This window comes from Planococcus salinarum (assembly GCF_007004625.1).
Classification (GTDB): Bacteria; Bacillota; Bacilli; order Bacillales_A; family Planococcaceae; genus Planococcus; species Planococcus salinarum.
Window position 1 is genome coordinate 1 of the sequence record NZ_VIFV01000002.1, and the last position, 57671, is coordinate 57671.

At 48.9% G+C, this 57671-nt stretch carries 56 protein-coding genes, 1 pseudogene and 2 riboswitches (1 of these 59 running past the window's edge); of the genes and pseudogenes, 9 read left to right on the forward strand and 48 right to left on the reverse strand.

What is annotated here, in order from left to right; all coding sequences use genetic code 11:
• Positions 1-191: 191 nt before the first annotated feature.
• From DIJ65_RS02760 to DIJ65_RS02785, 6 genes are all read right to left on the reverse strand, one after another.
• Positions 192-1034 (reverse strand): STAS domain-containing protein, encoded by an 843-nt coding sequence (locus DIJ65_RS02760; protein ID WP_071152307.1) that lies wholly within the window; start codon positions 1032-1034, stop codon positions 192-194.
• A 119-nt stretch (positions 1035-1153) separates the two neighbouring features.
• The gene (locus tag DIJ65_RS02765; protein WP_071152312.1) at positions 1154-1975 is read right to left on the reverse strand and encodes an alpha/beta fold hydrolase; all 822 of its coding nucleotides are present in this window, start codon (positions 1973-1975) and stop codon (positions 1154-1156) included.
• A 452-nt stretch (positions 1976-2427) separates the two neighbouring features.
• A complete protein-coding gene (locus tag DIJ65_RS02770) occupies positions 2428-3789 on the reverse strand; it encodes a copper amine oxidase (protein WP_071152313.1) in 1362 nt (453 codons plus the stop codon).
• Positions 3790-4140: 351 nt separating this feature from the next.
• Positions 4141-4644 carry a peroxiredoxin family protein gene (locus DIJ65_RS02775; RefSeq protein WP_071152308.1) on the reverse strand — a complete coding sequence of 168 codons (504 nt, stop codon included), beginning with the start codon at positions 4642-4644 and terminating at the stop codon, positions 4141-4143.
• 136 nt (positions 4645-4780) lie between these two features.
• Entirely contained in the window at positions 4781-5446 is a 666-nt protein-coding gene (locus tag DIJ65_RS02780) for a haloacid dehalogenase type II (RefSeq protein WP_071152309.1), read from the reverse strand.
• Positions 5447-5790: 344 nt separating this feature from the next.
• Positions 5791-7251 carry a SulP family inorganic anion transporter gene (locus tag DIJ65_RS02785; protein ID WP_084226104.1) on the reverse strand — a complete coding sequence of 487 codons (1461 nt, stop codon included), beginning with the start codon at positions 7249-7251 and terminating at the stop codon, positions 5791-5793.
• 179 nt (positions 7252-7430) lie between these two features.
• Between DIJ65_RS02785 and DIJ65_RS02790 the strand changes: the two genes are divergently transcribed.
• Positions 7431-7973, forward strand: coding sequence for a recombinase family protein (locus DIJ65_RS02790; RefSeq protein ID WP_117299397.1), 543 nt, complete (start codon positions 7431-7433; stop codon positions 7971-7973).
• 58 nt (positions 7974-8031) lie between these two features.
• Here the strand turns inward: DIJ65_RS02790 and DIJ65_RS02795 are convergent, their stop codons facing one another.
• The 3 genes from DIJ65_RS02795 to DIJ65_RS02805 form a co-directional block, all read right to left on the reverse strand.
• On the reverse strand, positions 8032-9288 hold the full coding sequence (locus DIJ65_RS02795) for an MFS transporter (RefSeq protein ID WP_117299395.1): 1257 nt from the start codon (positions 9286-9288) through the stop codon (positions 8032-8034).
• Positions 9289-9376: 88 nt separating this feature from the next.
• Positions 9377-9796, reverse strand: coding sequence for a universal stress protein (locus DIJ65_RS02800; RefSeq protein ID WP_117299393.1), 420 nt, complete (start codon positions 9794-9796; stop codon positions 9377-9379).
• 23 nt (positions 9797-9819) lie between these two features.
• The gene (locus tag DIJ65_RS02805) at positions 9820-11280 is read right to left on the reverse strand and encodes a SulP family inorganic anion transporter (protein WP_117299391.1); all 1461 of its coding nucleotides are present in this window, start codon (positions 11278-11280) and stop codon (positions 9820-9822) included.
• A gap of 257 nt (positions 11281-11537) precedes the next feature.
• Here DIJ65_RS02805 and DIJ65_RS02810 point away from each other — a divergent pair, with 257 nt between their 5' ends.
• The 3 genes and pseudogenes from DIJ65_RS02810 to DIJ65_RS16480 all read left to right on the forward strand — a co-directional run.
• Positions 11538-13421, forward strand: a complete 1884-nt coding sequence (locus DIJ65_RS02810; protein ID WP_071152261.1) for an LTA synthase family protein — start codon at positions 11538-11540, stop codon at positions 13419-13421.
• 47 nt (positions 13422-13468) lie between these two features.
• Positions 13469-14338, forward strand: a complete 870-nt coding sequence (locus tag DIJ65_RS02815; protein WP_071152262.1) for a patatin-like phospholipase family protein — start codon at positions 13469-13471, stop codon at positions 14336-14338.
• Positions 14339-14421: 83 nt separating this feature from the next.
• Positions 14422-14511: pseudogene (locus DIJ65_RS16480) on the forward strand (YeeE/YedE family protein); the annotation flags it as partial.
• Between the two features lie 64 nt (positions 14512-14575).
• On the opposite strand, the gene queE reads toward DIJ65_RS16480, so the two are convergent.
• From queE to queC, 3 genes are read right to left on the reverse strand one after another with little or no spacing between them, the layout of a single operon-like run.
• Entirely contained in the window at positions 14576-15283 is a 708-nt protein-coding gene (gene queE, locus DIJ65_RS02825; RefSeq protein WP_071152260.1) for a 7-carboxy-7-deazaguanine synthase QueE, read from the reverse strand.
• Positions 15280-15705, reverse strand: a complete 426-nt coding sequence (gene queD / locus DIJ65_RS02830) for a 6-carboxytetrahydropterin synthase QueD (protein WP_071152259.1) — start codon at positions 15703-15705, stop codon at positions 15280-15282. The genes queE and queD overlap by 4 nt, the downstream gene beginning before the upstream one ends.
• The gene (queC, locus tag DIJ65_RS02835; protein WP_117299389.1) at positions 15702-16367 is read right to left on the reverse strand and encodes a 7-cyano-7-deazaguanine synthase QueC; all 666 of its coding nucleotides are present in this window, start codon (positions 16365-16367) and stop codon (positions 15702-15704) included. Before queC ends, queD begins: the two co-directional genes overlap by 4 nt.
• A 7-nt stretch (positions 16368-16374) precedes the next feature.
• Positions 16375-16418, reverse strand: a riboswitch (PreQ1 riboswitch).
• 252 nt (positions 16419-16670) lie between these two features.
• Between queC and DIJ65_RS02840 the strand changes: the two genes are divergently transcribed.
• A complete protein-coding gene (locus tag DIJ65_RS02840) occupies positions 16671-18539 on the forward strand; it encodes a heavy metal translocating P-type ATPase (RefSeq protein WP_117299387.1) in 1869 nt (622 codons plus the stop codon).
• 66 nt (positions 18540-18605) lie between these two features.
• Here the strand turns inward: DIJ65_RS02840 and DIJ65_RS02845 are convergent, their stop codons facing one another.
• From DIJ65_RS02845 to DIJ65_RS02930, 18 genes are all read right to left on the reverse strand, one after another.
• The gene (locus DIJ65_RS02845; protein WP_117299385.1) at positions 18606-19382 is read right to left on the reverse strand and encodes a sulfite exporter TauE/SafE family protein; all 777 of its coding nucleotides are present in this window, start codon (positions 19380-19382) and stop codon (positions 18606-18608) included.
• A gap of 228 nt (positions 19383-19610) precedes the next feature.
• Positions 19611-20174, reverse strand: coding sequence for a carbonic anhydrase (locus tag DIJ65_RS02850; RefSeq protein WP_071152258.1), 564 nt, complete (start codon positions 20172-20174; stop codon positions 19611-19613).
• A complete protein-coding gene (locus tag DIJ65_RS02855) occupies positions 20171-21850 on the reverse strand; it encodes a SulP family inorganic anion transporter (protein WP_071152257.1) in 1680 nt (559 codons plus the stop codon). Before DIJ65_RS02855 ends, DIJ65_RS02850 begins: the two co-directional genes overlap by 4 nt.
• 203 nt (positions 21851-22053) lie before the next feature.
• Complete coding sequence (locus tag DIJ65_RS02860) at positions 22054-22281, reverse strand: sulfurtransferase TusA family protein (RefSeq protein ID WP_071152256.1); 228 nt, start codon at positions 22279-22281, stop codon at positions 22054-22056.
• 448 nt (positions 22282-22729) lie between these two features.
• The gene (locus DIJ65_RS02865) at positions 22730-23857 is read right to left on the reverse strand and encodes an MBL fold metallo-hydrolase (protein WP_117299383.1); all 1128 of its coding nucleotides are present in this window, start codon (positions 23855-23857) and stop codon (positions 22730-22732) included.
• 45 nt (positions 23858-23902) lie between these two features.
• The gene (locus tag DIJ65_RS02870) at positions 23903-24298 is read right to left on the reverse strand and encodes a DsrE/DsrF/DrsH-like family protein (RefSeq protein ID WP_117299381.1); all 396 of its coding nucleotides are present in this window, start codon (positions 24296-24298) and stop codon (positions 23903-23905) included.
• A 41-nt stretch (positions 24299-24339) separates the two neighbouring features.
• Positions 24340-24909, reverse strand: a complete 570-nt coding sequence (locus tag DIJ65_RS02875) for a sulfurtransferase TusA family protein (protein ID WP_117299379.1) — start codon at positions 24907-24909, stop codon at positions 24340-24342.
• 252 nt (positions 24910-25161) lie between these two features.
• Positions 25162-25458, reverse strand: a complete 297-nt coding sequence (locus DIJ65_RS02880) for a rhodanese-like domain-containing protein (RefSeq protein WP_117299377.1) — start codon at positions 25456-25458, stop codon at positions 25162-25164.
• Between the two features lie 18 nt (positions 25459-25476).
• Complete coding sequence (locus DIJ65_RS02885) at positions 25477-25842, reverse strand: rhodanese-like domain-containing protein (protein WP_117299375.1); 366 nt, start codon at positions 25840-25842, stop codon at positions 25477-25479.
• A gap of 27 nt (positions 25843-25869) precedes the next feature.
• Positions 25870-26349, reverse strand: coding sequence for a DsrE/DsrF/DrsH-like family protein (locus DIJ65_RS02890; RefSeq protein ID WP_260678684.1), 480 nt, complete (start codon positions 26347-26349; stop codon positions 25870-25872).
• Positions 26350-26502: 153 nt separating this feature from the next.
• The gene (locus tag DIJ65_RS02895; RefSeq protein ID WP_117299633.1) at positions 26503-26763 is read right to left on the reverse strand and encodes a metal-sensitive transcriptional regulator; all 261 of its coding nucleotides are present in this window, start codon (positions 26761-26763) and stop codon (positions 26503-26505) included.
• 282 nt (positions 26764-27045) lie between these two features.
• Positions 27046-28164: an MBL fold metallo-hydrolase gene (locus DIJ65_RS02900; RefSeq protein WP_117299371.1), complete on the reverse strand. Its 1119-nt coding sequence runs from the start codon at positions 28162-28164 to the stop codon at positions 27046-27048.
• Positions 28165-28240: 76 nt separating this feature from the next.
• A complete protein-coding gene (locus DIJ65_RS02905; RefSeq protein ID WP_071152170.1) occupies positions 28241-28624 on the reverse strand; it encodes a DUF302 domain-containing protein in 384 nt (127 codons plus the stop codon).
• A gap of 444 nt (positions 28625-29068) precedes the next feature.
• Positions 29069-29893, reverse strand: a complete 825-nt coding sequence (locus DIJ65_RS02910; protein WP_071152172.1) for an alpha/beta fold hydrolase — start codon at positions 29891-29893, stop codon at positions 29069-29071.
• Positions 29894-30023: 130 nt separating this feature from the next.
• A complete protein-coding gene (locus DIJ65_RS02915; protein ID WP_071152173.1) occupies positions 30024-30716 on the reverse strand; it encodes an aspartate/glutamate racemase family protein in 693 nt (230 codons plus the stop codon).
• A gap of 30 nt (positions 30717-30746) precedes the next feature.
• The gene (locus DIJ65_RS02920; protein ID WP_117299370.1) at positions 30747-31472 is read right to left on the reverse strand and encodes a nucleotidyltransferase domain-containing protein; all 726 of its coding nucleotides are present in this window, start codon (positions 31470-31472) and stop codon (positions 30747-30749) included.
• A gap of 402 nt (positions 31473-31874) precedes the next feature.
• Positions 31875-32714, reverse strand: a complete 840-nt coding sequence (locus DIJ65_RS02925; protein ID WP_071152174.1) for an anti-sigma factor — start codon at positions 32712-32714, stop codon at positions 31875-31877.
• On the reverse strand, positions 32707-33270 hold the full coding sequence (locus DIJ65_RS02930; RefSeq protein ID WP_071152175.1) for an RNA polymerase sigma factor: 564 nt from the start codon (positions 33268-33270) through the stop codon (positions 32707-32709). Before DIJ65_RS02930 ends, DIJ65_RS02925 begins: the two co-directional genes overlap by 8 nt.
• A 565-nt stretch (positions 33271-33835) precedes the next feature.
• On the opposite strand from DIJ65_RS02930, the gene DIJ65_RS02935 reads away from it, so the two are divergent.
• Together DIJ65_RS02935 and DIJ65_RS02940 are read left to right on the forward strand one after the other, a co-directional pair.
• A complete protein-coding gene (locus tag DIJ65_RS02935; RefSeq protein WP_071152176.1) occupies positions 33836-35164 on the forward strand; it encodes a hypothetical protein in 1329 nt (442 codons plus the stop codon).
• Between the two features lie 24 nt (positions 35165-35188).
• Positions 35189-36151, forward strand: a complete 963-nt coding sequence (locus tag DIJ65_RS02940) for a class F sortase (protein ID WP_071152177.1) — start codon at positions 35189-35191, stop codon at positions 36149-36151.
• A gap of 153 nt (positions 36152-36304) precedes the next feature.
• Here the strand turns inward: DIJ65_RS02940 and DIJ65_RS02945 are convergent, their stop codons facing one another.
• The 5 genes from DIJ65_RS02945 to DIJ65_RS02965 form a co-directional block, all read right to left on the reverse strand.
• Positions 36305-37048: an ABC transporter ATP-binding protein gene (locus tag DIJ65_RS02945; protein WP_071152178.1), complete on the reverse strand. Its 744-nt coding sequence runs from the start codon at positions 37046-37048 to the stop codon at positions 36305-36307.
• Complete coding sequence (locus DIJ65_RS02950; protein WP_071152179.1) at positions 37041-37814, reverse strand: ABC transporter permease; 774 nt, start codon at positions 37812-37814, stop codon at positions 37041-37043. Before DIJ65_RS02950 ends, DIJ65_RS02945 begins: the two co-directional genes overlap by 8 nt.
• A complete protein-coding gene (locus DIJ65_RS02955) occupies positions 37811-38101 on the reverse strand; it encodes a thiamine-binding protein (RefSeq protein ID WP_117299368.1) in 291 nt (96 codons plus the stop codon). Before DIJ65_RS02955 ends, DIJ65_RS02950 begins: the two co-directional genes overlap by 4 nt.
• A complete protein-coding gene (locus tag DIJ65_RS02960) occupies positions 38101-39105 on the reverse strand; it encodes an ABC transporter substrate-binding protein (protein WP_117299367.1) in 1005 nt (334 codons plus the stop codon). The genes DIJ65_RS02955 and DIJ65_RS02960 overlap by 1 nt, the downstream gene beginning before the upstream one ends.
• Positions 39106-39231: 126 nt before the next feature.
• A riboswitch (TPP riboswitch) is annotated at positions 39232-39341 on the reverse strand.
• Positions 39342-39437: 96 nt separating this feature from the next.
• Positions 39438-41726, reverse strand: coding sequence for a putative bifunctional diguanylate cyclase/phosphodiesterase (locus DIJ65_RS02965; protein ID WP_230321258.1), 2289 nt, complete (start codon positions 41724-41726; stop codon positions 39438-39440).
• A 520-nt stretch (positions 41727-42246) separates the two neighbouring features.
• Between DIJ65_RS02965 and DIJ65_RS02970 the strand changes: the two genes are divergently transcribed.
• Together DIJ65_RS02970 and DIJ65_RS02975 are read left to right on the forward strand one after the other, a co-directional pair.
• Positions 42247-42837 (forward strand): hypothetical protein, encoded by a 591-nt coding sequence (locus tag DIJ65_RS02970; RefSeq protein ID WP_071151946.1) that lies wholly within the window; start codon positions 42247-42249, stop codon positions 42835-42837.
• A gap of 216 nt (positions 42838-43053) precedes the next feature.
• A complete protein-coding gene (locus DIJ65_RS02975; protein ID WP_071151945.1) occupies positions 43054-44121 on the forward strand; it encodes an alpha/beta hydrolase in 1068 nt (355 codons plus the stop codon).
• A 189-nt stretch (positions 44122-44310) separates the two neighbouring features.
• On the opposite strand, the gene DIJ65_RS02980 is transcribed toward DIJ65_RS02975, so the two are convergent.
• From DIJ65_RS02980 to DIJ65_RS03040, 13 genes are all read right to left on the reverse strand, one after another.
• On the reverse strand, positions 44311-44727 hold the full coding sequence (locus DIJ65_RS02980) for a MaoC/PaaZ C-terminal domain-containing protein (RefSeq protein ID WP_071151944.1): 417 nt from the start codon (positions 44725-44727) through the stop codon (positions 44311-44313).
• Positions 44724-45173, reverse strand: a complete 450-nt coding sequence (locus DIJ65_RS02985; RefSeq protein WP_071151943.1) for a MaoC family dehydratase N-terminal domain-containing protein — start codon at positions 45171-45173, stop codon at positions 44724-44726. Before DIJ65_RS02985 ends, DIJ65_RS02980 begins: the two co-directional genes overlap by 4 nt.
• A 17-nt stretch (positions 45174-45190) precedes the next feature.
• The gene (fabG, locus tag DIJ65_RS02990; protein ID WP_071151942.1) at positions 45191-45952 is read right to left on the reverse strand and encodes a 3-oxoacyl-ACP reductase FabG; all 762 of its coding nucleotides are present in this window, start codon (positions 45950-45952) and stop codon (positions 45191-45193) included.
• Positions 45953-46194: 242 nt separating this feature from the next.
• Positions 46195-47790, reverse strand: coding sequence for a long-chain-fatty-acid--CoA ligase (locus DIJ65_RS02995; protein WP_071151941.1), 1596 nt, complete (start codon positions 47788-47790; stop codon positions 46195-46197).
• 174 nt (positions 47791-47964) lie between these two features.
• Entirely contained in the window at positions 47965-48327 is a 363-nt protein-coding gene (locus tag DIJ65_RS03000) for a YolD-like family protein (RefSeq protein ID WP_071151940.1), read from the reverse strand.
• 436 nt (positions 48328-48763) lie between these two features.
• On the reverse strand, positions 48764-49144 hold the full coding sequence (locus tag DIJ65_RS03005) for a YhjD family protein (protein WP_071151938.1): 381 nt from the start codon (positions 49142-49144) through the stop codon (positions 48764-48766).
• Positions 49145-49273: 129 nt separating this feature from the next.
• Positions 49274-50260: a LysM peptidoglycan-binding domain-containing protein gene (locus DIJ65_RS03010; RefSeq protein ID WP_071151937.1), complete on the reverse strand. Its 987-nt coding sequence runs from the start codon at positions 50258-50260 to the stop codon at positions 49274-49276.
• 43 nt (positions 50261-50303) lie between these two features.
• Positions 50304-50744 (reverse strand): DUF4357 domain-containing protein, encoded by a 441-nt coding sequence (locus tag DIJ65_RS03015; protein ID WP_071151936.1) that lies wholly within the window; start codon positions 50742-50744, stop codon positions 50304-50306.
• Between the two features lie 231 nt (positions 50745-50975).
• Positions 50976-52499 (reverse strand): glycerol kinase GlpK, encoded by a 1524-nt coding sequence (gene glpK, locus DIJ65_RS03020; protein WP_071151947.1) that lies wholly within the window; start codon positions 52497-52499, stop codon positions 50976-50978.
• A gap of 13 nt (positions 52500-52512) precedes the next feature.
• Positions 52513-53388 carry an MIP/aquaporin family protein gene (locus DIJ65_RS03025; protein WP_071151935.1) on the reverse strand — a complete coding sequence of 292 codons (876 nt, stop codon included), beginning with the start codon at positions 53386-53388 and terminating at the stop codon, positions 52513-52515.
• 259 nt (positions 53389-53647) lie between these two features.
• Complete coding sequence (locus tag DIJ65_RS03030) at positions 53648-55303, reverse strand: glycerol-3-phosphate dehydrogenase/oxidase (protein WP_071151934.1); 1656 nt, start codon at positions 55301-55303, stop codon at positions 53648-53650.
• 161 nt (positions 55304-55464) lie between these two features.
• A complete protein-coding gene (gene glpK / locus DIJ65_RS03035) occupies positions 55465-56967 on the reverse strand; it encodes a glycerol kinase GlpK (protein ID WP_117299359.1) in 1503 nt (500 codons plus the stop codon).
• Between the two features lie 18 nt (positions 56968-56985).
• Positions 56986-57671, reverse strand: the 3' portion of a protein-coding gene (locus DIJ65_RS03040) for an MIP/aquaporin family protein (RefSeq protein ID WP_071151933.1). The gene runs 148 nt beyond the window's last position; 686 of the gene's 834 nt are visible here — the last part of the coding sequence; its start codon lies beyond the right edge, outside the window; its stop codon occupies positions 56986-56988.

Genomic DNA, 57671 nt, shown 5'->3' on the forward strand with positions numbered 1-57671 from the left:
GAGGTTTGCCGCCCGCTTCCTTCAGATTCCACGTCGCCGTAGACACCCTTGCGCTTGGCTAACTGTTACTTCTGCCTTCACAGTTCGGGACTCGCACCCTATAGATTACGCCCATGCCGGGCACACCGAAAAAACGCTGAAGCGCAATGCTTCAGCGTTTTTTCGTATTCATACAAATTTTAATCCGGAAATCACTTCGAAAAATCAAGCTTCTCCAGCGTCTGTTTCAAACTGCCGCCTATCACCAGTGAACGGGTATCGACACCGAGCTGGGATAACGTGATGGCAATCTCAGAACGGATGCCCGTCAGAATTGCTTTGACGCCCACCATACTCAGTGCCTGGACGATTTTCAGGATTTGTTCAGCGACCATCGAATCGACTTTCACCACACCGGACAGATCGATGACCAATGTGGAAATGCGCAGGTTATTAACCGCCGTCAGTGTTTTTTCCAGAATATACTGGGCACGGTCAATTTCCAGATCTCCGACAAGCGGCAGAATGGCCACATTATTGGCAATGGGGACAACCGGTGCTGAAAGCTCAAAGAATTCCCGGCGCGCGGTATCGATTTTCTGCTGATAAGCGACAATATAGGCGCTGCTGTAGGAATACATGGCATGGTCCATTAAAGTATGGAAAAATTCCGTTGCTTCAAAAAGTACTTCCATGTCGATGCCTTGCAGCTTGCCTTCTGTCTTGATCAATTTCGCCAGGTGTTTGCGGTAGATGGAAGACTCAGCCAGTGCGGAATCCAGCATCATATTCGCTTCAAGGAAATAGCGGCCGGTGGCAAGTCCCCAGGACTCGATCGCCTCGTATACTTTCTTTTCATCACAGGAATTCTGCAATGATTCACCCAGAAGCTCGATGAAACCGGCTCTTGCCTTGGTAACCTGTTTCTGGAATGCTTCATCCCGGTCAATTGCTGTTTCACCTTTGTTTGCCATAACCTCTTCGTTGATCAGTTCAGCTATCAGGTATTTATCTTCAATTACGCGCTGCCCCAAAACTTCATAGTCTCTATTCATCAGTACCTCCATGAGCTTGCAGTTAGTGTATTAGTTGAATTTATTATACCTGTAGAGAACGCGTCCGTGTACAGCTTTTTTTGCAAAATCGGAAAAGTGTTTTGTGGATTCGGGAAAATTCAGGAAACTGACAGGTACGCCCAGATTTTTTTGATGATTTCATCGGCATCGCTGACATGCGGGCTATGGCCTTCGGCATCCAACAGCCTGTATTCGCTATTTTTAATGCGGCTGTGCACATATTCCCCGACAGCTTCCGATGCCACTGCATCATTTTGGCTTTGCAGAATCAGCGTCGGCACTGCCACTTTCTCCAGCTCGGCGCGGACATCAGAAAGGAATGTCGCTTCCGCAAAATCCCGGAGGACTTCAGCATCATTGGAGCATAACAATTGCTCAAATTCAGCCGCCAGATGAGGACGGCTGGCATTCTGCATAACAAGCGGAGACAGAAAACGCGCAAATTCGTTGTAATCGCCTTCAATCATCCGGAGCATCCCTTCGAGGTCTTCCTTTTCAAATCCGCCCTGATACCCCGGCTCACTCAAAAAATAAGGTGATGGACCGATCATGATCAGATTTTTCATCAATTCGGGGCGTTCAACCGCCGCCAAAGCACCGATCATGCTGCTGACCGAATGTCCGATGAACACAATATTTTCCAGCGACAGCGCATCGCATAATTCCAGAAGGTCCTTCTTGTAGCCATGCAATGTCCGGTAGCGTTCCCTATTATAAGCGGTTTTATCGCTTTTCCCGGAGCCGACATAATCGAACAGCACCACCCGGTATTTTTCTTCAAAAGCAGGCGCTATCTGATCCCATACATATTGATCGCAGCCAAAACCGTGGGCGAACACCAGCACTTTCTGGCCTTGCCCGGCAATATTGACGTTATTTCTTTTGATCACTTGTGCAGCCAAATTCTTTGTTGCCGTCATCCGCTTCGTCACTCCTTGCATTGTAATCCCGTTTTCCAGTTTGACAAGATAATTCATCTTACCAAAGCCAGTCCGGATACCCTAAGGAAACTACTTTCTAATATCAATATTTCACCAAAGTTATACCAACAAATCCGCAATAATAAACCACAATTACAGCACACAAGAAAATCCTGCCACCAAGACAGGCTCTGCAATCAGGAGGTCCACGGAAGGATAGCCCACTGAAGTTTTTCAATAGCTCTATCATACCAGAAACAAGGTGTTGTCCACACGTACAATTCTTCTGAATAGCAACGGAAACAACAAAAAGAACTTATGATTCTCAGCAGCAAAAGATCCCCCCGGCTTGATTGAAGAATGTCCGGCACAATTGGCGCCAGGCACTCAATGAAATTTAAATTACGACATACAAAAAAGCCGGCCAAGAAGCGGCCGGCTCAATTTATCTTTTATTGCTTACGTGCTCTCAATGCCATTGTTGTAGTCAATGCCGCAAGCATCAGTCCTGCGAAGATCCATAGGTACGGAATTGTTCCGGCACCTTCAGCTCCGCCAAGACCAGTGGCAGGCATTTTGTCCGGCATTTCTTTACCACCGAACTGTTCAGGGAATTGATCCGTGATAGCCGCTGACAATCCAGCTGCCGGCATAGTCATGTGTGCGTAAGCTGCACGCATTTCAGAATATGCTGTTTCGTAATCACCAGCTGCATAAGCATCGAACGATCCAAGCAATTGGCTTACGTGAGTTGTTAAACCTTCTTCCAAAGCATCAGCCGGAACGCGTCCTTCTGTAGCTGCGTCAAGCAAAGCCGCCTGTTCGACGATGTACCCGTCAAGGTCTTCTTTCGCTTGAGCCTTTGCTTCTTCATCACCGGCGTCAGTCGCTTTTACATAATCAACGAAGTAGCCGATGTGGGAACCCCAGATTTCTGCGAACTGTGCGCCTGCTTCTTCACCGTAGACTGATCCCACTGCTGCAGAAAGGTCGTCTGCGTTGGCAAGCAATGCGCCAGCTGCCTGGTCGAAGCTTTCCGCTCCATCAGCGCCGTCCTGCATAGCCATTACAGCTAAGCCAGCGTGCTCAGTGAATGTGTAGTTCAATTGTGCGCGCAAATCGATTGCTGGTGTATCAGGGTTTGTTCCTTCAAACTTGTCCGGGAATTGAGTAGTGATTGCGATTGACAAGCTTTCAGCAAACATGCTCATGTGTTGGATTGCTTCACGTTCGCCTGCATATGCCGGTTCAAAGTCACCCGCTACATATTGGTCAAAAATAGTGATCAATTGGTTTACGTGAACATCAAGTCCTTCTTTTACCGCTGCTGCAGGAAGATTTCCTTCAGTTGCAGTATCAAAGAATTCTGCTTGTTCAACTTTATACTCTTCAAGTTCAGCCAAAGCTGCATCTTTTGCCGCTTGGTCGCCTTCGCCTGTTGCAACGACGTAATCAACGAAATAGCCGATGTGCGAGTTCCAGATTTCCTGGAATGCCGCTCCGCCTTCTTCACCGTAAACAGAAGATACTGCTGCTGTCAGGTCATCCGAGTTTGCAAGCAATGCTGCAGAAGCCTGATCAAAATCTTCTGCTCCGTCAGCGCCTTTTCTCATTGTTTCGATTGCGAGGAAAGCATGCTCGGTTAATACTGTGTCAAGTGCGATTCGCAGTTCAGCAGCTGGTGTAGCTGTACCCATTTCTGCTGTTTGGGCTGATTCTGAATGGGAAGATCCGTGGCTGTCCGCCAATGCCGCCGTTGGTACCAACATTGCCAAGCTAAGTGGAAGTGCTACTAAAAGTTTGTTCATTTTCATACTGAATCTCTCCTTTTTCCTGTTTTTTTTTTTCGTTCTGCCTGTATAACGCAGGCGGATCTTTTTTAGATCACATTTTTTCAAATAAAATTTGGGAAACGGAATATCGGTGAGTGGATGAACGGAGTTGCGAGCGGCAAAAGCCTGTGGTGGCAAGCAAAAGAGTCGTTTATGACTTTTTCGCCCCTTTCTTTTCTTCCATATAAAAAGAGCGGTCCAGAAAGTGGACCGCCCTTTAACCAAGTGCGCAGTTGTCTAAAGGCTGCCCACTTGTGCTTTTCTTCTATTGTTGAGTTTCAGCCTGAATTGCAGATGGACCAAACCGAAAAATCCGGAAGGTTCAAAAACCCTTCATTTTAATTTCTTTTTAATGTACTGGACGATTTTCCGCAATTCCACAGCGCTCGGACGTCCGTAAGGGCTGGTCTGCTGCTGCTGATACAGAACATTGCCTTTTTCATCCAGCAAATAATGGGCAGTTTCCCCATGTGCACCGTGATCCTCATACGGCGCATCTTCGCGATGATAATGCACGCCATACTGCTCAAGCAGGTCGCGTGAGGCATCGGCCAAAACCGGGAAGCTCAGGCTGTGTTCTTGTTTCATCGCTGCTGAATCTTCCTTGTTATCCATTGAAAGAGCCGTGAAATAGACACCTCGTTCTTCGAAATAGGAAGTGTTCGCTTCAAGTTCTTTCAAGTCCTGATTACAGACGCCACACCATGCGCCTCTGAAAAAAACGATATACCTCCAGCCCGGGCGTTCTGTTAAATCTTTTTCGAGTGAATAAGTACCTCCTTCAGCAAGCGGCAGTTCAAATAACGGTGCGGGTTGTCCCAATTGCAGATGTTTCATAAATTATTCCTCCTTCGTTCATTTTTCTTTTTTCCCACTCCTTCTGCGGTTGCAGGTTGCCCGCTTCCCTTTCCAGGCGCAAAGTGAAGAAAGAAGGGATGTGGGCAACTGGACAGAGGGGGCATGCTTCACTCCTTCAGTCCAATTCCAGCAGTCCTATTAAATCTGAAAAAATGTAATCCGGCGGCAAGCCGAGTTCCTCCACGGGCAAATTCTTCCGATTGATCCACGCCGTGCGAAAACCGAAATTTTTAGCTCCGGAAATATCCCAGCCATTTGAAGACATGAACAGCACTTCCTGCTTCTCCACCCCCAAAACTTCCAAAGCGTATTGGTAAGAAGATGGCGCCGGTTTGAATTGTTTGATTTCGTCCATACTGATTATACGGGCAAAAACATTTGCCAATCCGGCATGTTCAATCAGCGGATCGAGCATGTCGTGCGAACCGTTGGAAAAAACGATCAGGTCCTTGCCTTCCAATTGCTTCAGAACTCCTTCTGCTTCAGGGTACAGGGGCAGACGGCGGTAGGCTTCCAGCAGTTGCCGCTCTGCCTTTTCGTCAGACTCTTTTCCCAGTTCATTCAGAGCATATCTTAAAGCCTGCCGGGTGATGGTATGGAGAGTGGCATAATTCCCCATCATCTGCCGCAGCAAAAAATACTCCACCTGCTTGGTTCTCCATCGCTGGCTGATTTCTTCGCCGTGACCAGGAAACAAGGTTTCACACTCTTCCTTTATCCCAATAACATCAAACAAGGTTCCATAAACATCGAAAATATACGCTTTGACAGTAGAACTCATCCTGCCCCCTCCTTCAATGATCGAAACTGCACCCGGCTTGCTGCGGAGCATCCCGCTGGAACCAGGACTCGAGCGGTTCCTTTTCTGCTATACCCTAAATCAGTTGCCGCACTCGGACTTGCCCTCGCTTTTTTTCAGGAGGCAGTCTTCAGGCAGCTGCCACAGTCATTATCCATGTTCCCCCGCCAACAAACTGTAAGCTGGCTTACATAGTCAAAGTCCGGCAATTCCTCTTGGAAGACATTCGGCCGTTTAATTGTCTCCCAGCAGAAAAAGACAGCCCTTCTCGAAAGAAGGGCTGTCCCGTAGTACTGGAATATTTCACAAAATCATTTCACAGCCAATTAATGCGTCGGCAGTTTCGCGTTATCGCTCTTGAAGATTGCCAGCTGGTTAATCAGCTTCTGGCTGCCTGCATCGAGGCCGACGATTTCGACTTCATTGGCTTTCTCCCTGAACTTCAGAACGACCCGGTCCACCGCTCCAACACCGGAATCATCCCAGATATGAGCATCCGTGAAATCGATGACCACTTTTTCATCTTCAATATCGTAATCGAATTTCTCCAGGAAATCCTCAACCGATGCGAAGAACAGCTGGCCTTCCACATTATAATGTGTGGCATCAAGCAATCGCTTCTGCACTTTGATCTTCGAAATCTTGGATACGAAGAAAATCGCACTCAACAAGACTCCGGCAAGGACTCCGATGGAAAGGTCATGCGTGTACACAACGATGGCGACCGTCGCGACCATAACGATCGAGTCCGATTTTGGTGCCTTTTTCAAGTAATTGAACGACGACCAGTCAAACGTACCGATGGATACCATAATCATGATGCCGACCAAAACCGGCATCGGAATCTGGATTACGACGTTGCCCAAAACAATGATCAGGAACATCAGGAAAGCACCTGCAACAAGAGCTGACAGCCGTCCTCTACCCCCGGACTTCACATTGATGATGGACTGTCCAATCATGGCACAGCCCGCCATTCCGCCGAAAAATCCAGTGATGAAGTTGGCAATTCCCTGCCCGCGTGATTCTTTGTTTTTATCACTCGACGTTCCTGTCATATCATCGACGATATTGGCTGTCAGCATGGATTCCAAAAGTCCGACAATCGCAAGTGCCAATGAAAATGGCAGGATGATCATAAAGGTTTCCAGATTGAACGGCACATCCGGCAACAGGAAGGACGGCAGCGTCTGGCTGATTGTTCCAAGGTCTCCTACTGTCCGCAATTCAAACCCGGAATAGATGGCAACAGCTGTCAGGACAACCAATGCAATTAATGGCGCCGGTATTGCCTTGAAGAATCTCGGGACAATATAGACGATTGCCAAGGTAATGGCCACAAACACATACGTTATGTTATTGATGCCCAGAAAATGCGGCACCTGCGCCATGAAAATCAGGATTGCTAGGGCATTCACGAAACCGATCATTACCGCACGCGGGATGAACTTCATGACTTTCGCCACTTTAAACACACCGAACAGAATCTGGATGACTCCTGTCAGAACAGTTGCAGCGAGCAAATATTCCACACCATGATCGCGCACCAGCGGCACCATCAACAGCGCCATCGCGCCGGTAGCAGCGGAAATCATTCCGGGACGCCCGCCGACAAATGCGATAATGACGGCAATGCTGAATGAAGCATACAAGCCGACCATCGGATCGACACCCGCAATAATTGAGAAGGCAATGGCCTCCGGTATCAGGGCAAGGGCAACCACAATCCCCGCAAGGACATCCCCGCGTACATTTCCGAACCACTCTTTTTTAATAGTTTCAACCACAATATCTTTCTCCTCTTATTGTTTATTTTTAAACGCCTTTCGGCTGGCCTGAAAGCCATGATTTTTTCACAATGTGAATAGTGTATCACCGAAACTCCATAAACGGAACCTTTTTGGTCCTTTCAGAAAAAATAAATATGATATAATAGAAGGAACTTGTAAGGTGAGGGGTTTTTAATGTGAACATTGGCTATGCGAGGCCCATAGATGGGGATTTAACTTGCGAGAAACAGCAAGCGGTACTTGAAGAATTGGGCTGTGAAGAAATTTTCATCGAAACTCATTCTTCCCCGAAAAAAAGAGACGAACTGAAACTACTGTTGGAGCAGCTGGAGAATGGAGATCGCATCATCATCCAGAACCTCCATGTGCTGGCAGATACCACCCGCCACCTGGTCGAGCTGCTCAAAGTACTGAATCAGAAAGGCATCACACTTTACTCTGCCAGTGAACAGATCGATACGGCACCCGACAAATTGTTCGCTTTTCAAAAAATCGTTCAATGCCTCGCTGATTTCCAGAGTGATTCGATCAGTGCAAAAACAAAGGCCGGGCTCACGATGGCGAAAGAAAAAGGCATGCATGCCGGACGGCCGAGAAAACCGGATGCCAATGTGAAAAAAGCCATCGAGATGTACGAAAGCAAAAAGTACAACCTGGCAGAGATCAAAGAAGAAACCGGCATCAGCAAATCAACGCTGTACCGCTATCTGGAGAATTAATATCCAATTATTGGACCAAACAAAAAGAGCGCCGAGGCGCTCTTTTTTCTTTGCCAGTTTATTCACTGAGCTCTTTCACCGGCGGAACGGCCATTGCAGCGGCGACCACGCCAAGAGCCGGCAGCAGCATCAACAGCCATAACACTTCATCATAGCCGCCAAATCCGTCAAAGAACAAACCGAACGGCAGCGGGCCAAGTGCTGAACCGATGACCATGACCGCCATCGCGATCCCATTGATGCTGCCGATGTATTGTCTGCCGTAATAGTTGGGCCAAACGATACTCAGCGTCACCCGCTCGATACCGGAGATAATTCCCCATACCACGCCAAAGAGGATCGCCATGGAAATTACGTCCGCCTGCAACAACAGCAGGATAAATCCAATTTCACCGATAAACAGCAGAACCAGCATCCATCGGACCGCAATTTTATCCAACAAGTAGCCTGCCAGGAATGTCACGGGAAATCCGATGACTGCCATCAGGCTCAGGACAAGTGCGGCTGTTTCAGGTGCCAGCGTTTTTTCCGAAAAGATGGAGACAAGGTGGAATGTCATGCCGGTGTTGACCAATGCCGGTATCGCGACACAAAATAACAATAGCCAGAAACTCCTTGTTTTTCGGGCTTCTTTCACTGTCCAACTGATGTCCGCAGACAGAGATTTTTGATGTTCTTCTTCTGTCAGCAAGTTTTCTCCGTCAGGCCTGAGACCGATATCTTCCGGTTTATTGCGGATCAGCAAAATTGCCAATGGCGTAAAAATCACCAGCACTGACAAACCGAGTATTGTCCAGGCCATGCGCCAGCCGACCATCTCAATCAGCCAGACATTCAATAATGGGAATACCGCGGATCCGACCATTGCCCCCAGTGCCGCAAGACTCAGGGCCCGCCCCCTTTTTTTGATGAACCATTGCGGAACAAGAGACTTGGCAACAAGAGACATTGACCCCTGGCCCAGCAAACGGATAAAAAAGAAACCGATGAAGAGCATGAATATGTTGATGACGAGTCCATTAAAAATACAGGCAATCGCCAATAAGACAGATATGATCACAGACATCTTTCTTGCTCCCTGGCTGTCGATCAGCCTGCCAACGACAAAAAGGAGAAAGCCGGCGAGCAAAGTGGCCGCTGAGTAAATACCCGACACCATTGAACGGCTCCAGCCAAATTCTTCTATGTAATAATCAATAAAAATTGCGTTGGAAAAAGTCTGGCCCGGTCCAGAAAAGAAATAGGAAAGCGCTGCAATCGCCACGATTACCCAACCATAATAATATTTTGTATGTAAAGGTGGTGTGCTGTTCAATCTGAGCTCTCCTTTCTGATGTTTTTCACATCAACGAAATAACAAGAGGGTCCCATGCGGAACCCCCTTGTTTTATTCGCATGTTGTTTTATTTTACAATAAGCACTGGACAGTTGGCACGTTTTACCACTTTATGGCTGACGCTGCCAAGTACCATTTCCTGCAAGCTGTTCAATCCGCGGCTGCCGATGACAAGAATATCGAAATGTTCCTCATTGGCATATTCCACAATCGCCGGACCCGGAGTTCCGTGCAGAATTTCAACGCGGTATTTGATATTGGCATTGGCTATTGCCTCTTCAACCGGCTGAACTTTCTTTCGGCGCTGCAAATCCAATTCTGCAGAACTGCCGCTGTGCAATACATCGTTCTTCGCATTGGCGTGATCGGCAACATAAACGATGGTAATTTGTGCCTCGCGGTTAGCCTCTGCAACTTTCACTGCTTCTTTTGCTGCGCGGACGGAATGATCTGAACCATCCACAGCCAATAATATTTTGTTATACATCTGTCGACACTCCCTTTTCTCTTTTAATGAGTCGGCAATTTCGCATTATCACTGTTGAAAATCGCCAGCTGGTTGACCAGCTTTTCACTGCCGGTATCCAGGCCGACTACTTCGACTTTATTGCGGTTTTCCCTGAACTTCAGGACAACCCTGTCTACAGCCCCGACACCGGAATCATCCCAGATATGGGCGTCAGTGAAATCGATTACGATATCTTTATCTTCCACTTCAAAATCGAATTTGTCCAGAAAATCATCGACAGAAGCAAAGAATAATTGTCCCTGCACCAGATATTGGGTGGATTCGAGCAGTTTTTTCTCCACTTTGATTTTCGAAATTTTGGCGACAAAGAAAATGGCACTCAAGACTACTCCTGCAATGACGCCCTGTGATAAATCGTGCGTATAAACGACAATCGCAACCACTGCAACCATAACGACGGAGTCGCTGAGCGGTGCTTTTTTCAAGTAATTGAATGATGACCAGTCGAATGTTCCGATGGCTACCATAATCATGATGCCGACCAGAACCGGCATCGGGATCTGAACGACCCATTCACCGAGCACGATGATCAGGAACATCAAGTAGACACCGGCGAGTAAAGAAGACAAACGGCCTCGGCCGCCGGATTTAACGTTGATGATGGCCTGTCCGATCATGGCGCAGCCCGCCATTCCGCCGAAGAAACCGGTGACGAAATTGGCAATCCCCTGGCCACGCGATTCCTTGTTTTTATCACTTCCAGTTCCTGTCATATCATCGACGATATTGGCCGTCAGCAAAGACTCCAACAAACCGACGATGGCGAGTGCCAATGAAAACGGCAGGACGATCATAAATGTTTCAATTGTAAACGGTACATTCGGAATCAGGAAAGACGGCAATGATTGGGTGATGGTTCCCAAATCTCCGACTGTCCGGAGTTCAAACCCGCCAAAAATCGCGGCTCCTGTCAGAAACACCAGAGCAATCAGTGGAGCCGGTATTGATTTAAAGAATCTTGGAACGAGGTAAACAATGATTAGCGTAATCGCCACGAAGATATAGGTTATATTATTGATACCGAGGAAATGCGGCACCTGTGCCATAAAAATCAGAATGGCCAAAGCGTTAACAAAGCCGATCATAACTGCACGCGGTATAAATTTCATGACCTTCGCCACTTTGAAGACGCCGAACAAAACTTGGATAACCCCGGTCAGTATGGTGGCAGCCAGCAAGTATTCCACACCGTGGTCCTGCACCAGCGGCACCATCAATAACGCCATGGCACCAGTCGCGCCGGAAATCATCCCTGGGCGCCCTCCCACAAACGCAATAATGACGGCAATGAGAAACGAAGCATACAGGCCGACCATCGGGTCAACGCCTGCAATAATGGAAAAGGCAATGGCTTCCGGTATCAAAGCAAGAGCCACGACCAAACCGGCAAGCGCATCTCCTTTAATATTAAAAAACCATTCTTTCTTAAGTTTTACTAACATGTCTTTCTCCTTCTATGTTTTATTTCGTATGGCATCGTTTAATGGAGCCAGCTGATATTGCAATGTGAACAGTGTAGCACCGTTTTTCCCGAAACGTAACCATTATGGGAAAAATATTTGATTTGTGATAGAATAGAAATACTATCAAAGGTGCTGAAATTGAGATATATTACATTGTATAAAGAACTGTTTTAAACGACCAAGACGTCTATCTCATTCCCCATCCATAATGCACCATCCAAAAAAGGAGTTTTTACATGAACAGCAAGAAATGGCCGACCCATAGCATTTTGGCAATAGCTGTACTGGCCACCTGGTTAAAAACCTACATTGTCTATAAGACGGGATTTTCCATCACAATCGATAACTTTATGCAGGAATTCATCCTGTTTCTCAGTCCCTTGAGCCTATTATTATTTCTGTACGGCGCAGCCCTCTTCATGAAAAAGCCGGCCAACAGGAATCGTTATCTTGTGGCAATGACATTAGTGACGTCCATTATCCTTTACGCGAATATTGCGTTTTACCGGTTCTTTTCGGATTTCATCACATTGCCGGTCCTTTTCCAGACCGATAATTTCGGAGATCTCGGTTCCAGTGCCGCCGCCAGCATTTTCCTCACGGACATCTTTTACTTTTCAGATGTCATCCTTGTGCTGATCGCCATCAAATTCATTCCGGTGGCAAAAGAAGAAGTGGCATCCGTAAGTGGCCGAAGAGCTTACTTCATCTTATCGGGAGCAGTGCTGTTCCTTAACCTTGGATTGGCGGAAGCGGAACGTCCACAGCTTCTGACACGAAGCTTCGACCGTGAGATGCTGGTGAAAAATATCGGCATGTACAATTACCATCTTTACGATGTCTACATCCAGTCCAAATCACAGGCGCAGCGCGCATTGGCCGACAGCTCGGAGCTCGTGGAAGTAAACAACTATGTGCGGACTCACCACGTTGATCCATCACCGGATATGACCGGCATTGCTGAAGGCAAAAATCTGATCATCGTTACGCTGGAATCGATGCAGACCTTCACGATCAATGCGGAGATGAACGGCGAGACCGTCACCCCTTTCCTGAACGGGCTGACGGAAGATGAAGACACGATTTATTTCCCGAACTTCTACCACCAGACCGGTCTCGGAAAAACTTCGGATTCAGAATTCCTGCTGGAAAACTCCCTTTATCCTTTAGGCGGCAGTGCTGTATTTTTCACGCACGCTGGCAACACCTATAATTCGATGGCTGAAAAGCTCGGCAACCAGGGATATTCAACAAATGTCCAGCACGCCAACACAAAAAGTTTCTGGAATCGCGATATGATGTACGATTCCATGAACATCGACGAATTTCTCGACATTCAAAGCTATGAAATCGGAGAAGGGCAGGCCGTCAACTGGGGCATGAAAGACATTCCTTTCTTTGAACAATCCGTTGCGCATATGAAGGAAATGCCGCAGCCTTTTTACAGCCGCCTGATTACGTTGACCAATCATTACCCTTTCACATTGGATGAGGAAGACAAAATGATTGATGAATTTGATTCCAACTCCGGTACACTCAACCGCTTTTTCCAGACCACCCGTTATTTGGATGAAGCTGTTAAGGAATTATTCGACGAACTGAAAGCACAAGGTTTGTATGAAAACTCTGTCATCATGCTGTACGGGGACCATTACGGGATTTCTGAAAATCACAATGCGGCGATGGCACAATACCTGGGGAAAGAAATAACCCCGTATGAATCCGCCCAGCTGCAGCGCGTACCTTTCTTCATCCACATCCCAGGATCCGGTGAAGGCCACGTCAATGAAAAAATCGGCGCCCAAATCGATATGCGGCCGACACTCTTGAATCTGCTCGGAGTGGATACAGAATCAGATGTGCAATTCGGCAATGATTTGTTTGCTCCGGAAAAAGAGGAATTCGTGGTTTTCCGCGATGGCCGTTTTGTCACGAAAGAGTATGTTTACGCGGGAAATTCCTGCTATGAAAATGGCACAGGAGACCTCATAGACCAAAGTTTCTGCGAACCTTATATTGATGAGGCTGTTGCAAAATTGGAATATTCTGATAAAATGATTATCAAAGACTTATTGCGATTCTACGATGAAGAAACAGGGGAATTGATAGACATCGAATAATAATGCGGAAAGGAAAACCTGAAAACCGGGAGACTGGAGGGATTGAAATGTATCAGAATGGGTTGATCCTGGAAGGCGGCGGTATGAAAGGAATTTATACTGCCGGCGTCCTGGAATATTTCATGGAAAAAGACCGTTATTTTCCTTATGTCATCGGGGTATCTGCGGGGGCCTGCAATGCAGCTTCGTACCTTTCCAGACAGCCGGGACGCAACAGATCGGTGATGATCGACTATCTCAACCATCCCGATTACATCTCGCTGCGCAACCTGATACAAAAAAGGGAGCTCTTTGGCATGGATCTGATTTTCGATCAGATTCCGAACGAGCTTCTGCCTTTCGACTTCCAAGCATTCCATGCTGCGGAAGAACGCTTTGTCATCGGCACGACGGACTGCCTGACCGGAAGTCCGGTCTATTTCGAAAAAAATGACTATCCGAATGACATCCTGTCAATCATTCGGGCGTCCAGCTCCCTGCCCTTTATGTCGAAGGCGGTTTCCCATACGGGCCACCTGCTGATGGACGGCGGAGTCGCAGATCCTATTCCCATCAGGAAAGCGGTGGCTGACGGTGTCGAAAAACCGGTTCTCATCCTGACAAAAGGCAAAGGCTACCGGATAAAACCGTACCGCTTTCCAAGAACGACGCGTTATTTCTACAAAGATTATATGGGCTTGACCCACGCCCTCGAAATGCGCTGGAAAGTGTACAATGAAACGATGGAAGAAATAGAACGGCTGGAACGGGACGGCAAAGTATTTGTCATCCGGCCTTCCAATTTGATCACTGTCAGACGCGCTGAACGGGATCCGCACAAGCTTGAGCTGATGCACAACCAGGGTTATTCAGACGCCCAGCATGCCTATGAAGCGATGGAACACTGGCTGCAGGCACCCGCTCTTAAATCCCTGTAAATTTGGTACCGTATAAAGATTGCTTTACAACCAATCAACGATACCAGGGACCCAATTGCAAGGGAGAACAGGCAATTTCGCCGCTTCTGGCACTGGCGGGAACTTTCCTGGCTCTTTACCTCCGGCCTCTCTTCGGGCTGTTGGTGCCAAAATCCAATGATTCCGTATGTTGACGTAATGAACAGATAAAAAAAGGCTTGAGCGATGCAATCCATCGCTCAAGCCTTTTTCCTGTTATTAAACACCTCTTTTATTCCCCCACACCAACGCATGGAGCTGCGGCAGCACTTTCACATCATTCATGATGGAAGATTCCGTACTGAGGTCAATCAGCCACGCATACCGCTCGATCAAACGGGATGCAAGCCGGGCATCGTCGATGGTCGTGATGTCATCATTCCCCACCTGCAGGAAAAATGGGGTTTTGGGGTAGCGGAGATGAAGCTGTCCGGCATAGTCAAAATCTGTTTCATCGAAAATCACGATCTTTAAACTGGCATTTGCATTCTCCAGTTTCCCCATAAATCCATCCAGTTTACCGAAATCCGTTACCATGCCGGAACTCGGAGGCTTGGGCGAAAGGGTGATGTCATCCACTTCTAGCAGCCAATCCTGCCATATCGTCGCCTGTGTCTCCACCGCCACTTTCCAGCCTTCCTGGTGACATAAGCCGATGAATTCGCCAATGCCTTTGTGAAGAAGCGGATTTCCACCCGAAATCGTCACATGGGAAAACCGCTGTCCCCCAATTTCTTTCAACTCTTCGATGATTTCCTCCGGCTGGCGGGAAAAACTTTTTCCCGAACCGTCCCAGGTAAAACTGGAATCGCACCACGAGCAGGAATAATCACAGCCCGCGGTCCGGACGAACATCGTTTTTTGGCCAATGACCATCCCTTCCCCCTGAATCGTCGGACCGAATACTTCCATTACAGGAATCTTCATCGCACTTCCTCCTGTTGGGGCCGGTATATGACGTAGCTTGTCGGTGTTTCCCGCACAATGACCTGGAGACAGACCGGTTTGTTGTCCCGCGTTTCCAGAATCGCCTGAATCGACTGCCAGATTTCTTCCGCCAGCCGTTCCGTAGTCGGGAACTTGCCACCAAATTCCGGATGGTCGTTCAGAATCGTATGGTCGTACTTCTTATGGATGGCATCTTTCAGCAATTTGAAATCTATTAAAAAGTCGGAAGCATCCAGCCGGTTCCCTGCCACCGTAACATTTACAAAATACGTGTGGCCATGCACCGACTGGCATTTCCCCGCTTCTTCATGCGGAATGAAATGGGCCGCGGAAAAATTCATGTCTTTATTCAATTCAAATCGGTAAGCATGCGGCACGGTTGGGTAGAATTGCTGCATCATTTCGCCACACCGCCCGGCTTTGTCGCCAGATATGCTTTCAGGCCTTCACTCCGCAGCTCGCATGCCGGACAAGTGCCGCAGCCGCTGCTGGGTAAGCCATTATAGCAAGTGAGCGTTTTTTCCTGCACAAAATCAAGTGCGCCCAAAGTATCCGAAAGTTCCCATACCTGTTTTTTGTCGCGCCACATCAGCGGCGTGTGAATGACAAACTGGGCTTCCATCGCCAGGTTCAATGTCACATTCAGCGATTTGATGAATGTATCCCGGCAATCCGGATAGCCGCTGAAATCCGTTTCGCTCACTCCGGTGATGATATGTTTCGCGCCGATGGTCTGTGCGTATACGGCGGCAAACGACAGAAACAGATGATTGCGCCCCGGCACGAACGTCGAAGGCAATTCCCCTTCCTTCGCATCCACCGGGATTTCGTCCCGTGTCAGTGCATTGGCGGACAGTTGGTTGATCAATTTCATATCCAGCACCTGAAACGGCACTTCCAGCTCTTCTGCAATGCGGCGTGCATGCTCGATTTCCGCCGCGTGGCGCTGGCCGTAATCGAACGTGATTGTGGTTACTTCCTTGAATTCGGCTAAAGCCCAGAAAAGACAGGTTGTACTGTCCTGGCCGCCGCTGAAAACGACGACCGCCTTTTCGTTCTTCATTTATAACAGCTCCTTAGTTTTTTTAAGAGGGATTTCGCGAACCTCTATGATATGAACATTTTTCATAATACCACATTTCATACAAAGTGCATGGAGAATGGGGGTGTTCCGAAAGAACCGGCTGAAACTTCGTCACCTCCTCCCTCAAGTGCGTCGAAAATGACGGCGCGGTCCACAAATGTCCTAATTTACTGAAAATTGGATTACAATAGAAGAAAGAAGTTGAATGCGCGGCAACGGCAGGTGCACAGCCTGCCTCCTGCGCCACACTCCTCAACCGCGGAATACAAGGGAGATGAGCAAATGGGGAAATGGAGAACACATATTGAACTGATCGCCGCCATCCTATCCGGAATTTTAATCGTCATTGCTTATATTCTCGAGACCCAATCCATCGAATTGTGGTCAGTCATCACCTATCTGGCGGCCTTTGGGATCGGCGGCTATGCAAAAGCGAAATACGGCATCCGGAAAACGATTGAACACCGCAAACCGAATGTGGAGTTGTTGATGGTGCTTGCCGCAGTCGGCGCATCCATCATCGGTTACTGGACAGAAGGTGCCATTCTGATTTTCATCTTCTCGCTCAGCGGAGCACTCGAAACCTATACGATGAACAAAAGCCGCAAGGAAGTTTCGGCGTTGATGGAAATTCAGCCGGAAGAGGCATGGCTGTTAAAAGACGGCAATACTTCGCGGGTCTCCGTTTCTGCTCTGCATGTCGGCGATGCGCTGGTGGTCAAACCGGGTGAACGCATTCCGGCGGACGGCAAACTGCTGCGGGGCCACACAGTTGTAGACGAGTCATCCATCAGCGGGGAATCGATCCCTGTCTCAAAAAATGCTGCAGATGAATTATTCGCATCCACGGTCAATTTAAGCGGCGCCATCACTATGGAAATGACGAAACCGAATTCCGAGACACTGGTGCAGAAAATCATCGATCTCGTGCAATCTGCACACAGTGAAAAGCCGCCATCCCAGCAGTTTGTCGAACGCTTTGAAGGCCAATATGTAAACGTCGCCTTGATCGTATTCGCACTGTTGCTGTTTGTCCCCCATTACTTATTCGGCTGGAGCTGGGATACCACGTTCTACCGGGCCATCCTCTTTCTGGTTGTGGCTTCTCCCTGCGCTCTGGTGGCTTCGATCATGCCGGCGACACTGGCAGCGATTTCGAACGGGGCAAAAAGCGGAATCATCTTCAAGGGCGGCGTCCATCTGGAGAACCTGGGTGCAATCCGGGCAATCGCCTTTGACAAGACCGGCACCATCACCCGCGGACGTCCGGAAGTCACCGATTTCTCGCTGCGGGAAGACCTCGACGCGGATTCGATGATGGCCATCATTGCAGGCATTGAAATGCAGTCCAATCACCCTCTTGCCAAGGCGATTACGGATTTTATCCAGGAAAAGGGCATCGAACCGTTAAAGAACCTCCAAATAACCGACGTTCCCGGCAATGGACTGAAATCCATCTTTGAAGGCGAAGAAATTCGCATCGGCAAACCTGATTTTGTCGACATCAATGATGCTGAAGCATTTCAGGGCGGTGTTTTGAACCGCTGGGCCGATGAAGGGAAAACAGTGACCTTCGTCAGGGACAGCAAAGGCATCGCGGCCGCCATTTCCCTGAAGGATACGGTCCGCGACGATGCGAAAGCGACGATTAAAAAGCTGCAGAAAATGGGCATCTACTGCATCATGCTGACGGGTGACAACAAGAAAACCGCCAAAGCCATCGCGGAGGAAAGCGGGCTGGACGCTTATATCGGCAGTTGTATGCCGGGAGATAAAGTCGAAGAGCTGAGAAAATTGCTTGACCGGCATCAGTATGTCGCGATGATCGGGGACGGCATCAATGATGCTCCGGCTCTCGCGATTGCCACGACCGGCATTGCGATGGGAGAAGGCACCGATGTCGCACTGGAGACTGCGGATGTCATCCTGATGAAGAATGACCTGTCCCGCATCGCCTACTCGATCCGGCTCGCCCGGAGGATGCAGCGGATCATCAAACAGAATATCGTGTTCTCGATTGCCGTCATCATCATGTTACTGATCTTGAATTTCATGCAGTCGATCACAATCCCGTTTGGTGTCATCGGACATGAAGGCAGCACAATCCTGGTTATTTTGAACGGCCTGCGCATGCTGAACCGGAATATATGAACACAAAAAAACGGTGCCGGCAGATTTTCTGCCGGCACCGTTTTTGCGTTCAATAAAGCGTAATTTTCACAGGATATCCGACCAGATCTTGATGGCTGTGCCGAGAATCAGCAGGCCCAAAATCCATTGAAGATACGTCGTATTCATCTTCTGGCCAAGCTTCGCGCCAATCGGTGCCGCAATGATACTTGCCACCACCATGATTGCTGCGGGACCGTAAAGGATCTGATCTGTCACAATCTTGCCGAAGGTCGAACCGATGGAGGAAATGAAAGTGATCGCGAGCGATGTCGCAATGGTCATCCGCGTCGGGATTTTCATGACCACGAGCATAATCGGCACGAGGATGAAGGCCCCCGCCGCTCCGACAATGCCGGCTGCAATACCGACGATGAACGCCAGTCCGGCTGCAAACCATTTACTGAAAGTCACCTGATCGAGCGGGATATCGTCGACTCCATTTTTCGGCATGAGCATCATAATAACCGCCAATGTCGCCAAAATGGCATAGACGAAGTTGATGGCCGCTTCCGTCAGAAGAGTCGAACCAAAGCCGCCGATAAAACTGCCGACCAAAATTGCCCCACCCATATAAATGATTAATGTTCTGTTCAAATAGCCGCTGCCGCGGTATGCCCATACCCCCGCAATTGTCGCGAAGAATACCTGAATGGCACTGATACCGGAGACTTCATGGGCACTGAACGCTGTAAAACCGAGCATGACCGGTATATACAGAAGCATCGGGTACTTGATGATCGAGCCGCCGATGCCCACCATTCCGGAGACGAAGGAACCGAGAAAACCGATAAGGAATATTACGATAATAAAATCAAAACTCATAAAAAACACCTTTCCAGACAAGCAATTTCACTTTTCTATTCCATTTCTATTGATTACTAACCCCATTATCCCCCCCAGGGTAAAATTTAGAAACCATCCTGCTCAAATGAGGTGGAACTTTACAATACTGAAATAATTTTGTTGCAAACGTAATATATGGAGGGCTCATTGGGTAAAAAAAATCAGCCACTTTCTCTTCGAAAAGAGAAAGGGCTGATTTTTGCATCACTAGTCTGCAAAGGGATAGATTTGTTCCAATTCTCCGGTTTCCATATGGAAAATGAAGCCCGATACCTCAACGCCTTCCCCAAGTTGCTGGTATACCGGGTGTTTGAGCAATTTCTCTACTTGGCTGAGAACATTTATCCTGGCCAGTTCGTTGAGGCTCGGTTCCGTCTCCCTCGTTTTTTCCGGCAAGCTTCGCCGGATATGGCCAAGCCACTTCTGCAGCTCCGGATCTTCGTTTCCTTCCCAGGCCGCTTTGACGCCGCCACAGCCGGTATGTCCTTTAACGACAATTTTTTTGACGTTTAAATGCTTGATCGCATAAAACAGGCTGGCGGAAAAGCTTTCGTCCTCTTCCACTACCTGGTTCGCGATATTGCGGTGGACAAACATGTGGCCAAGCGGCATCTGCGTAATGACCGACGGGCTGACACGGGAATCGCTGCAGGACAGCAAAAAGTATTCAGGCGTCTGCCCTTTTTTCAGTTCATCAAAATACGAAGGATCCTCTGCTTTGATCTTTTGGACAAATTCTTCGTTCCGCTTTTTCAGTTCAGTGTTCTTCATCCCTGCCCCTCCTTTTGTTTGATGGAATTCAGGGCATCCTCCACGTTCAAGTAATGGATCCGGTCACCATACTTGGCTTCCCAATCCGCCTTGTACAGAACATCCAGAACCGTATTCTTGATCCCGGCAAAGACGATTTCCACTTCTCCGGAATGGCATTGTTCCATCAACCCTTCCAGTGCATGAACAGCTACGGCATCGATTGAATTGATGCTTGAAAAGTCGAAGACTACCCACTTTGTCTCGGGTTTTTCCGAAACTCTTGAACATAGTTCATCTTCCAAAAACGTCATGTTGGCAAAGTAGAGGGACGCATCGACACGGAAAATCAGGATTTCCGGATCAGTTTTTGCTTCCGGATAGCGTTTTGTATTGCGGTAAACTTTCTGTTCCGGCAAATACCCCAGTTCCGCTACATGCGGATAAGCGCTGCGGCGAATGAACACCACTAGAGAAAATATAGCCCCTATGATGATGCCCTGCTCGATTCCGATCAATAATGTCGCAAGGAACGTCAGCACCCATGTCCAGCCATCCACTTTATTGACTTTAAAGAGGTATTTCGCTTCTTTTACATCAATGAGGCTGTAAACTGCCACCATAATGATAGCTGCAAGAACAGCGTTCGGCAGATAGTAGAACAATCCTGTAAAGAACAGCAGGGTCAAGATGAGGAGAAACGCCGTGATGAGCGTTGCAAGCGGTGTTTTCGCTCCCGCCTGATAGTTGACGGCAGAACGCGAGAACCCTCCCGTTACCGGATAGCCGGCGAAAAACGAACCGCCGACATTGGCGAGCCCAAGCCCGACCAATTCCCGGTTCGGATCGATTTTGTACTTTTCTTTCGCTGCAATCGCCTTAGCCATCGCAATCGATTCCATATAGCCGATAAACGAAATTGTCAAAGCAATCGGCAACAAAGCGAGCATTGCATCCAGTTGAAATACCGGCATTGACAAGGACGGCAGGCCTGCAGGCACTTCACCGACAATTTTCACGCCCTGCGCCTGCAAATCCAGCAAATAGACAGCCAATATGCTGAATACGACTACAACCAGCGGTCCCGGAATTTTCTTAACGTATTTCTTCATCAAAATCAGCAGAAGAATGCTGCCAAGTCCGATGGTCAGCGTCACCGGATTGATTTCCGATGCTCTTTGAACCGTTTCCGAGAGGATTAAAAAGACATTTTTTTCAGCTTCAAGGCTGACGCCGATCAATTGCTTCAACTGGCTTAAGCCGATGATGATCGCTGCAGCGGAAGTGAATCCGCTAATGACGGCATGGGACAGGAAATTGACGATAAAGCCCAATTTAAATGCCCCTAATAAAAACTGAATGGCCCCGATCATGAGCATGAGCAATAACACGAGTGAAATGTATTCATCTGTACCAGGTTCCGCCAGCAGCGAGACCCCCGAAAGTACAAGCAACGACACCATTGCAACCGGGCCGACTGCAAGCTGCCTCGATGTACCGAATAAGGCATAAATGATGAGTGGGATGGTCGAAGCATAAAGGCCGATCACCGGCGGCAGGCCGGCGAGCATTGCGTATGCCATCCCTTGTGGAATGAGCATGATCGCTACAATCAGACCGGCATTCAAGTCACCGCTCAAGTCTGATTTTTTATAGCTCCCCATCCACTCCAGAGCCGGAATCCATTTTTTCAGCAAAACTGTTTCCTCCTTTTGAATAAGCGGGGTATAGAATGCAAGATGATTCGGTTACAGACATTCGCAAAAACACCAACGCCTATTTGCAGGAGGAAAACGCTGCTGCTGTTTCTTCTCCCGCCATTCCATTATCTTGCTTTCTCAACCGCTCCGATAGTAAAAAAAGTATAAAGAAAAGGACATCAGACGATGCCCTTCATTCTTCAGCCCTTTTGAATCCAGAACTTCAGCACGTCGCCTTCTTCTTGAGAATCCAATAGTTCATGGCCGCCGGATTTTGCCCAGGCAGTCAAGTCGGCTTTTGCCCCTTTGTCAGTAGCAAGAATCTGCAATACCTGGCCAGACTCCAATTCTTTCATTTCCTTGCGTGTTTTTACGATCGGCATTGGACAAGCCAAGCCTTTTGCGTCTAGAATTTTATCTGCGTTCATCAAAATCTCTCCTTTGGGTTTGTGTAGATTGATAGAGCTAATAATCGATATTCCGCAAAACAGCTTCGCTTTCCTGAAACCCGTGCTCCTGCATCGCTGCGCTAGCTTCGTCGCAAAGCGCCGGCCGAATTACATTCGGCCACACTTGGCTCGCGTCGAGCTAACTCGGGCTATTCGCCCGAGTGGATCTCGCCACTTCGCTTGGTCCCCCAGGAGTCTTCGCTGTTTTGCTTCATATCTTTAAATAATTTTCTCAGCGCCGGCGCGCCTATGGAGCAGGCGAATGCCGACGGAGCAATAAGACGAGTGGTCTTCTCGGCTTATTGCGGGAGCTAAGGTCGCCAAACGAAGATGGCGTACCTTTGCGACGAGCTGTGCGCAGGAGCATAATCTTTGCCCTGTCCTAAGCGCCGAAGCGTCTTTTAAGCCAGTTTTTTATTTTAAGAAATTACCGTACCGCGCAGCGGTTTGGTCCGATTTCCATTTCACGCTGAACTTCGTCGTCAGGTGTGATTTTGCCCATGTTGACCTGGCGGATATCCTGATAAGCATTTGGCTGTGGTGGTAAGTTCTTCGTCACCATGTCACGGAACTCCTGCTCATCTTCAATATTTAATCCGTGATTTTCTTTGAAAAGGTCACCCAATTTTTTCGCGACGCTTCCGTCTGCGTTCAACTCATCCATAATCATGAAGTGAGCCGGCAAGACGATCAGCTCGTCAGCGAGTTCTGCATAGCGGCTGTAAAGGGATTCACGAAGATCGCCTACCCAGTCTTCCGCAAGGCCGGCAAGATCCGGGCGTCCGATGGAATCGATGAATAGAATGTCGCCTGTCATCAAGTATTGATCGTCAACGATGAATGATGTTGAGCCGATCGTGTGTCCTGGTGAGTACAATGCTTCGATTTCAATTTTCGCGTCGCCAAGCGACACTTCAAGACCATTGACCAGTTCCGTATATTCGAAGACCACTTCTTCCGCGTCAGCCGGCGGCAAGTAATACGTTGCGCCTGTTGCTTCCGCGATGTGGCGTCCTCCGGAAATGTGGTCTGCATGAAGATGCGTGTCAAAGATGTGCTTGATTGTTGCACCTTTTTCCTGCGCGAAATCCAAGAAGACATCAGTCATGCGTGTTGCATCGATAACAGCGGCTTCACCGTCGGAGATTGCCATGTAAGACAGGCAGCCTTTGCCGATACGGACGAATTGGTACAATTCCCCGCCGTTTTTCAAATCGCCGACTTTCACTGGCTCCAGGTGTTCACTCCATGCTTTCATGCCGCCTTCAAGATAAGCTGAATCGACGCCTTCTTCTGACAGCATTTCCGCTACCATGACAGAAGATCCCTCTTTCGCACAAACGACAAGAATGTCTCTGTCTTTCGGAAGTTCTGAAGCCACTTCTTCGACACCGTCCAATAAGTCGAAATAAGGTGTGTTCAAATACTGGATGTTGCCACCTTCAATTTTCCAATCGGCGAATGCATCACCGTTACGGACATCGAGGATGAACAATGGCTCATTGTCAATTACTTTTCTTGCCACTTCTTTGGCTGCCATAGCTTTTACAGTCATATTTAAATACCTCCACCAGTTTATTTTTAGTTAAGTTCATTCAGATTAGAACGTTAGGGTAACGTCAGCGTCTTTTGCAAATTCAAGGAATGTTACCGCTCCGCCAACTTCAATGCCGTCAACAAAAGCTTCTTTTTTGAGTCCAAAAACGTCCATCGTCATTTGGCAGCCGATAAATTTAACGCCAAGTTCCTGCGCCATTTCAACCAGTTCTGTTACAGCCGGTACATTCGAATTTTTCAATCCTTCAGCCATTGCTTCCTTGCCTGCCGGAAGCGCCAATTGGCCGTATGCTTCTTTGTTGATGAGGTTCAATCCTTCGAATGTAAAGAAGATTGCCACCTCGTGATCGCTTGCTGCTGCTGCCGTTGCGATATTGTAAACTTTATAAGCATCGAATAATGAACCGTTTGATGCGATGATTGCTGTTTTTCCTGCCATTTCATATTCCTCCATTGTAGTAAAATTTATTGTGCCGCTCTTTATGCTTTGCTTTGTTCAGTCGAGCCGTCCCATTGGGTCATGCCCTCTACTGCATTTTTCACACGGCCGAAACCTTTTTCAGCCAATTGTTTTGCAGCAAAATCGCTGCGGTTGCCGGTGCGGCAAATTACGAATACTTCTTTTTCCGCATCCAATTCCTGTGTGCGGTTTTCCAGTTCACCAAGCGGAATCGATACAGCTCCCTCGATGTGGCCGAATGCATATTCTGCAGGTTCCCGGACATCCAGGACGATCACATCGTCACGGCCCAGCTGTTCCTGCAATTCAGCGTTTGTCAAAGTATGCGGGAAAGCGACTTCTTCTTTTTCTTCTGCTTGGTCTGCTTTGCGCAAGTAATGTTTCAGCACATCGCCTTCTTCAAACGTCCCAAGATATTGGTTGCCGCTGCTTTTTGCCCACGCTTTAATATCAGCAAGTGACCCTTTATCCGTAGCTTGCACTTCGATGACCTGGCCCGGTTCGAGCTCGTTCATCGCTTTTTTTGTACGTACGATCGGCATCGGGCATGCAAGCCCTTTTGCATCGAGTAATTTATCCGTTTGTATCATTGAAATTCCTCCTAATTACCCGCAGGGGTATATTTTTAGTTAAAAAATTTTATATACTCTGGTAACCGATATTCCGCAAAACAGCTCCGCTTGCCTGGGGGCTCGCGCTGAGCTAACTCGGCCTCGTTCCACTTCGTCCGAGTGGATCTCAACACTTCGCTTGGTCCCCTGGGCGTCTTCGCTGTTTTGCTCCATATCTAAACTATTTCTCTCATCGCTGAAACAGCCTAGAGCAAATCTATTAAATCTTTCTTACTTCGTCGGGCCGTCCCAGTCCATCATGCCACCGTCCATATTGATGACGTTATAGCCCCGGTCTGCAAGAAGGCTTGCCGCCATTCCGCTTCGGCTGCCTGAGCGGCATACCATGATGTGTTCTTTGGATTTATCGATATCCTGCAAACGGAACTCCAGAAGTCCCAGAGGGATATTGACGGCACCAGGAATTTTCCCGGCCTTCACTTCTTCTGTTTCCCGTACATCAATGATTGAAACATCTTTATTAGTATCCATATATTCTTTTACTTGTTGTGTTGTCATGCGATTCATTGCTTTTCCTCCTTCGGATTAAGGGCGGTAACTTCCCATGCCGCCCCTTACATTGATCACCTGGTCGAATCCTTTTTTCTTCAGAATTCCTGCTGCTTTGCTGCTTCTCATGCCGCTTTGGCAAATGACGTACGTTTCTTTGTTGGCGTCAAGTTCACTTGTACGGCCAGGAAGTTCATTCAATGGAATGTTCTTGAATTCCTTGATGCGGTTCGCCTTGTATTCAGCCGGCGTCCGGACGTCGATGAATTGCTTGCCTTTTTTCTTGAGTTCGGGCTTCAGTTCATCTGTCGAAACGGATTTTACACCTTTTGCTCCCGACATCGCGCGGTAACCGATAAAGACGATCACAGCTCCGATTAAAATCATTAACCAAGTATCCATGATTTCCCTCTTTTCCGTTTCATCCTATTAGATGAACAAGTTTACGTTGCCGTTTTCGGCATCTGCCAGATAAGCGGCTACACCTGCGTAATTTACATCGTCCAGCAATTCTTCCTGTTTCAGTCCAAGAAGGTCCATCGTCATTGTGCATGCCACAAGTTCGATCTCCTGTTCCTGCGCCATTTCAATCAGCTGCGGCATCGTCATGGCATTGTGCTTGTTGATGACTTGTTTGATCATCTTCGGTCCCATTCCGCCCATGTTCATATTGGACAAGCCCATTTTATCTGCGCCGCGGGGCATCATCTTTGCAAACTGCTTTTCGATGAAAGATTTCTTCACCGCCGGCGGATTGTCTTTACGGAGTGCGTTCAATCCCCAGAATGTATGGAAGATGGTCACCTTATGATCATAAGCTGCTGCGCCGTTTGCAATAATGTAAGCGGCCATTACCTTGTCGTAATCTCCACTGAATAATACGATGTTCGTTGATTTTGTCTGTTCCACTTCTTTGTTTCCCCCTGTCATTATACCCCTAGGGGTATAAAAAAGTCAAAATAAAAAATCACCGGCCAATGCAACAAAGAAACTAAAATACCTATAGGGGTATACTAACATCCAAAGGGAAACTTCGTCAACCCCTAAGTTTGACGAAGTTCCTTATCTGCTTTTGACGAGCAGGCTGACGGCATCTTTTACCAGCTGATCGGTGCTTTCGCCTTTGTCGATGCTGTTGCGCACACACTGTTCGAGGTTTTCGCTGACAATAACCCCAATCGCGCGGTCAACTGCACTCCGCACAGCGGACAATTGCATCACGACATCCTGGCAGTCGTCATTTTGCTCGACCATGCGCAGCACGCCTTTCAACTGGCCTTCAATTCTTTTCAATCTATTCTGGACTTGTTTATCGTATTCCATCATTTTTTTGCCTCCCTGTTATCATGGATATCAATAATATACTACCCATTATATACCCCTTTGGGTATAAATTCAAGCATTTGGCCTGCCACTTCAAAGAGGACAATTCAATCGCCTCAACCTGTTTTCGGCATGGATAACAATAAGATACTACCCACTATATACCCCTAAGGGTATAAAATCAAGTATTTGGTTTGTCATTAAAAAAACGGATAATCCATTGGCCTCAGCCTATTTTATGGCTGTTGATTGCAGGCGTCAAGGATTATCCGTTTCTTCTATTTAGACAGCGCAGTTATTCGGCCCTGTCTCCATTTCTTTTGCTTCATCCAGCGGCGGGTTGATCTTGCCCATATTCGTTTGGCGGATCTCTTCATAGGCATTCGGCTGATCTTTCAAACCTTGCGTCACCCGTTTGATGAATTTGGCTTCATCCTGAATCTGCAGGCCTTCGTTGTTTTCGTAAAGGACCGATAGTTTTTCAGAGATGCTGCCGTCTTCATTCATCTCACTGACTTCGGCGTAATGGGCCGGCAGGACAAGCAGGTCCTGAGCCAGTTCCTTATACCGGCGATACAGCGTTTCATACAAATCATCAGCCCAGTCTTCCGCTTTACCCGCAAGATCGGGACGTCCGATTGATTCGACAAACAGAATATCACCGGTCAGCAAATACTTACTGTCGACCACAAATGTTGTACTGCCGATTGTATGCCCCGGGGAGTACACCGCTTCGATTGTCGTGCTGCCGACTTCGAGTTTCATGCCATCGGTGACCGGCTCAAAACCGAAGACGACTTCTTCCGCATCCTCCGGCGGCAGGTAATACGTTGCACCGGCTGCTTCCGCCAGCTTTTTGCCCCCAGAGATATGGTCTGCATGCAAATGTGTGTCGAGGACGTATTTGATCTTAATGCCTTTTTCTTTTGCAAACTTTTCGTAGTTTTCCGTCACACGGCTGGTGTCGACAACAGCCGCTTCACCGTCCGACTCAATCAGATAGGACAGGCAGCCTTTGCCCAGGCGGACAAATTGATAAATCGCGCCGCCCTTTACTTCACCGATTTTGACCGGTTCGAGCTGTTCACTCCAGGCAGCCATGCCGCCTTCAATGGAATAGACATTGCTGAAACCGTTCTCCTGCAGATAGTCAGCGGCTTTTTGCGAGTCGTTCCCTTTGGCGCAAATCGTATACAGCGGCTGGTCTTTCGGCAGCTCGTTCAGTTCCGCTGAATCAGAATCGCTCAGCTCCTTGAACGGGATATTGATCAAATTGACCTTATCCCCTTCAATATGCCAGTCTTCCGAAGCTTCTTTGGTTCGCACATCCAAAATGTGCACTGGTTCCCGGCGGAAAACCTCATCCGCGACATCTTTTGCTGCTACAAATTTTACAGTCATACAGTATTCCTCCTATTTATATATATAGTAGTTTTTTACCGTACGGGGTATCCATTCAGCCAAAAAATATCTTTTCCTATACGGTCTTGTCGATACAGCCGATCAACCGCTCTTCAATATCCACAGCGATTTCTTTGATCGAATCTTTTTGGACCATCTCGATCAACGCACTCGGTTTCGGCATGCCGATCTTCGTAGTTCCATCTTTTTCATAAACGACAATTTTGCACGGCAGGAAATAACCGGCGAGCAGATCTTCCGAAAGGACCCGATCAGCTTCCTGCGGGTTGCACACTTCGAGTATCGTGTAAGGCGTGTCAAAGCCCGTCCCTTTTTCCTGGAGCTTGGCAGTCAGATCGAAATTCCACAGAACACCGAATTTCTCTTCCTTTAAATTCGCTTCGAGGTCACGTACTGCTTCGTCTTTGCTTTTGCTTGTTTCAACTGTGTAATCAAACATTGTTTTGCTCCTCTCCATTGTGTAATCCTTCTCTTGATAAATTTCCCTTATTCAGCCGGCTAAAACATTTTTCAGTAAACTCGTCCGTTTTCCCCAGAGGAAAAATACCGAACAACTTTTTCTTCGAGCCACCTGCTTCGACGGATTCCGCTGTACAATAAATGCGCTTTTTCCGGAGTAACCCACTCAACCATCCGCCTCACCCTTCATACCCTTTGGGGTATCTACACCCTTAGAGTATCGCTATATTTACTGAGACACAACCCTTACGACTCGGTCATGGATGAAGGCTTACTTTCAAGGAAAGCAAAACCAATATGACCTCCACCCCTTTTTTGCAGCGCTGGAAAAATAGAAAACAGTCCGCCGAAGCGAACTGTTGCTCAACACTTAAGATTTTATGGTCCGTATGCGCTATCCAAAGCGCAGAGCCCCAATTTAAAGTTATACCTTTTTAATACCGGCACTTTTGAGAAATCTTATTAGTTCCGTGTTGAACCTCTCGGGCTCGTCAACGTAAGTGCCATGTCCACTGTACTTGAATGGCACTAAAACAGACTCGGGAATCCTTTTTCCCATCTCTTGTCCAAGTGCAAAGTCACAAATTCGGTCTTTCTCCCCGTGGAATATAGCAGTTGGCACGGTAATGCCCGGCAGCTCATCCCGCAGGTCTTCATCCCGCAATGCCATCGCAGATTGGATGGTGGCATGAGGGGCCGCTTCAAGCCCCAACATGCGGAACCAAAGCAGGAATTCAGGAGACTTTTTCTTTTCGAAGAGTATATCGGTGAATTTGGATAAGAAAAGCGGACGGTCCCTTTTGATTTGCTCAATAATGAGATCCATCTCTTTCGGTATCATATTGTGTTTAAAATCGTCGCGTTGAGTAAACACCGGAGCCGCTGCTGACATCAGTAATAATTTATCGATATTTTCCTGACCGAACTTCGTTATGTACCGGATTGCAATTGGGCCGCCCATTGAAAATCCGGCCAACACAAAATTTTGGAGGTTCAGGTGATCGACCACTGCTTTGATGTCAGTAGCAGCCATGTCGTAATCGTACCGGGACCAGGGTCTATCTGATTTTCCGTATCCACGCTGATCGATTCCGATGAACCGGAAACCATTTTCAGCAAGTTCACTGACTTGTCCTTCAAAAGTTTTGTGGTTCAGAGGCCAGCCGTGAATAAATACAAACGGTTGCCCTTCCCCAATATCTTCTACATACACCTTTACTCCATCTTCCACTTCAATATAATGTCCCAAGCCTTATGCCTCCTTCACTTTTTCAACTTCCACTTCCTTTTCCTTTATTCAATAATCATAAACTTCACTGGATTGCCTTGCTGCAACGGAAGACGGTCCGGCTGCTTCCAACATATGCCGGCAATCCTCATCATTCCGCCAACGCCCGTTTGACTGCCTGAACGGCATGAATCTGTGCGGTGTCAAACAAAGGCACATCCGCATCTTCCGGTTTGATCAACAGCCCGATTTCCGTACAGCCAAGAATGATGCCTTCAGCGCCTTCAGTTACGAGATCCCGAATCGCCTGCTGGAAGAATTCTTTGGACGTCTGCCGCAATTCCCCTGCCACCAATTCCTCGAAGATGATGCGATTGATCTCGTCCCGCTGTTCGGTCTCCGGCACCCCGACTTCTATGCCGTGCGATTCGATGCGCAAACGGTAAAAATCCTGTTCCATGGTATAGCGCGTACCGAGCAAACCGACTTTCGTCAGGTTACGGCGACCGATTTCCTCAGCCGTCGTGTCGGCAATATGGAGCACCGGAACCGAGATCTTTTCTTCGATGTGTTCTACTACCTTATGCATGGTATTTGTGCAGATGACAATAAAATCTGCACCCGCCTGCTCCAGTTTGTACGCCACTTCGCTCAGCTGTTCGCCCGCCTGCTGCCACTCCCTGGCGGATTGAAGCCGTTCGATTTCCGCAAAATCCACGCTGTAAAGCAGGCATTCCGCCGAATGCAGGCCACCGAGACGCGCATTCACTTCCTTATTAATCGTCCGGTAATATTCCAGCGATGATTCCCAGCTCATGCCGCCGATCAGGCCGATTGTTTTCATGATGATTCCTTCCCCCTTTGAACAAACTGTTTAACCTTCATCTTTCCCCATTGAAAAACCTTCAAACAATCTGCCACCGTGCGGCTCCATCACGGTGTCCGCCAATTCAATGACGCCTCGTTTATTGCCATGGCGGTAATACTCATCAAATGCAGCCACATAGCGGTCTGCAAAATTCCGGTCGTACTGCTTCAATGACCGGACAATCCACTTTGACGTGCCGACCCAATGGCCCTGCGTCCGCAATTCGAATTCAGCGAGCAGTTCGGCCAGCGTGCCGGCGATAAAAATTCCCTCGCCCCGGTCAGTGCAGCCGATAAAGTCATCGAGTGTGTCCGTCAGGAAATAACGTTTCGACTGAATCGTGCCGGCCGGCCACTCTTCCGGCCCCGCGTCCAACAACTCCTGCGCCTCCCGCTTTATGGCCTCCAGCACGCCGGTGTCCCGCAGCACGATGCCTTCTGCCACCATGCGCGGCATCGATGGCCTGGCGCGCGCTGCGTCACTTTCAAAGTATGCCTGGTACGTTGTCAGATTGTGGACGAACACTTCGATCCGCCAATCAAATTCGACCAGCGATTCCCGGTAGGAGGCGGATGTCTGGCTGTCGAACACGACAATATCCAGGTCCGAAGTGTCGGTTGCCTCGCCGCGCACCGCGCTGCCGGCCAATAATGCCGCCTCGCAGTCCGGAAAATATTTTGCTGTGAACTTTCGCGCCGCTTCGAGCGGCGCTGTTTTGTCTGTGATGGCCATTTTCGGTTGTCTCCTTGTGCTATGCCTGCTAATGCGGCAGTAATGTGAGGCAATTGGATATGCCTTCCAGTATTCTTTCTATTGAAAGGGGCGATTTCCTTTTAAATTTCTTTTATTGGTGCCAATAAAATATGGGGTTGTGCTGATTTCGCCCGTTTTTTGTCGAAACAGCTTGCCTGACTTGTTTAACTGACACCTTTTTCGGTAAATCTGATGGGAAAATGAAGATCTTATGCAGCGGCCTAGCGTTTTTCCGCGTTCAGCTGATTAATTCCGCGTTCAGGAAATTAATTCCGCGTTCAAAAATTTATTTCCGCGTTCAGCCGCTTTTTAGGCGAAATTGCCATTGCTCATGCCATAGAAAAAAGCCGGCTGCACTCGGCAGCCGGCTTTCTCTAAAATCTATAGTCCCGCGCTCAGCACGATTTCGCCCTGCGGCAATTCGTTGCCGGGTTGTGGTTCCAGCGTAATCGCGATGGTATCCCATTCTTCGGTGTTGTTGTCGATATTGAAATACGTTGCGCCTTCGCCGTCGGCATTCGTCGTAAATGCGCCGGCCGGAATCGGAGTGTCGCCTTTGATCAGCCAGACCTGGTAAACTTGCTCGCCTTCAAGTACGGCAAGCTGCTCTGCTGTGACGACCAGATTGAGTGCGCCGTCCTGTTCTTCAATGACTGCCGCTGTTGCGTCGCCGTCAAAGCCTTCGCTCGGCTGCAGGTCAATCGACTGGAACGCGGTCTCCGGTTGCGTCGGTGCCGGCGCCGGATCCGCCTGTTCCTGCTGCAATTGCATGAACGCATAGGCGTTGCCGAGCAATGAAACGAGCAGTACTGCAGCGATTGCCGGTGTCCACCAGACACGCTTTCTGATAGGTTGTGTCATCTGCATCACTTTCTCTTCTTCGACTTCATCACGCGGCTTACGGTCTGACGATTCCGACTCAGCGTGTGAAGAACTTGATGCTTTGCTGCCTGCCGTTGCTCCTGCAGCGGCGGACGAGGCGGATGAAGTGGATGAACTGTCGGTCGCGACGTCTTCTGCGAAAACATTCGACAGGATCCGTGATTTCATTCCCGCAGGTGGAACTGCCGGTTCTGAAAGATAAGGGAGCTGCCCGGTTGCGTCCGCGATTTCGCGGCATTCGTCACAAGTCTTCAGGTGTTCTTCGAATTGGCGTGTTTCTTCGTCTGATAAAGTGCCGTTCAAATAGTCGATCAATAGATCGCAATGTTCGTTATTCATCGATAGCCCCCCTTTCCTGCATCCCGTGCAGTGATTTCTTTAGTTTGCTGAGTGCCAGCCGGATCCTGCTCTTGACGGTTCCGAGCGGCAACCCGCATATTTCGGCGATCTTTTCGTGAGTATGTCCCTTGAAATAAAACAATTGAATCATCTCCTGCTGCTCCGTGGATAATTGGGATACGGCAGCTTGGATTTGCTCTTTTTCATCCTGCCATTCAGCCGTCTTCTCGACACTCGAGTCTTTACTCGGCATCTCTGCGACTTCATCAATCGGCACGGTCACTTTGCGCTTGCGTATCAAGTCGATCGCGGAATTCTGCGCCATGCGGAACAGCCAGGAAGTGAACTTCCCTTTGCTGTCATCGTATTCGCCGATGCCCCGCCAGATTTTGATGAAGACCTCCTGCAGGGCTTCTTCCGCCAGGTCGCGGTCCTGGGTCATTTTATAGAGAAACGAGAATAGAATCTTTTCGTACCGGTCATACAAACATTCAAGCGCATCTTTATCTTTTTCTTTTATGCGCGAGTATAGCAACGTATCGGAACTTTTCTCCATGGATGTTCTCCTTTAATTTCATGTGTCATAGTACAAGCTTACTATATCCCGGCAGATTGGAGATAGTCCTGGCCGGTTTTATTTTTTATAAGCTTACCCACTTAACGTGCAAAAGCCCGTTTTAGATCAGTTTGACAATAAATTCCGGGTTTCTTCCTTATATAGAAGAGTATTTTATAACCGATATTCCGCAAAACAGCTTGCTTGCCAAAACCCGTGCTCCTGTCTCTGCATCGCTTCGCTAGCTTCGAGACATGGAGGAGCGTTGCATCGCTTCGCTAGCTTCGTCGCAAAGACTCGGCCGAACTACCTTCGGCCAACTCTTGGCTTGCGCTGAGCTAACTCGGGCTCGTTCCACATCGCCCGAGTGGATCTTGCACTTCGTCGGCATCCGCCTGCTCCCCATGGCGTCTGCGCTATTTTGCTCCATATCTTTAGAGAACTCTTATACGACGTCACCCGGGTGCAGAGAAAAGAAATTGAAGTTTTCCACCACAAAACTGATCCAAATCTCCACTTTCCCCGTTATGCCTTTAAGAAACTAATTCAGAGGAGTTGTTGGCAGATGAAATTCAGAAAAATTTTGGCACCGATATTGGGGACAGCGCTGCTGGTTCCGTCAATGGGCATGGCAGTAAACGCAGAGGAAGGTTCACCGGTGGAGACGAGCGGCGTGGAATTGCGCGCAACGCTGGATTCGCTGTTGTCAGAGCATTACGCACTGGCTGTGGATTCAATGATGAAAATTTACGACGGGGATGCAGCAGCCGAAGCGGCGATGGCCGCACTTGATGCCAACGCGGCAGACATGGAGCCCGTGATTGCTTCCGTTTACGGCGAGGAAGGCGGAGCTGCTTTTACAGACATTTTCGATAAGCACAATACCGGCACCGATGAATACGCAATGGCCGTGAAAGCGGGCGACGAAGCGGCACAAGAGGAAGCATTGGTAGAGATCCAGTCATTCGTTGATGAAATGGGCGCTTTCCTTGGAACCGCGACGGAAGGCAACCTGCCGGAAGACGGCGCGACTGATGCACTTCGCGCACATGAAGATTTTGTTCAGAACACATTTGATCTATATGTAGACGGTGACTATGAAGCTTCTTACACTTCTTACCTGGAAGGCTTCAAACAGATTTTCGGAGCGGGCAGTGCCATCAGTGGCGCCATCGCAACGCAATTTCCGGATAAATTCACCGACCCGAATACCGAAGCCGGTGATTTCCGTTCAACGCTCAGCCGCATCGCAGCAGAGCATTTTGCGCTGGCACAGTTGAGCATGGCTAAAGGCTATAACGGTGCGGCAGACTTTGACTTTGCCGACTGGGCACAGGATCAGAATACCGCGGAATTCCAGGCAGCCATCGCTTCCGTTTACGGCGAGGAAGCGGGCACACAATTTGCGGGCCTTTGGAACAATGACCACATTTCCATACAAAGCGACCTGGCAACAGCACAGGCAGCAGGCAATGAAGACGACATTCAGCAGGCACAATCCGCGCTGATCGACACTTTCGCTGAAGAACTAGGTGCATTCCTGAGCACGGCAACGGAAGATCGTTTACCGCAGGATGAAACAACTGCTAATATTGCAGCACACGAACAATCCGTCGTCGATACTTTCAGCCAGTACGCTGCAGGCGACTATGAAGCTTCTTATACCACGTACCGTGAAGGGTACACGATTGTCTTCGCTATAGGCAAAGGCTTGAGCGGCGCCATCGTGGACCAGTTCCCGGAAAACTTTGAAACAGCAGTTCCCGACAAAATGCCGGCTACCGGCCTTGGCGGATCAACTGGCGGCACCAACACGATGATGATCTGGGTGGCCATGAGCACGTTGATCTTACTGGCAGCCGGAACTATCACGTACCGTCAGAGACAACAATAAACGAACAGGAAAGGAGCTTGGGCGATGAAACAATTTTGGACCATGGCGACAGCAGTGATACTTTGCGCAGTGCTGTTCGTCATCCTCAAGCCGATGGCGGAGGAACCGACATTTGAAGAAGACATCGCGCAGCTTGACCTCCCTGCGGAGACCGAACCGGCGCCGGCGGAGCAATTGGCTTCCGAAGAGGAAATCGACAAAATCGCCGAATTCCCAATCATGCCGGAACAGCGTGAAAAACTGCAGGAATTGCAGAAGCAACGCCAGCAAAGCATTCAGGGCATGGTGCCGGCACGCGTGACCGTTCCGTCAATCGGAGTCGATGCAGCCATTGAAGCGACCGGCATTCTTGATAACGGCGAAATGGGCGTACCGGACGTCAATCAGGTCGGCTGGTTCGAGCCCGGCTACAAAGTCGGAGCGAAAGGCCATTCAGTCCTGGCAGGACATGTCGATGGACCGGCTGGACCAGCGATTTTCTATCATCTTGATAAAGTGAAAGTTGGCGAGAAAGTCACCGTCACCGACAAGGATGGCCGTGAAATGGTTTATGTCATCCGTGAAAAGGCGAGTTATCAGGCAGAGGAAGCACCGATTGAAGAAATATTCGGCTCTTCAGACAGTCGCCTCCTTAACTTGATCACCTGCAGCGGCGACTTTAACGGCAACACCGGTGCATATGAAGACCGCCTGGTCGTGACAGCCGAGCTGATTTCCGACTCAAGCGTCCAGGACAAACAGCCGGAAGCGCCGACGGAAGTCGTCGCGACTTCGTTCAACCTTTCCTGGCACGCGGTGCGCGATGACGCCATTATTGGCTACCGCGTCTACGAAGAAGACATCAACAGCGGCGAAATGACGAAAATTGCCACCGTGTCGCTGTTCGACCGCAAGAAAGTCGAGATCGAAGCGGATGACACGAAACGCTATTATGTCTCAGCCGTCGATGTCGATCTGAACGAATCGGAAAAGACCGAAGCAAAATAGGACATGAACCACCTGAAAAACCGCCATCCGGCTGTCAGCACGTGACAGCCGGATGGCGGTTTCTGTATTGCGCCGGAAAACGATAACACCAAAACTTGGAATCCAGACCCATCGCATTCAACCTCCCCGTTTACCGGATCGAACCCTTTCTCTTCAGGCACCGCTGTCCGCCTTTAATTCATTATATACCGCCTTTTTGTACGTTAAAAATTCTTCCGTCAAGACGATTGATTCGTCTCGGGGCCGCGGAAACGGAATGTCGAATTCCGCTTTGACGTTTGCCGGTTTGTCCGACAGGATGATGATGCGGTCGGACAAGAAAAGTGCTTCTTCAATATTGTGCGTGATGAACAGGATGGAACGTCTATGCTCCATCCATATGGAAAGCAGCCATTGCTGCATTTCCGACCGCGTAAATTCATCAAGTGCAGAGAAGGGCTCGTCGAGGCAAATCAGCGGCTGCGGGCTCAGCAAACTCCGGATAAAAGCCGCTCTTTGCTGCATGCCCCCGGAGAGCTGGTGCGGATAGGCGCTTTCATACTCTTTCAATCCGGCTTTTTCGAGCATGGCGACGGCTGCCGGCAAATCTTTTTTCCCCGCAATTTCCGCCCCGAGCAAGACATTTTGAAGAATGGTCCTCCACGGAAACAGCGCCGGGCTTTGCGGCATGTAGCTGATGGACCCTTTTTTGCCGTTGATCCGCTCTCCGTCCAGGCTGATTTCCCCTTCATCCGGCTGTGAAATGCCTCCGATCAGGTGAAACAAGGTGCTCTTCCCGCTGCCGGACGGGCCCAGGATGGAGACAAATTCATCCGGTTCGATGTGAAATGTAACATCTTTCAACACCATTTTTCCGTCAAAGCTTTTTGATAATCTGTCGATTGCAAGTTCAGGCATTCCGCTCCTCCTCCCCTGTTTCTTTCCACCGGATCATCCGCTTCTCCAGAAAGACGATCGCCCCAAAAAACAGCAGACTCAATACCATGATCAAAAAGATGGCAACAAAGACCTGTGTGGTCCGGAACGATGAAGACGCCAGAGTCATGTAGACACCGATTCCTTCTTTCGCACCGAGCCACTCGGAAATCACCGCGCCCATTACACTGTAGGTGGCGGCGATTTTCAAACCTGAAAAAACGGAAGGCATAGCGTGCGGCCATTCCAGCTTCCAGAAAATCTGCTGCGTTGTTGCGCCTGCCATCTTCATATAGTGCATCATATCGCTGCCGGTCTGCCTGAAGCCATCCAACGCGGCGATTGTCACCGGAAAGAAACAGACCAGTGTGATGATGATAAGTTTCGGGGCCAACCCAAAACCGAACCAGATTACCAGCAGCGGCGCCAACACGATGATTGGAATGTTTTGCGACAGAATCATCAGCGGATACAGTGTCTCCCGCAGTTTTGGCACAAGGTGCAGACAGACCGCGACGGCCAGGCCGGTCGAGCAGCCGATCAGAAATCCGGCAACCGACAGACGGACCGTTGAAGCAAGATGGCTGCTGTAGTTCGGCCAGCTCGCAAAAATTTCCACCCAGACCTGTGAAGGAGGAGGCAACAGCCAGACGGGAATATCGAAAATCCGGCTTGAAATTTCCCACACCACAAACAAAAGGATGAGGACCGAAACCGGCCTCCATCCTTTCAGGAATATTCTTCTCACCGGTATTTCTCCGTTAAGGCATCCATAGAAGCACCTTCCGGATTATAGAAAACTTTGACCTGTGAAATCACGCTTTCGTTTCCGGCTGCAATCATCTTCTCATTCATCTTTTCCACTATGGAAAGGAGTTCTGACAGTTCTCCTTCCATCGTTGTTTCAAGAGGGCCGACCCGGTATTTCACTCCCGACTCGTCAATCACCGCGATGGCCTGATCCACATACGGAATCGTGTCTTCCCCGTGCTTCGTCTTTGGTATGATTTGAATACTGAGCAATGCATTTGCCATTATTCACTCTCTCCTTCCGGTAAAAAATTATTTGTGAAAGCTTCCTGCACTTCGAATTCACCGTCAAGCAGACCATTTTTGTTCATCCAATTGGCATAATCCGCCCAAACTTCCGTGTCCTGCTCCCCCCAGCGCGAAGCATCCGCCTGGTACTTCGGAGACAGCCACTCCTGACTTGCCCTGACCAGTTCCGCGTCCAGATCCGGCACCGCACTGATCAAAATATCTGCCGCTTCCCCTGGATTGTCGATCGCAAATTGATAACCTTCTGCAACAGCGGCCGTAAAGGCTCTTACTGTATCCGGGTCTTCTGCAATCATTTCTTCATTGGTGGTCAGCACCGGTGTGTAATAATCCAGTTTTTCGGAGTAATCGGTGAGGTACTGCATATTCAACTCTTCACCCCGGAGCTCCGCTTCAATGCCCGTCCAGCCGTAATAAATCCAGGCAAAATCGACATCCCGTTCAACAGCGGTGAAAAAGTCGGTGTTCCCCATATTCAGAAATTCGACCTTTTCCACATCTGCGCCTTCCTGTTCCATCAGCGAAGCGATCACCGCTTTTTCAACCGGTGCGCCCCATCCCCCGTAGGTCTTTCCTTCATAATCGGCGGGAGACGTAATGTTCTTGTCTGCAGGAGAAGCAAAGCCCGACGTGTTGTGCTGGATGATCGCCGCAATCGAGACAATCGGAATGTCCGCCACCCTTGCTTCCGTCAGGCTTTCCTGCGCTCCGATCCCGAAGTCGGCTTTACCGGAAGCCACCAGCTGATCCGCTCCCGTTTCGCCTGGCATGATAATCTCGACATCCAGCCCCCTTTCTTCAAAATACCCTTCCGCCTGTGCAGCATACAAACCGGTGTGGTTCGTGTTCGGCGTCCAGTCCAGCACCATTGTCACTTTCTCCAATTCGCTTTCGTCCCCGCTGCCGCCTTCTTGCGGCGTCTCACTCGTACAGCCGGCCATCGCAAAAGCCGCTCCAAATACCACCATCCACTTCTTCATAATTTTTTCCTCCTCTTGGTTTATCCATAAAACAGAACTGGAACAAACCGGAAGGAACATATCAAATTGTCTATATAAAAAGCGCCCAGGGTTAAAGAAACCATGGGCGCATATCTCAAAAAAACATTTCGCTTTGAATATGTTCCCTCCGCTGGTCTTAACCAGTTCAGGTTCCAAGGGTCAGCATCTAACGTATGCTATCTCAACCGGCAACAACGGTCCCCCTACATGTACATTTTATGAAATTGATACCTAAAATCTTACGTCTTCATTCTGTCACAGGCTGTCTGATTTTTCAACTCTCTCCCCTCCGGAAACAGAGTTTTCTGACTTCATCTGCCACTTTGCACTCCTGCCGCCAGCTTTCCGGCATCCAGCACTTCCGGCATCCTCATCAACTCTTCAAACGCTTCCGGTGTCACCGGCTTCGAATACAAGTAGCCTTGTCCGATTGTGCAGCCCTGGTCGAGCAGAATGTCCCTTTGGTCTTCGGATTCAATGCCTTCGGCGACGATCGTCAAATTCAAGTTCAGCCCCAGGTCGATGATCGTTTTCACCATCGGGTTCATGCTGTTGGAATCGAGCTCATCGACAAACGATTTGTCGATTTTGATCGTATCAATCGGCAATTTCTGCAGGACATGCAATGAGGAATAACCGGTTCCGAAATCATCGATGGCTATTTTGATGCCCATATTCCGCAGACATTTGAGGATTTCCCTGCTTTCTTTGATATTCTGCATAATGCTTTCGGTAATTTCAAGTTCCAGGTAGTGCGTGTCCAATCCTGTTTCGCCTAATATTCTCCGGACCGTTTCAAGAAACAGGCCATGCTTGAACTGCAGGACGGAGACGTTGACCGCCATTGATAAAAGAGGAAAGCCTTCATCCTGCCATTTCTTGTTTTGCCGGCACGCCTGCTGCAGCACCCATTCCCCGATGGAGACAATTTGCCCCGTTTCTTCGGCGACCGGGATGAATTCAACAGGGGACACCCAGCCAAGCTCGGGATGCTCCCAGCGCAACAGCGCTTCCATGCCGACAATCCCGTTCGTCGAAAGCATCACTTTCGGCTGGTAATGGAGCCGGAGCTGGTTGTTCCGGATTGCTGTCTTCAGTTCGGTTTCAATCTTCATCTTGCGGATTTTCTCCCGGCTCAGTTCCGGATTGAAAAAACTGAATCCGTTCTTGCCTTTTTCTTTTGACAGGTACATGGCCGCATCCGCATTCTTCATCAGCTCTTCGGTTGTGCTGCCGTGTTCAGGAAATTTGCTGATGCCGATGCTCGGTGTGACGCTGATCTGGTAGCCGTCGATGTTCAGCACCTCCTGGAAAGCTGCCAGGATTTCATGGGACAGCGCGATGCACTCTGCCTCCGTCGCTCCTGCAACGACAATGATGAACTTGTCGCCTCCCAGGCGGAACAGCAGCATATCGCGCCCTATCGCCGACTCCAGCCGTCTGGCAGCCTGCACGAGCACCTTGTCGCCGATGTGGTGGCCAAGCGTATCGTTCACCACTTTAAACTGATCCAGATCGATCAGCAATAATGCCAGCTTGCCGTCCGGATACTCCGTCAGTACGCGCTCAATCTGTTCCCCGAAACTGCTTCTGTTCTTCAAACCGGTCAACGGGTCATGATATGCCAGATACCTGTACTCGCTCATCAATTGCTCGTTTCTGCGAAGGATCTGCAGCTGCCGCCCAAGCACGAGCAGGAATATCACCAGAAGCCCTGCGCTGAGTGCATTTAAGTCCCACTGGTAACTGTGGATGACGAGAACGATGAGCACCACAATGCTCAAATAGGGGAAAACTGTCCCTTTATCTTTGCCGGAACTTTTCATGATCCAGCTCGTGTCGTCCAGATTCTGTTTCGCGCAATAGCCGGTTAATCCGATGAATAGAATAGATACCAGCCACAGAAGGTCGATCACGTGTCCCGGCTGGTAGCCGTTGCTGAATTCGAGGTATACGGAGTAGGAATCGGCCATCACCTGGATGAAAAAACCGGCAACGCACAAAATCAGCCATTCCTGCTTTTCACTTTTCTGCAGGAGATAATACAAAATGGTAAGGACAAATAAGATGGTCAAATCCGTCACGGGGTAGATGATGCTCGCCCAAGTCAGCAGCCACGAATCCCCGGACGCTTCCAGAACGGGGTTGATCAAATAATGGAAGCTGACTGAAGCAAGCATGATCATAAAGACGGCAATATTGAAAATATAGGACCGGCCGGAATAAGCATTGCTCAATTCACGTGTTTTCGATATCAGGGCAGCCAGGAAAAAGCAATAGGCAACCAGCCAGATTGCATACGAAAATTCCTCGGAATCTACAGCTCCGCGACTAATCTGGAAATACAGCCAGAGCCCATTGGCACTAATATAGAGAGCCAGGCCGATCAGCAGCAAAATCCAAAAGTTCTTTTGCCGGCGCGCCGCTTTCCGGTATGCCTGGAACAGCCAGAGAAGGCTGGCCAGCCCTACCGCAATCTGCAGCACGTTGATCCCCAGTGCGGTCAACCAGGCATTTCCCTGGAAGAAAAACGTCCAGCTGTAAAACAGGATGATTATTGCCAATAAAATCGTGACAGGAAAATAATTTTTGTTTAACATGGATGTTTTCCTCCTGGGTGTCAAAAATCTTCGGTGTTCTGTTTTTCCCGATGCGCCTGCAGCCGGCTTATGCAGCTAAATTGCCGGCAATTTCAGAGGACATCACATACGTCTTACAGCCGGAAACGGCCGTTGCTGCCAGACGGCTTTGGCGGCTTTCGTTTCGATCATTTTATCGTTTATTATAACCGTTAATATACCAAAAAAATAGTGCTTTTATCATATTTCCATTATAAGGATAAAATACCAAAATACCCACAGGAAGCCGTTTCCTTCAAATTCTTCATCATTGCTTCCGCATCGGCAGAAAGGGTTCACTCGACCAGCCTCCGGAAGCCGCAACACCTGACAGCTGAATTCCTGTCCAAAAGGACTGGCCGAAGCTGATGGGAAAAGGGGGTCCAGCCGTGCTTTCCCACCCCTTTCATCCCCTGCAACAATTTCCAAAATCCGTTTCTTTGATGATGATTTGTTAAAACAGCTCCTCCGGAGGGTATGATAGAAGAAACGAGGTGAGGAAATGATCTTTCTGCTGATCTGGCTGCTGTTGATCGGCTACGCCGTCTTTCTGGCACCCGGCACCGGCGCCAATAACCCGGTCATCCCGCAGCTGCTGAGCGGCGACTGGGGCGCCATCGACCCGCTTGTCCTGGCCGTGTTCAATTCACTCGGTATCTTTCCACTCGTGTTCCTGACGCTGCTGCTGTTGAACGACCGCATGCGCTGGCCGGCGTGGCCGTTCGCGCTTCTGTCCTTCGGCATCGGCGCTTTTTCACTGCTGCCTTATTACGCCTTCGGTCTCCGAAAACCCGAAAAGAAACTGCGTACGCCGCGCTGGCTCGTCCGTTTCCTGCGCTCGCGCTTCTGGCTCGTCGTGCTCATCATTATGTGGACAGGAAACTGGCTGACACTGCTTCAAGGTTTTTCATTTGCCGACTATGTCGATTCCTTCTTCGCCTCGAGCCTTGTGTCGGTCATGACCGTCGACTGGTTCGTGCTGTACGGCCTGTCGGTCTACACCGTCTATCGTCTTTATCCGGATGCCAGGTACAAGCGGCTGGCGTGGGTTCCGATTGTCGGGCCGGTGCTGGTGCTGCTGGTGAATGATTGACCGAACGCCTCTCTATCCGATGGGCTAGAGGTTTATATTGCTTCATATAAGTTTATATAGATTTATATAGGTTTCTTTTAAAGAAAATATTGATAAAATGGAAATAGAATTTTTCTGTTACTGTTTTTCCCTGTACAGCTCAGTCATAAGAGAACAGGCATTTCAGGTTTTAACAGCCGGGTTATCTATATGTTTTGCCAAGGAGGAATGTGCGTCATGAACCATACTCAAAATGAACTTACTGCAAGATTAAACGAAAATGTAACGTATTCAACAAAAGGGAAATTGAACATTATTAATAAAGAAATTCCTTTTGAGGAAGGAAGCCGTGGTTTGGATCCGAGAGTGAGAAACTTTCTTACGAACGAGGCCGATCCGCATGTAAGGCGTCCGCTCGCAAGCGATGACCTTGAGATTACCCGAAGCAGAGTGGAAATAAATAATAAAGATTTAAGCAAAGGCATTCATTCGGAAACAACAAAGTTTTCTTTCGCGGATCACGAAGTACCCTTAGGAATCTATAACCAGACAGAAGAAAGGAAGCCAGTCCTTATTTATCTTCATGGCGGGGGGTTTTTCGAACGGGATGTGGACGTTATGGAAAATATCTGCAAGCTCTTAGCACAGGAAGCCAATGCGGTAGTAGTGGGCGTAGAGTACCGCCTTGCCCCGGAGCATCCCTATCAGGAGGGACTGGACGACTGCCTGGAAACAGTGCGGTATATTTACGAAAACGCCGGGAAATTTAATGTAGAGACTGAAAACATCGGTCTTGTGGGAGACAGCGTGGGGGGGAATATTGCACTTGGTGTGCATCATTTAAGCAAAGAGGAAAAATGGGAGATCAGCTATATCGGCTTGCTGTGTCCATTGGTGGATTTGTCTGATGTGTCAAGGAGTACATGGAATTTAAACCACTACGACATGACAAAGGATTCCGATTTAATTTACCAGGAACTTGTGACTATGAAAGACTCGCTCACTTTCATCCAGTCGTTATATCTTACGGATTTAGAAGACGTGCTGCGGCCACTTGTTTCTCCTTTACTGCGTGAAGTTAAAAGCTCTCTGCCTCCCATCACGCTCGTGACGGCAGAGTTCGATTATCTGCGGATTCAAGGGGAAGAGTTTTCTGCCCAGCTGGTGGAAGCAGGCGTCCCGGTGCGGCATATCGAATACAAAGGGATGGATCATGCATTTGTCAGAAAGCTCGGCTACTATCCTCAAGCAGCTGATGCAATCAAAGAAATTTCCAGTCATTTTTTACAGGCGCTGCGAAAATAAGTGCAGTATGATAAAGAACCCAGCGACCTTGGTGGAAAAGGTAGCTGGGTTCTTTAAAATAATAAGCAAAATAAAAGTCCGCAATTGATGCAAGTTGCCTCTCCATCTGAACCATCACCAGTTTTTCTGCAAAAGAAAAAGAGCACATGATGTGTGCTCCTTCAAGTTTGCTTTTCTCGTCTTCATTCCTCAAAAAACCTCTTCAATTTCCATCGAAAAAGCCACTTTTCCGCTCAGCACTTTCTTGTCGTCCTGATTGACCGCTTCGACATCAAAATGCAGCGTTTCGCCTTCCTTTTCTTTCAACACCGCGCGCAAGGAGACCACATCTCCCAAAAACACCATCCCTTTGAAGCGGATGGCATAGTCCCGCATAAAGCCTTCACCGAGATAGGGCGTGAAAAGTTTCGCCAAGTTGCCCATCGTCCACATGCCGTGGGCGATAATTCCGGGCAGGCCTGCGCTTTCTGCGTCGGCATCGATCGTATGGATCGGGTTGAAATCTCCGGAAGCCCCCGCGTATTTGATCAGGTCCAGCCGCGCGACCGGTGCCAACTGAATTGTCGGCAGTGCCTCTCCAATTTCCATCTGGTCCAGTCCGCTCATGCTTCCATCTCCCGTCTCGCCGCCTCATTGATGATTACGATGCGCTCTTCTGAAAAAAGAAGCTGTCCGGAAGCATCTTCGCCGTAAAAGGTCACAATCAGAAAACCCATCCTCCCGAAATTCCCGGTTTTCTCGTAGTAATCCTTCACTTCTCTCCAGCAATGGACTTCTTCGCCCACAAACAGCGGGCGCGTATAATGATAGTTCTGTTCTCCGTGGATCAGGCCTTTGTCCGGCAGATGAAGCCCTGGAATGGAGCCGCCGTCAAACGTCACCGGAAAGGTCGGCGGAGCGATGTTTCTGCCGTAACGGGATCTTTTCCCCGCTTCTTCATCGGTAAAAAGCGGTGAAGAATTCCCCAGCGCTTCCACAAACTTCTTGACCGCGCCCCGTTCAATCCGATTTTTCACTTTCCCTGATTTCTTGCCGATTATCTCTTCCAGCATTCACGCAAGCCCCCTTCTCAGTCTTTCGGTCCGCCTGCAACATACAACACCTGGCCGGAGACGAATGAAGAGCGTTCATCCGCGAAAAACGCTACGGCATTCGCGATGTCTTCCGGTTTGCCGCTTCTGCCGACAGGAATTCCCGCTACATTCGCCTGGACGAAGCCATCAAATGGAACACCCATGCGTTCTGCCGTCGCTTTCGTCATATCCGTTTCGATAAAGCCCGGTGCCACTGAATTGGCAGTCACCCCGAACTTGCCCAATTCAAACGCGAGCGTCTTCGTGAAGCCCTGCAGGCCCGCTTTCGCTGTGGAATAATTGGCCTGGCCCCTGTTGCCCAGTGCCGAAGTGGATGAAATATTGATGATTCTGCCGTATTTGTTTTCGATCATATATTTCTGCGCGGCGCGCGTGGCGAAAAAGGCACCGTTCAAATGCACATCCATCACCGTCGTCCAGTCGTCGTCGGTCATTTTGAACAGCATATTGTCACGGATGACACCGGCATTGTTGACCAGGATATCGATGGAGCCGAAGCGGGCGTTCACTTCTTCCATGGCCTGTTCAATCTGGTCTCTGTCCGTGACGCTCGCCACTTTCACATAAACGGAATAGCCTTTTGCCTCCAGTTCGTCCTTTGCGGCAGTCAGCGCTTCCTCATTGATATCGATGATCGCCACATTGGCCCCTTCACGCGCAAAGCGCTCGGCGATTTCTCTGCCGATCCCTCTGCTTCCTCCCGTGACCAATGCTGTTCTTCCTTCAAAATTCCCCATTATCCTTGTGCCCCTTTCCCATCTGCTGCAAGCTTTTCAATGCCAATAAAAGATTTCATTAATTTTTCTGACAATTAATTACTTTTCCAATATACCGTAAGTAGTAGTGTCCGTCAATTGAGTTTAGGCGCAGGATACGCGGAAGAGAGACAATTGCGGCTTGTGCCGGAATGGGCTAAAAACATCAAAAAAAATATCCGTAAAGGGGGCGACCCTTTACGGATATTCACTTTTCCGGATTTTTAATTCACTTTCTTCGGCCCGCCCCAGTACATCTCGCGCAAACGGAATTTCTGCAGCTTGCCGGTCGCCGTTTTTGGCAAAGCCTCAACAAAGTCAATCGATTTAGGCGCTTTGAAATGGGCCATGTTCGCACGGGTGTAGTCGATGATGTCCTGTTCCGTCACTTCGGCTCCCGGGTGCAGCACGATAATCGCTTTTGGCACTTCTCCCCATTTTTCATCCGGAACCGCGATGACAGCGACTTCCATGACATCGGGGTGTTTATACAGCACCCCTTCGATTTCAGTGGACGAAATGTTTTCCCCGCCCGAAATGATCATGTCTTTGATGCGGTCCTGGATCTCTACAAAGCCGTCGGGATGCGTTACGGCCAAATCTCCGGTGTAGAACCAGCTGTCTTTGATGGCTTCGGCTGTTTTCTCCGGATTTTTGTAATAGCCCGCCATCACGACATTGCCGCGGGTGATGATTTCGCCAAGTTCTTTGCCGTTCCATTCGACTTCCCTGCCGTCTTCCTGGCTGACGACTTTCGTTTCCCCATTGAACGCAAGCTCAATCCCCTGCCGCGCTTTGATGGCGGACTGCTCTTCAGGCGATTTGGAGTCAAACTCCCTTTTCCATTCGCAGTACAGGATGAACGGTGACGTTTCCGTCAGTCCGTAGACATGCATTATATTTAACCCAAGAATGTTCTGGGCTTTGGCGATCAATGCGGCAGCTGGCGGCGCTCCGGCTGTGGCCATGCGCGGGCTGGTCGTAATGTTGATTTCTTTCGCTTTCGGCTCATTGACCAGCATATTGATGACTGTCGGCGCCCCGCACAGCACCGAGATTTTATATTTCTCGAACAGCTCAAGAATTTGTACCGGATCCACTTTCCGCAGGCACACATGCGTTGCCCCGGCAGCCGTAATTGCCCAGATCCCGCCCCAGCCGTTTGCATGGAACATTGGAAGTGTATGGAGATACACATCGTCATGCGTGATATTCAAATGGTACAGGAAGTTCGCAGCATTCAGGTAATTGCTGCGATGTGTCAGCATGACTCCTTTCGGCTTCGATGTTGTGCCGCTTGTGTAGTTCAATGTCAGCAGCTGATTTTCGTCGATTTCCACCGCTGGCGCTTCCGCGTCTTCCGGCACCGCTCCGATAAACGCCTCGTAGGAGACCCCGCCCAGCCCCGATTCATGTCCGTCCACTTCCACCACAATATACTTGTCAATCGACAGCTCATGCCGGACGTCTTCGATAAGGTTGCTGAATTCCGCATCGACGATCAGTGTTTTCGCATCACTGTGATTGATGATGTACGCCAGGTCCTTTGCTGCCAGCCGGTAATTCAGGGGCACCATGACTGCCCCCAGCTGGCCGATGCCATAAAAGGATTCCAGCATATAATGCGTATTCGGCAGCATCACGGCCACGTGGTCCCTTTCTTTTATCCCGGCATTTTGCAATGCGGCGGCCAATTGATCGCTCCGCTTTCCGAACTCCCTATAGGTAAATGTCTTGCCTTCGTCAATAATAGCTGTTTTTTCCGGATAATATTTGACTGCCCGGCGTTTCCAGTCGAGCGGTGTTAAAGGTGCGATCATGTGGACACTACCCCTTCCGGCTTATCGATTCAACACTTGTTATGTAACAAGTATATTTTTGGTTAGCGACTGTGTCAATCCAGTTGTAAGAATATACTGAATATTAGTTACTTTAGCAATGGCAATAAACCGGCTTCCATCCATTAAAAAAGGACTGTCCCAACGGCAGCCTCCTCAGTCGATCAGCGTCACCGCCACAATCTCATCCAGCACCAGCCGCTCCATCCCGAACGGGCTTTCATAGACGAGCTCGCGATGCGCCGGGTCAATGCGCTCGATGATGCCCCTGTGTTTGAACAGTTGCTTCTGTTTCCAGGTTTCGATGAGGACTTCGCACTTCCGCTTCAGGGCGATATCCAGTTCTTCCTGAATCAGCTGCAGGTCGAATTCGTCGAGCTCCGGTTTCGGGACCTCGTCGTCTTCCTTGTACCACTCGCGCAGCAATTGAATGTGCTCCGGCAGCATCAGCCCCTGCCACTTGATGTTGCCACGGTCCTTGATATCTCCCTGAATTTTGAATTGATCGTTCTTCTTCAAGAGGATCACTCCTTTCCAAAATAAGAACACTTGTTCTTATTCTATACCACGGATGGACGTTCCACAATCCTTTGGGGCAAATAAAACAACCGCTGAAGCAGATGGGCCAACGGTTACTCCCATGAAATCTTTAATTCGGCCATAAAGGGGCACGCAAAAAAAGATGGGCAAGTTCTTCCTCTTTGGATATACTATTGAAAATATCCTATCGAATGGGGACTGTGAACCAATTGGCGATTGAGACGAAAGTGAAAAAGAAAAAGGACAATGATAATCCATTTGCAGATTGCTTTGCTGAATGGAGCTTTACGCTGGCAGCTGAAATGTTGGTAAGTATTATTTGGTATTTCATCTGGAATATCCTCTTATTTATTCCCAGAATGCTCCTTCGAGCGTTGAGCAATCTATTTTAACCCAACAAAACCCTCTTCCTGATTTACGGATGAGGGTTTTCCAATGGCATCGACATCGACAAATACATACCGATCAATTCTTCGGTTCGGTTCCGTAAGTGAAAATGCATATACTTCCGGTGATCTTCATAGCCGTTGTAATAGAACACGTACTCCGTAAAAAGGTCATCTTTCTTGCCCTCAATGATTTTAAATTGCTGTTTTTTCATGTAAATCCTCGTGGCCCGCAAATCGTTTTCAGCAAATTTTATCGCCTGGTCGACCAGCTGCAGATACGGACGCTTCATTTTAAAGGGCATAGTGTCGATCAACCCTCTGTCCTTGTTCAGGATGATGAGCACAAAAGGAAGGTAAATCATATTCTCGAAATGAAGGATAAGTTCTTTCGACATTAAAGGAGACATGGAAATTCCACCTAACATAAGAACGTTTGTTCTTATTCTATACCACCGGATGCCCCTCGGCAATCCTTTCGGACAAAATAAAAAACCGCTCAGCTGGAAATGAGCGGTTTCTCCCCCTTATATCCTCTCCTATTTCAGATAGATCTTGGCCCCAGTGGCAGGCGCGACGTAGATGTTGCGCTTCCCTTTGCTGGTCATGATCGTCACTACATCACGTTGCGGACGGGCGAGAATTTCGTATTCCAGGCCGCCAAAACGGGCAGGCGTCAAGCTCCAGTCGCTGTTCTTCGCGACGGGATGCACCTGCAGCCGGTACGTCTTCCACGTCGTTGCCGTTTTCGGCAGCGCCACGAATTCCTTCATGGCTAATTGCTGTTCCACCGGCGCGGATGGCGGAGCATTCTTTTTAGCCCCTGCCGCCCCTTTTGCCTCGCCCAATTGGATGATTTGCCCGAGCCGCAGGGCTTTGGGATCCACTTCCGGGTTCGCCGCCAGCAGATCCGCCACCGAGATGCCGTCCATGTTGTGGGCAATGTTCCAGAACGTGTCGCCTTGCTGGATGGTATAGGTCGCCGGCACCGGTTTTATGAATGTTTGCTGATTCAGGAACTTGAAGGCTCCTTTGTAGTCGAACACACAGCACGCCTTCCAGCTGTAGCCCGGCATTTCGTGATGCGACTTGTCTTCCCGGCCGATGCCGTCCGCCACCAGCGCCGCCTGCAGTTCGTCGATTGTCTCTTTCACAAAATCTCGCATGCGCTCGTTGCGGTAATCGCCGGCCACGCAAATGCCAAGCGAATAATCATTGGCATTGCCCGCGTGATAAGTGCGCCGGTCGAAATCATGCGCCCAGACAATCCGTGCCCGTTTTCCGCGCGGCGTCTCCACGACATTTTTCGGCTCAACGATAATGGCATAGGCGACGCCCGGCCAGCCGTTTGCTTCTATATGATACTTCGCAAAACTCGCCGCATCCGATCCTGGCAAATGCGACAGCGTCAAGGAATGGTGCCAGACGCGGGTGCTGATCCGTTTGTTCCGTGCGAGGTAATTCCGATCCTTTGGCAAACTGTTGCGCATATCCACTAAGCTCGGCAACGCTAAAAAGTTTTTCATATAGTGCCCCCCCTTTTTAAGTTATGTTTGCAAAGACCATCTTCTATTTGCTCTTTTTCCAGTCATGCGACCCTCTCACCCAGCCGCCGATGACCGTTCCCATCGCCAGCATCGGCGACTCGAACTCGTAATCTTCCATTAAAAACAGCTGGTTGTGCAGCGGAATGAGCAGCCCTTCCAGGATCAGCTTTTCACGCAGCTTTACAAAACTCTTCGGGCATTTCGCTGTAGTCGATGCTGCGAACTTCGATCCCTTCACCACCACAAACTTCTCCCCCACATAATAGCCGCTGGCATCCGCTCCCCGCTTCGATGTAATCGTCAGGATTTCCGGCAGCTGTTCCTCCACCGCCATCAGCAGGATTCCGGCATCGAACGGATCGACCGGCGTCTCTTCTCGTGTTTCTTCATCCACTTCGAAAAACTTGTAAAGCTCGCCGTAGTCCGGGTGGGTGATTCTTTTTACAAACTGGGGTTTTGTCATTTTTTCATCTCCTTTGCAGGCAAGATTCCTAAAAAGGTGCCTACACTGCCTATATAGATAATTAGGCGATAAAAGGATACTTTTTGAACACTTTCATTGAATAAAAAATGCAGGGACTCCTCATGAAAGAAAGCAGTTTCAAGCCTCATAAATCAAAAAGAGACCGAATTGCACCCGCAGAATAATATCTGCAGATAAATTCGATCCCCTGAATTCTATAGCCGCCGCTTATTAGGCGATCGGCGCTTTTTGTGCTGTTTTTTGTTTAAAAGTTCTTGTGGATTCGACCGCTTGCTGCCAGCCGTTGTACAACTCTTCGCTTTGTTTGGCAGACATTTCTCGATTATAGGTTTTTTCAACCTGCCATTGCTTGGCGATTTCTTCTTTATCTTTCCAGAAACCGACGGCCAGCCCCGCCAGATAAGCAGCGCCAAGTGCTGTCGTTTCCTGGATGACCGGACGTTCGACCGGTACATCCAAAATATCACTCTGGAATTGCATCAAAAAGTCATTAGAAACTGCTCCGCCGTCAACACGCAAGGTTTTGAGTTCAATCCCCGCATCTTTAATCATGACATCTACAACATCTTTTGTTTGATAGGCCAGTGATTCAAGCGTTGCACGGACAAAATGCGCTTTTGTCGTGCCGCGTGTCAAGCCAAAAACCGCTCCGCGTGCGTCGGTGTCCCAGTAAGGCGTTCCGAGACCGACGAATGCCGGCACCATGTATACACCGTCTGTAGACTTGACCGATGTGGCATAGCCTTCGCTTTCAGGTGCAGTATTCAATATTCCCAGCCCGTCTCTCAACCATTGGATTGCAGAGCCGGCGACGAATATACTGCCTTCAAGCGCATATTCCACTTTGCCGTCGACGCCCCAGGCCAGTGTCGTCAACAGTCCGTGATCAGAAACGACGCCTTCTTCCCCAGTGTTCATCAGCATAAAGCATCCTGTACCGTAAGTGTTTTTCGCCATCCCTTTATCGAAGCAGGCCTGGCCGAATAAAGCAGCCTGTTGGTCGCCGGCGATGCCTGCAATCGGCACTTCGTGTCCGAAGAAATGATAATCGACAGTATGGGCATAGACTTCGGACGATTGGCGCACTTCCGGCAGCATGCTTTTCGGCACTGTCAGGATCTCCAATAGTTCTTCATCCCATTCCAAGTCGTAGATATTGTACATCAGCGTGCGGGAAGCGTTGCTGTAATCCGTGATATGTTCTTTTCCGCCAGACAATTTATAGACGAGCCATGAATCGACCGTTCCGAACATTAAATCGCCATTATCCGCTTTTTCACGGGCGCCTGGAACATTGTCCAGAATCCATTTGACTTTCGTGCCGGAAAAATAAGCATCGATCAGTAGTCCCGTTTTTTTACGGAACAATTCTTCGTGTCCCTGCTCTTTTAAATCTTTGCAGATTTCACTGGTCTGGCGCGACTGCCAGACAATCGCTTTGTAAATCGGCTTTCCGGTATTGCGGTCCCAGACAACTGCTGTTTCGCGCTGGTTTGTGATGCCGATTCCAGCGATCTGGCTTGGGTCCACATCGGATTTACGCAATACGCCTGCCATACAAGCGAGGACAGATGTCCAGATTTCATTGGCGTCATGTTCCACCCAGCCCGGTTTCGGGAAAAACTGTTCAAACTCCTGCTGGGCCGTTTCGACGATTTCCCCTTTATGGTTAAACAGTACTGCACGTGAACTTGTTGTTCCCTGGTCAATTGACAAAATGTAATCTTTACTCATTGTGAATTCCTCCTCAAATGGATTTTTCTGCAACGTCATTTTCATTTCTTTCGTTTTCACCTACTAAATTGTCTTCAATATCATTGGCTAACGTATGGCCTTTCTTCAGTTCAGCGTTGGCTGCTCCAATTAAGATGATTGCCATAACGACGCTGAGTGCCCAAAAAAGCAGGTTATACTCACCTGTGAATATCGCCTTGTAGAAAACTGCTCCATAAATACCACCGAAAATTGGGCCTACTATCGGAACCCAGGCGTAGCTCCAGTCGGAACTGCCTTTCCCAGGGATCGGCAGCAATGCGTGGGCGATACGCGGACCAAGGTCTCGCGCAGGGTTGATGGCGTATCCTGTAGCACCACCGAGGGACATCCCGATGGCAATGATTAAAGCTCCGACAATCAAGGGGTTCAAGCCTTCCGTAAATTGGTTGGCACCGATGAACAATAAGCCCATCACCAGAACAGCAGTACCAATAATTTCACTCACCAAATTCGAAAAAGGGCTGCGCACTGCTGGACCTGTAGAGAAAACGGCCAGTTTTGCTCCTTGGTCTTCTGTTCTTCTCCAATGAGGCAAATAATTTAAAAAGACAATTCCTGCTCCAATAATCGCTCCAATAATTTGGGCCAGAATGTATAATGGCACTTTCGCCCATGAGAATTCACCGACTGATGCAAGTCCCAAAGTTACTGCTGGATTGATATGAGCTCCAGAAAAACTGCCCACTGCGTAAACAGCCATCGTAACGGCAAGACCCCAAGCAATGGTTATAACAATCCAACCGCTGCCTTCAGCCTTCGAATCTTTCAAAACAACTCCTGCGACGACTCCGCTCCCGAAAATAATCAGGATCATAGTGCCAATCACTTCTGCCAGAAATTCCGACATCACCCAACACTCCTTTTCTTTTTAAAGTAAAAGCCATATAACCGACCACTAAAAAAATCCGCAATCAATGAGAGTTCTTCTTCACAGAAGGACTCATTGATGTGCGAATCTCGGGTCTCCAACACAGCTCTTAACTTGTTGTTTTTAAAGTTACACGCAAAAGAAAGCGCTGTCAATCCCCATTCTGAATATTTAAGCAAAAAAAGAGCAGCCGATTTTTCTTCGGCTGCCCTTTTTTTATTTTTATAATGCTACTTGCTCATCCAACCGGATGCGTCGCTTCGTACAACAGTACATCCAATTCTTTGGTATAACTTTGAATTTGCTGCTGTGTCCATCCAAAGCTTTCCGCCATATGTGCGATGGCCACTTCTTTGAATGTGTACACGAACTGAATATCGAATAACAATGCCCCAGTCCGGCGGACGAAAAAGTCAACCGGTTTATAAGCCGCTTCATACTCCATCGCGTAACGGAGCATCGCAAATACCAATGGATCCAGACCTGCCTGTGCCGCTTCTTCACGTCTGCCGGCGAACAGCCCTAAAACCTTGTCGACATTGGCACCGTAACGGCTTGTCAGCATCCCTGCCGTTTCCGCGTTCAGCCCCATTGCCATCGCCTGCTGCTCGCGGTCAATTCGGAACGTTTGGAATCCTTCCGATCCGCCGACTTCACCGCCGGAAATCGGCAGATGCTTCGTGGAAACTTTCGGGAACCGCAAATCTTGTTCTTCTCTTAATTGCTCCGTAACCAGGTCAATAATGTTTTCGCCCATTTTCCGGTAGCCAGTCAACTTGCCGCCTGCAATGGAAATCAACCCGGAATCCGAAATGAAAATTTCGTCTTTACGTGAAATTTCTGAAGGGTCTTTGCCTTCCTCATGGATAAGCGGACGCAATCCTGCCCAGCTCGATTCAACATCTTCCTTGCTGATGGCCACTTCCGGGAACATGAAATCGATCGCGCGAAGTACATAGTCGCGATCGGCACGGGTCATCGTCGGATGTGCAATGTCCGCTTTGTAAACAGTATCAGTCGTACCGACATATACTTTTCCTTCTCGTGGAATAGCGAATGCCATCCGGCCGTCCGGCATATCAAAATAGACTGCCTGTTCCAGCGGGAAACGCTTGCCGTCGAAAATCAGATGGATCCCTTTTGTCAGCTGCAGCGTTTTGCCTTTTTTCGAATGGTCTTTTTCCCGTAATGTATCGACCCATGGACCGGCTGCATTGACGATTCTTTTCGCAAAGACTTCATGGATATCTCCATTCGTCTGGTCTTCCACACGGATGCCGACCGCTTTGCCGCCGTCATAGATGAAATCAATGACTTTAGCGTAATTTAACGCCAGAGTCCCTTTTTCTACCGCTTTTTTCATCACTTCAATTGTCAGACGCGCATCATCTGTTTTGTACTCCACATAATAACCGCCGCCTTTCAGCCCCTGTTTTTTCAGTAAAGGTTCACGCTTCAGCGTTTCTTTGCGGCTCAGCATTTTTCTGCGCTCTTCCCGTTTGACGCCCGCCAAAAAGTCATAGACGCGCAAGCCGACGTTTGTGCTTAATGGACCGAATGTGCCGCCTTTGTAAAACGGCAGCAGCATCCATTCGGGCGTTGTCACGTGAGGGCCGTTTTCATAAACGATTTCACGTTCCTTGCCGACTTCAGCCACCATTTTCACTTCAAACTGTTTCAGGTAACGCAAACCGCCGTGCACCAATTTTGTTGAACGGCTGCTGGTGCCCGCTGCGAAATCCTGCATTTCCACCACTGCAGTCTTGACGCCTCTGACACTGGCGTCCAAGGCAATACCGGCGCCGGTAATCCCCCCGCCGATCACCAATAAATCCAAAGGCGCGTTTTTCATGGCATCTATTGTTTCTTTACGCTTCAAACTTGAAAATTTCATCCAAAATCTCTCCTCTTCCATAAATAAGATGATTTATTTCGCTCTGCACCTGTAATCTTCACAAAAAAAGAGAGACCACGGCACAGCTGCAGAATTTCTTCTGCTGAACTGGCTTGGTCTCTCGTTATCTCCGGCCTGTGATATTAACTTGTAAGGTTGTTTTACTTTACCGGTTTAAATGTGCGCGTTGACGCAACTGCATTTTGCCAACCTGTATAAAGTCTTTCGCTTTCTTCTTCCGCCATATTGCGGTTAAACGTTTTTTCAACTTGCCATTGCTTGGCGATCTCTTCTTTATCTTTCCAGAAACCGACGGCCAGACCTGCCAGATATGCAGCGCCAAGTGCTGTCGTCTCCTGGATGACCGGACGTTCCACCGGTACATTCAAAATGTCGCTCTGGAATTGAATCAGCAGATCGTTGCCGACAGCTCCGCCGTCAACACGCAATGTTTTGAGTTCGATTCCTGCATCTTCTATCATAACATTTACAACGTCTTTTGTCTGGTATGCGAGTGATTCAAGCGTTGCCCGGACAAAATGCGCTTTGGTCGTGCCGCGCGTCAAACCGAAGATCGCTCCGCGTGCATCGGTATCCCAATACGGTGTTCCGAGACCTACGAATGCCGGCACCATGTAAACGCCTTCCGTCGAATCGACCGACGCTGCAAGCGCTTCGCTTTCCGGTGCTCGGCCCAGAAGCTCAAGACCGTCACGCAGCCATTGGATTGCAGAACCAGCGACGAAAATACTGCCTTCAAGCGCATATTCGACTTTGCCGTTGACGCCCCAGGCCAGTGTGGTAAGTAGGCCATGCTCTGACTGAACGCCTTGTTCCCCGGTGTTCATCAGCATAAAGCATCCTGTACCGTAAGTGTTTTTCGCCATCCCTTTTTCAAAGCAGGCCTGTCCGAACAAAGCAGCCTGCTGGTCACCGGCCATACCGGCGATCGGCACATTATGGCCGAAGAAATGATAGTCGATTGTTTCCGCATAGACTTCAGACGACTGGCGGACTTCCGGCAGCATGCTTTTCGGCACTGTCAGAATATCCAATAATTCTTCGTCCCATTCCAGATCGTAGATATTGTACATCAGCGTACGGGAAGCATTGCTGTAATCCGTCACATGCTTTTTGCCGCCTGATAATTTATAGACAAGCCACGAGTCGATGGTGCCGAACATCAAATCGCCGTTCTCTGCTTTTTCGCGCGCGCCTTCAACGTTGTCCAGAATCCATTTGACTTTCGTGCCGGAAAAATAAGCGTCAATCAACAGACCTGTTTTTTTGCGGAACAATTCCTCGTGCCCCTGTTCTTTCAAATCTTTGCAGATTTCATCTGTTTGACGAGACTGCCAGACGATCGCTTTGTAAATCGGCTTTCCAGTGTTGCGGTCCCAGACGACCGTTGTTTCGCGCTGATTCGTGATGCCGATTCCAGCGATTTGATCAGGCGTGATTTCCGACTTGCGGAGCACATCCGCGATACAGGCTAAAACAGACGTCCAGATTTCATTGGCGTCATGTTCAACCCAGCCGGGTTTCGGGAAAAACTGCTGGAACTCCTGCTGTCCTGTTTCGACGATTTCCCCTTTACGATTAAACAGTACCGCCCGTGAGCTTGTCGTACCCTGGTCGATCGATAAGATATATTCTTTCTTCAAGTCGCTCTCCTCCAACATCTATGAAACCGTAGTTTCTTCTAATTGCTCTGCCTTCTGGCGGCTTCTTCTCAATTCTGCACCTGCAGCGGTCAATAAAACCGATAAGAAGATTACGCTCAGTATCCAAAATGGCAATCCATATCCATTTGTAAATATGGCTTTGTAAAAAATAGCTCCATAAATACCTCCAAAAACCGGTCCCACAATAGGAACCCAGGCATATGACCAATCCGAACCGCCTTTGCCGGGAATCGGCAATAAGGCATGGGCAATTCTCGGCCCCAAATCACGCGCCGGGTTGATGGCATAGCCTGTCGTTCCGCCGAGCGACATGCCGATCGCGATGATCAGCGCACCGACGATCAACGGATTCAAGCCTTCTGTAAATTCGTTGGCTCCGATGAACAGGAGCCCCATGACCAGGACAGTGGTCCCGATGATTTCACTGACCAAATTGGAAAGCGGCCGGCGGATAGCGGGAATTGTCGCAAAAACAGCCAATTTTGTCGTCTCGTCTTCTGTCCGTGACCAATGCGGCAAATAATTGAAAAACACGATGGCCGCGCCAGTTATGGCACCGATGATTTGAGCCGCTATGTAAAGAGGAACTTTTGCCCAAGGCAATTCTCCGATAGATGCAAAACCAAGCGTAACAGCGGGGTTTAAATGTGCGCCCGAAAAACTTCCTACCGCGTAGACGCCCA

What these genes read in the sequence shown, in the direction of transcription:
- DIJ65_RS02865 (WP_117299383.1), bottom strand. Translation starts at nt 23,857, where the DNA reads ATGACTGTAAAAGCTATGGCAGCCAAAGAAGTGGCAAGAAAAGTAATT.
- DIJ65_RS02995 (WP_071151941.1), bottom strand. Translation starts at nt 47,790, where the DNA reads ATGATCGCACCTTTAACACCGCTCGACTGGAAACGCCGGGCAGTCAAA.
- DIJ65_RS02900 (WP_117299371.1), bottom strand. Translation starts at nt 28,164, where the DNA reads ATGACTGTAAAATTTGTAGCAGCAAAAGATGTCGCGGATGAGGTTTTC.
- DIJ65_RS02875 (WP_117299379.1), bottom strand. Translation starts at nt 24,909, where the DNA reads ATGATACAAACGGATAAATTACTCGATGCAAAAGGGCTTGCATGCCCG.
- DIJ65_RS03015 (WP_071151936.1), bottom strand. Translation starts at nt 50,744, where the DNA reads ATGACAAAACCCCAGTTTGTAAAAAGAATCACCCACCCGGACTACGGC.
- DIJ65_RS02895 (WP_117299633.1), bottom strand. Translation starts at nt 26,763, where the DNA reads ATGGAATACGATAAACAAGTCCAGAATAGATTGAAAAGAATTGAAGGC.
- DIJ65_RS02960 (WP_117299367.1), bottom strand. Translation starts at nt 39,105, where the DNA reads ATGAAGAAGTGGATGGTGGTATTTGGAGCGGCTTTTGCGATGGCCGGC.
- DIJ65_RS02885 (WP_117299375.1), bottom strand. Translation starts at nt 25,842, where the DNA reads ATGGATACTTGGTTAATGATTTTAATCGGAGCTGTGATCGTCTTTATC.
- queD (WP_071152259.1), bottom strand. Translation starts at nt 15,705, where the DNA reads ATGATGCAGCAATTCTACCCAACCGTGCCGCATGCTTACCGATTTGAA.
- DIJ65_RS02925 (WP_071152174.1), bottom strand. Translation starts at nt 32,714, where the DNA reads ATGAATAACGAACATTGCGATCTATTGATCGACTATTTGAACGGCACT.
- DIJ65_RS02940 (WP_071152177.1), top strand. Translation starts at nt 35,189, where the DNA reads ATGAAACAATTTTGGACCATGGCGACAGCAGTGATACTTTGCGCAGTG.
- DIJ65_RS02805 (WP_117299391.1), bottom strand. Translation starts at nt 11,280, where the DNA reads ATGTTAGTAAAACTTAAGAAAGAATGGTTTTTTAATATTAAAGGAGAT.
- DIJ65_RS02935 (WP_071152176.1), top strand. Translation starts at nt 33,836, where the DNA reads ATGAAATTCAGAAAAATTTTGGCACCGATATTGGGGACAGCGCTGCTG.
- DIJ65_RS02980 (WP_071151944.1), bottom strand. Translation starts at nt 44,727, where the DNA reads ATGAGCGGACTGGACCAGATGGAAATTGGAGAGGCACTGCCGACAATT.
- DIJ65_RS02815 (WP_071152262.1), top strand. Translation starts at nt 13,469, where the DNA reads ATGTATCAGAATGGGTTGATCCTGGAAGGCGGCGGTATGAAAGGAATT.
- DIJ65_RS02850 (WP_071152258.1), bottom strand. Translation starts at nt 20,174, where the DNA reads ATGAAGAACACTGAACTGAAAAAGCGGAACGAAGAATTTGTCCAAAAG.
- DIJ65_RS02905 (WP_071152170.1), bottom strand. Translation starts at nt 28,624, where the DNA reads ATGTTTGATTACACAGTTGAAACAAGCAAAAGCAAAGACGAAGCAGTA.
- glpK (WP_071151947.1), bottom strand. Translation starts at nt 52,499, where the DNA reads ATGAGTAAAGATTACATTTTGTCAATTGACCAGGGAACAACAAGTTCA.
- DIJ65_RS02945 (WP_071152178.1), bottom strand. Translation starts at nt 37,048, where the DNA reads ATGCCTGAACTTGCAATCGACAGATTATCAAAAAGCTTTGACGGAAAA.
- DIJ65_RS02840 (WP_117299387.1), top strand. Translation starts at nt 16,671, where the DNA reads ATGGGGAAATGGAGAACACATATTGAACTGATCGCCGCCATCCTATCC.
- DIJ65_RS02985 (WP_071151943.1), bottom strand. Translation starts at nt 45,173, where the DNA reads ATGCTGGAAGAGATAATCGGCAAGAAATCAGGGAAAGTGAAAAATCGG.
- DIJ65_RS02955 (WP_117299368.1), bottom strand. Translation starts at nt 38,101, where the DNA reads ATGGCAAATGCATTGCTCAGTATTCAAATCATACCAAAGACGAAGCAC.
- DIJ65_RS02845 (WP_117299385.1), bottom strand. Translation starts at nt 19,382, where the DNA reads ATGAGTTTTGATTTTATTATCGTAATATTCCTTATCGGTTTTCTCGGT.
- DIJ65_RS02810 (WP_071152261.1), top strand. Translation starts at nt 11,538, where the DNA reads ATGAACAGCAAGAAATGGCCGACCCATAGCATTTTGGCAATAGCTGTA.
- DIJ65_RS02800 (WP_117299393.1), bottom strand. Translation starts at nt 9,796, where the DNA reads ATGTATAACAAAATATTATTGGCTGTGGATGGTTCAGATCATTCCGTC.
- queE (WP_071152260.1), bottom strand. Translation starts at nt 15,283, where the DNA reads ATGAAGATTCCTGTAATGGAAGTATTCGGTCCGACGATTCAGGGGGAA.
- DIJ65_RS03010 (WP_071151937.1), bottom strand. Translation starts at nt 50,260, where the DNA reads ATGAAAAACTTTTTAGCGTTGCCGAGCTTAGTGGATATGCGCAACAGT.
- DIJ65_RS02860 (WP_071152256.1), bottom strand. Translation starts at nt 22,281, where the DNA reads ATGAACGCAGATAAAATTCTAGACGCAAAAGGCTTGGCTTGTCCAATG.
- DIJ65_RS02880 (WP_117299377.1), bottom strand. Translation starts at nt 25,458, where the DNA reads ATGAATCGCATGACAACACAACAAGTAAAAGAATATATGGATACTAAT.
- DIJ65_RS02870 (WP_117299381.1), bottom strand. Translation starts at nt 24,298, where the DNA reads ATGGCAGGAAAAACAGCAATCATCGCATCAAACGGTTCATTATTCGAT.
- DIJ65_RS03030 (WP_071151934.1), bottom strand. Translation starts at nt 55,303, where the DNA reads ATGAAATTTTCAAGTTTGAAGCGTAAAGAAACAATAGATGCCATGAAA.
- DIJ65_RS03005 (WP_071151938.1), bottom strand. Translation starts at nt 49,144, where the DNA reads ATGTCTCCTTTAATGTCGAAAGAACTTATCCTTCATTTCGAGAATATG.
- queC (WP_117299389.1), bottom strand. Translation starts at nt 16,367, where the DNA reads ATGAAGAACGAAAAGGCGGTCGTCGTTTTCAGCGGCGGCCAGGACAGT.
- DIJ65_RS02965 (WP_230321258.1), bottom strand. Translation starts at nt 41,726, where the DNA reads ATGTTAAACAAAAATTATTTTCCTGTCACGATTTTATTGGCAATAATC.
- fabG (WP_071151942.1), bottom strand. Translation starts at nt 45,952, where the DNA reads ATGGGGAATTTTGAAGGAAGAACAGCATTGGTCACGGGAGGAAGCAGA.
- DIJ65_RS03025 (WP_071151935.1), bottom strand. Translation starts at nt 53,388, where the DNA reads ATGTCGGAATTTCTGGCAGAAGTGATTGGCACTATGATCCTGATTATT.
- DIJ65_RS02970 (WP_071151946.1), top strand. Translation starts at nt 42,247, where the DNA reads ATGATCTTTCTGCTGATCTGGCTGCTGTTGATCGGCTACGCCGTCTTT.
- DIJ65_RS02975 (WP_071151945.1), top strand. Translation starts at nt 43,054, where the DNA reads ATGAACCATACTCAAAATGAACTTACTGCAAGATTAAACGAAAATGTA.
- DIJ65_RS02930 (WP_071152175.1), bottom strand. Translation starts at nt 33,270, where the DNA reads ATGGAGAAAAGTTCCGATACGTTGCTATACTCGCGCATAAAAGAAAAA.
- DIJ65_RS02775 (WP_071152308.1), bottom strand. Translation starts at nt 4,644, where the DNA reads ATGAAACATCTGCAATTGGGACAACCCGCACCGTTATTTGAACTGCCG.
- DIJ65_RS02770 (WP_071152313.1), bottom strand. Translation starts at nt 3,789, where the DNA reads ATGAAAATGAACAAACTTTTAGTAGCACTTCCACTTAGCTTGGCAATG.
- DIJ65_RS02920 (WP_117299370.1), bottom strand. Translation starts at nt 31,472, where the DNA reads ATGGCCATCACAGACAAAACAGCGCCGCTCGAAGCGGCGCGAAAGTTC.
- DIJ65_RS02760 (WP_071152307.1), bottom strand. Translation starts at nt 1,034, where the DNA reads ATGAATAGAGACTATGAAGTTTTGGGGCAGCGCGTAATTGAAGATAAA.
- DIJ65_RS02780 (WP_071152309.1), bottom strand. Translation starts at nt 5,446, where the DNA reads ATGAGTTCTACTGTCAAAGCGTATATTTTCGATGTTTATGGAACCTTG.
- DIJ65_RS02915 (WP_071152173.1), bottom strand. Translation starts at nt 30,716, where the DNA reads ATGAAAACAATCGGCCTGATCGGCGGCATGAGCTGGGAATCATCGCTG.
- DIJ65_RS02765 (WP_071152312.1), bottom strand. Translation starts at nt 1,975, where the DNA reads ATGACGGCAACAAAGAATTTGGCTGCACAAGTGATCAAAAGAAATAAC.